At 35.7% G+C, this 57671-nt stretch carries 41 protein-coding genes (1 of these 41 running past the window's edge); 7 read left to right on the top strand and 34 right to left on the bottom strand.

The window, feature by feature from the left end; translation table 11 throughout:
* The 3 genes in view from FJ213_00205 to FJ213_00195 are tightly spaced (at most 9 nt apart) and all read right to left on the bottom strand, a layout consistent with a single transcriptional unit that may run on beyond the window.
* On the bottom strand, window positions 1-355 hold the 5' portion of the coding sequence (locus FJ213_00205) for a nuclear transport factor 2 family protein (GenBank protein ID MBM4174589.1). The gene continues 56 nt to the left of window position 1, outside the view; 355 of the gene's 411 nt are visible here — the first part of the coding sequence; its start codon is at window positions 353-355; its stop codon lies off the left edge, out of view.
* Window positions 356-364: 9 nt separating this feature from the next.
* Window positions 365-1732 carry a dipeptidase gene (locus FJ213_00200; protein MBM4174588.1) on the bottom strand — a complete coding sequence of 456 codons (1368 nt, stop codon included), beginning with the start codon at window positions 1730-1732 and terminating at the stop codon, window positions 365-367.
* 3 nt (window positions 1733-1735) lie between these two features.
* Window positions 1736-2740, bottom strand: a complete 1005-nt coding sequence (locus tag FJ213_00195) for a hypothetical protein (protein MBM4174587.1) — start codon at window positions 2738-2740, stop codon at window positions 1736-1738.
* A gap of 103 nt (window positions 2741-2843) precedes the next feature.
* Here FJ213_00195 and glmM point away from each other — a divergent pair, with 103 nt between their 5' ends.
* Window positions 2844-4196, top strand: a complete 1353-nt coding sequence (gene glmM, locus FJ213_00190; GenBank protein ID MBM4174586.1) for a phosphoglucosamine mutase — start codon at window positions 2844-2846, stop codon at window positions 4194-4196.
* Here glmM and FJ213_00185 read toward each other — a convergent pair.
* The 11 genes from FJ213_00185 to FJ213_00135 form a co-directional block, all read right to left on the bottom strand.
* Window positions 4188-5090 (bottom strand): DUF58 domain-containing protein, encoded by a 903-nt coding sequence (locus tag FJ213_00185; protein MBM4174585.1) that lies wholly within the window; start codon window positions 5088-5090, stop codon window positions 4188-4190. The two genes, glmM and FJ213_00185, sit on opposite strands and share 9 nt — an antisense overlap.
* Complete coding sequence (locus FJ213_00180; GenBank protein MBM4174584.1) at window positions 5087-5611, bottom strand: tetratricopeptide repeat protein; 525 nt, start codon at window positions 5609-5611, stop codon at window positions 5087-5089. Before FJ213_00180 ends, FJ213_00185 begins: the two co-directional genes overlap by 4 nt.
* A 72-nt stretch (window positions 5612-5683) precedes the next feature.
* The gene (locus tag FJ213_00175; GenBank protein ID MBM4174583.1) at window positions 5684-6457 is read right to left on the bottom strand and encodes a hypothetical protein; all 774 of its coding nucleotides are present in this window, start codon (window positions 6455-6457) and stop codon (window positions 5684-5686) included.
* A gap of 2 nt (window positions 6458-6459) precedes the next feature.
* On the bottom strand, window positions 6460-7560 hold the full coding sequence (locus tag FJ213_00170; protein ID MBM4174582.1) for a hypothetical protein: 1101 nt from the start codon (window positions 7558-7560) through the stop codon (window positions 6460-6462).
* A gap of 25 nt (window positions 7561-7585) precedes the next feature.
* Window positions 7586-10420 (bottom strand): hypothetical protein, encoded by a 2835-nt coding sequence (locus FJ213_00165; GenBank protein ID MBM4174581.1) that lies wholly within the window; start codon window positions 10418-10420, stop codon window positions 7586-7588.
* On the bottom strand, window positions 10410-11453 hold the full coding sequence (locus FJ213_00160; protein ID MBM4174580.1) for a bifunctional phosphoglucose/phosphomannose isomerase: 1044 nt from the start codon (window positions 11451-11453) through the stop codon (window positions 10410-10412). Before FJ213_00160 ends, FJ213_00165 begins: the two co-directional genes overlap by 11 nt.
* On the bottom strand, window positions 11438-13198 hold the full coding sequence (ptsP, locus tag FJ213_00155; GenBank protein ID MBM4174579.1) for a phosphoenolpyruvate--protein phosphotransferase: 1761 nt from the start codon (window positions 13196-13198) through the stop codon (window positions 11438-11440). Before ptsP ends, FJ213_00160 begins: the two co-directional genes overlap by 16 nt.
* The gene (locus FJ213_00150) at window positions 13188-13454 is read right to left on the bottom strand and encodes an HPr family phosphocarrier protein (GenBank protein ID MBM4174578.1); all 267 of its coding nucleotides are present in this window, start codon (window positions 13452-13454) and stop codon (window positions 13188-13190) included. Before FJ213_00150 ends, ptsP begins: the two co-directional genes overlap by 11 nt.
* A 1-nt stretch (window position 13455) precedes the next feature.
* Window positions 13456-14445: a polyprenyl synthetase family protein gene (locus tag FJ213_00145; GenBank protein ID MBM4174577.1), complete on the bottom strand. Its 990-nt coding sequence runs from the start codon at window positions 14443-14445 to the stop codon at window positions 13456-13458.
* A 52-nt stretch (window positions 14446-14497) separates the two neighbouring features.
* A complete protein-coding gene (locus tag FJ213_00140) occupies window positions 14498-15649 on the bottom strand; it encodes a dipeptide epimerase (protein MBM4174576.1) in 1152 nt (383 codons plus the stop codon).
* Window positions 15639-16808 carry an NlpC/P60 family protein gene (locus FJ213_00135; protein ID MBM4174575.1) on the bottom strand — a complete coding sequence of 390 codons (1170 nt, stop codon included), beginning with the start codon at window positions 16806-16808 and terminating at the stop codon, window positions 15639-15641. Before FJ213_00135 ends, FJ213_00140 begins: the two co-directional genes overlap by 11 nt.
* Window positions 16809-17016: 208 nt before the next feature.
* On the opposite strand from FJ213_00135, the gene FJ213_00130 reads away from it, so the two are divergent.
* Window positions 17017-18582 (top strand): sodium:calcium symporter, encoded by a 1566-nt coding sequence (locus FJ213_00130; protein ID MBM4174574.1) that lies wholly within the window; start codon window positions 17017-17019, stop codon window positions 18580-18582.
* Window positions 18583-18730: 148 nt separating this feature from the next.
* Here the strand turns inward: FJ213_00130 and FJ213_00125 are convergent, their stop codons facing one another.
* The 19 genes from FJ213_00125 to FJ213_00035 form a co-directional block, all read right to left on the bottom strand.
* Window positions 18731-20920, bottom strand: a complete 2190-nt coding sequence (locus FJ213_00125; GenBank protein ID MBM4174573.1) for a DNA helicase — start codon at window positions 20918-20920, stop codon at window positions 18731-18733.
* A gap of 83 nt (window positions 20921-21003) precedes the next feature.
* Entirely contained in the window at window positions 21004-23745 is a 2742-nt protein-coding gene (locus tag FJ213_00120) for a choice-of-anchor D domain-containing protein (GenBank protein MBM4174572.1), read from the bottom strand.
* A gap of 35 nt (window positions 23746-23780) precedes the next feature.
* Window positions 23781-24218, bottom strand: coding sequence for a hypothetical protein (locus tag FJ213_00115; GenBank protein MBM4174571.1), 438 nt, complete (start codon window positions 24216-24218; stop codon window positions 23781-23783).
* 13 nt (window positions 24219-24231) lie between these two features.
* Window positions 24232-24822: a hypothetical protein gene (locus FJ213_00110; GenBank protein MBM4174570.1), complete on the bottom strand. Its 591-nt coding sequence runs from the start codon at window positions 24820-24822 to the stop codon at window positions 24232-24234.
* Window positions 24823-24830: 8 nt separating this feature from the next.
* On the bottom strand, window positions 24831-26696 hold the full coding sequence (locus FJ213_00105; protein ID MBM4174569.1) for a T9SS type A sorting domain-containing protein: 1866 nt from the start codon (window positions 26694-26696) through the stop codon (window positions 24831-24833).
* Entirely contained in the window at window positions 26693-28168 is a 1476-nt protein-coding gene (locus tag FJ213_00100; GenBank protein MBM4174568.1) for a DUF4159 domain-containing protein, read from the bottom strand. Before FJ213_00100 ends, FJ213_00105 begins: the two co-directional genes overlap by 4 nt.
* Entirely contained in the window at window positions 28165-29475 is a 1311-nt protein-coding gene (locus FJ213_00095) for a DUF4159 domain-containing protein (protein MBM4174567.1), read from the bottom strand. The genes FJ213_00100 and FJ213_00095 overlap by 4 nt, the downstream gene beginning before the upstream one ends.
* Before the next feature lie 13 nt (window positions 29476-29488).
* Window positions 29489-29905 carry a biopolymer transporter ExbD gene (locus FJ213_00090; protein MBM4174566.1) on the bottom strand — a complete coding sequence of 139 codons (417 nt, stop codon included), beginning with the start codon at window positions 29903-29905 and terminating at the stop codon, window positions 29489-29491.
* A 1-nt stretch (window position 29906) separates the two neighbouring features.
* On the bottom strand, window positions 29907-30776 hold the full coding sequence (locus FJ213_00085) for a MotA/TolQ/ExbB proton channel family protein (protein MBM4174565.1): 870 nt from the start codon (window positions 30774-30776) through the stop codon (window positions 29907-29909).
* A gap of 19 nt (window positions 30777-30795) precedes the next feature.
* A complete protein-coding gene (locus FJ213_00080; protein MBM4174564.1) occupies window positions 30796-33942 on the bottom strand; it encodes a tetratricopeptide repeat protein in 3147 nt (1048 codons plus the stop codon).
* A 2-nt stretch (window positions 33943-33944) separates the two neighbouring features.
* Complete coding sequence (locus FJ213_00075) at window positions 33945-36911, bottom strand: hypothetical protein (protein MBM4174563.1); 2967 nt, start codon at window positions 36909-36911, stop codon at window positions 33945-33947.
* Between the two features lie 94 nt (window positions 36912-37005).
* Window positions 37006-37920 (bottom strand): type IX secretion system membrane protein PorP/SprF, encoded by a 915-nt coding sequence (locus FJ213_00070; protein ID MBM4174562.1) that lies wholly within the window; start codon window positions 37918-37920, stop codon window positions 37006-37008.
* Window positions 37921-37935: 15 nt separating this feature from the next.
* Window positions 37936-39651: a hypothetical protein gene (locus FJ213_00065; GenBank protein MBM4174561.1), complete on the bottom strand. Its 1716-nt coding sequence runs from the start codon at window positions 39649-39651 to the stop codon at window positions 37936-37938.
* A gap of 237 nt (window positions 39652-39888) precedes the next feature.
* Window positions 39889-40188 (bottom strand): hypothetical protein, encoded by a 300-nt coding sequence (locus tag FJ213_00060; protein ID MBM4174560.1) that lies wholly within the window; start codon window positions 40186-40188, stop codon window positions 39889-39891.
* 116 nt (window positions 40189-40304) lie between these two features.
* Window positions 40305-41264, bottom strand: coding sequence for an aminopeptidase (locus FJ213_00055; protein ID MBM4174559.1), 960 nt, complete (start codon window positions 41262-41264; stop codon window positions 40305-40307).
* 15 nt (window positions 41265-41279) lie between these two features.
* Window positions 41280-42545 (bottom strand): major facilitator superfamily domain-containing protein 1, encoded by a 1266-nt coding sequence (locus FJ213_00050; GenBank protein ID MBM4174558.1) that lies wholly within the window; start codon window positions 42543-42545, stop codon window positions 41280-41282.
* Between the two features lie 69 nt (window positions 42546-42614).
* Window positions 42615-44075 (bottom strand): aminoacyl-histidine dipeptidase, encoded by a 1461-nt coding sequence (locus FJ213_00045; GenBank protein MBM4174557.1) that lies wholly within the window; start codon window positions 44073-44075, stop codon window positions 42615-42617.
* A gap of 12 nt (window positions 44076-44087) precedes the next feature.
* Window positions 44088-44441, bottom strand: a complete 354-nt coding sequence (locus FJ213_00040) for a PqqD family protein (GenBank protein ID MBM4174556.1) — start codon at window positions 44439-44441, stop codon at window positions 44088-44090.
* 74 nt (window positions 44442-44515) lie between these two features.
* Window positions 44516-46522 carry an oligopeptide transporter, OPT family gene (locus FJ213_00035; GenBank protein MBM4174555.1) on the bottom strand — a complete coding sequence of 669 codons (2007 nt, stop codon included), beginning with the start codon at window positions 46520-46522 and terminating at the stop codon, window positions 44516-44518.
* Between the two features lie 921 nt (window positions 46523-47443).
* Between FJ213_00035 and FJ213_00030 the strand changes: the two genes are divergently transcribed.
* The 3 genes from FJ213_00030 (at window position 47444) to FJ213_00020 (ending at window position 51762) form a co-directional block, all read left to right on the top strand.
* Window positions 47444-49267 carry a helix-turn-helix domain-containing protein gene (locus tag FJ213_00030; GenBank protein MBM4174554.1) on the top strand — a complete coding sequence of 608 codons (1824 nt, stop codon included), beginning with the start codon at window positions 47444-47446 and terminating at the stop codon, window positions 49265-49267.
* Between the two features lie 692 nt (window positions 49268-49959).
* Entirely contained in the window at window positions 49960-51150 is a 1191-nt protein-coding gene (locus FJ213_00025; GenBank protein MBM4174553.1) for a tetratricopeptide repeat protein, read from the top strand.
* 114 nt (window positions 51151-51264) lie between these two features.
* Entirely contained in the window at window positions 51265-51762 is a 498-nt protein-coding gene (locus FJ213_00020; GenBank protein ID MBM4174552.1) for a helix-turn-helix domain-containing protein, read from the top strand.
* Between the two features lie 106 nt (window positions 51763-51868).
* Here the strand turns inward: FJ213_00020 and FJ213_00015 are convergent, their stop codons facing one another.
* Window positions 51869-55606 carry a T9SS type A sorting domain-containing protein gene (locus FJ213_00015; protein MBM4174551.1) on the bottom strand — a complete coding sequence of 1246 codons (3738 nt, stop codon included), beginning with the start codon at window positions 55604-55606 and terminating at the stop codon, window positions 51869-51871.
* 797 nt (window positions 55607-56403) lie between these two features.
* On the opposite strand from FJ213_00015, the gene FJ213_00010 reads away from it, so the two are divergent.
* Both FJ213_00010 and FJ213_00005 read left to right on the top strand, forming a co-directional pair.
* Window positions 56404-57183 (top strand): tetratricopeptide repeat protein, encoded by a 780-nt coding sequence (locus tag FJ213_00010; GenBank protein ID MBM4174550.1) that lies wholly within the window; start codon window positions 56404-56406, stop codon window positions 57181-57183.
* Between the two features lie 68 nt (window positions 57184-57251).
* The coding region (locus FJ213_00005; protein MBM4174549.1) for a hypothetical protein at window positions 57252-57671 on the top strand (420 nt) is incomplete at its 3' end.

The raw sequence follows: 57671 nt of genomic DNA, 5'->3' as shown, positions 1-57671 counted from the left end.
GATAAACTAATTTTAATCCTGTATCATATTCTTTAAATATATTAGTCGAAGCAACAAAGGTTTGCGAAATACGATCGCGAGTAGAAACGAATATTTCTTCCACACATGTCACGACTCCTCCATTTTCAAAAACATTGACACGCGGATTTCGGATTGTAAATTTTAATAGAGAGTCACTGGCAAAGATTTTCTGCCAGCTGTCTTTAATCTTTTGCCAGCCAATAATAATTTCCCATCCCGGATGAATGCAAACTGCATTATCATCATTAGACCAAATGGTTTCCATTTTCTTTATATCTAAATTCTCAAATGCTGAATAAAATTCTTCATTGAGTTTAATTAATTCGTTTTTCATACGTGACAATTATTGTTTCGTAAAATCTTCCATGAATACTGCTGAACACATAATTCCCTTATGGAAATTATTAAGATCAAAGTGCTCATTCGGTGAATGTAAATTTTCAGTAGATAATCCGAAGCCCATTAACACGACTGGAGCTGATAGTAATCTGCTGAATTCAACTACAATCGGGATCGATCCGCCTTCACGAGTAAAGACAGGCGACTTACCAAATACGGATTTCATTGCACGAGCAGCAGACTGAATTGCTTTACCATCAATTGGAGTTAAAGCTGGTTCTCCGCCGTGCAATGCAGTACAAGTGTATTTAATAGATTTCGGCACAACTTTTTTCAAATATGCATTTAATAATTTTTCAATTTTTTTAGGTGTTTGATGAGGAACAAGACGCATACTGATTTTTGCATACGATTTGGAGGGCAAAACAGTCTTTGCACCCTGCCCGGTAAAACCACCCCAAATTCCATTAATTTCAAGAGATGGTCTCGCTCCGGTTCGTTCAAAAGTTGAAAAACCTTTCTCCCCAAAAAGTTCAGCTACTTCTAATTCTTTCATGTAAGCTTTTTCACTGAATTTCAATTTCTTGAAACCATCTCTTTCGGCTTTTGTTAATTTCAATACGTCGTCATAAAAACCGGGAATTGTGATTTTTCCATTTTTATCTTTCATACCGGATAGTAAATCACACATTGCTTGAAGCGGATTCATCACAGCACCGCCAAATGTTCCAGAATGAAGATCTCTATTGGGTCCGGTAAATTCAATTTGAAAATAAGCTAATCCGCGTAAAGAATATGTAATTGATGGTGTCTTCTCGCCGTACATCGAAGTATCGGATATCACAACAGTATCACATGCTAAAAGTTCTTTATTTGAAGCAATGGTCTTTGGTAAAGATGGACTGCCAATTTCTTCTTCTCCTTCGATGATAAATTTCACATTGACAGGAAGTTCGGTTGAAGTTGCTAAAAATGCTTCAACGCTTTTTAGATGAGTAAGTAATTGCCCTTTATCATCAGTTGCACCTCTCGCCCAAATTTTTCCTTCTCTTATTTCACCTGAAAATGGAGGCGAAGTCCAGAGGTCGATCGGATCGACAGGTTGAACATCATAATGTCCGTAAAATAATACTGTTGGTTTCTTAGGACTAACAATTTTATCTGCATATACAATCGGAAATCCTTCTTCATTTAAGACTTTAATATTGTCCAATCCCATAGCAGAAAATTTATCTTTAATAAATTGTGCACAACGTTCCATTTCAGATTTTTTTTCTGGATCAGAACTTATACTCTCAATGCTTAGAAATGATTGTAATTCGTTTATGTAGTTGCTGCTGTTACTATCAATGTAATTTAATACTGGCTGCATATTTTACCTAATTAGATTTGAATTGAACTTAAACAAAAGTGGAATGAAATCCCTATAATTTTTAGCATCAACAGGTTTTAATTGCCGTAAAATCTCTGTAGGTGGAATGTAGAATTTCTTCCATGGATCATCAATCGCATAGAAATAATTTTCGCTATCCATTGTGATGGATTCAATTGCACTTACGTATTGTAAATTAGCGTTACCGGGAACGTGTAAATTCAGTGGATGGATAGTTGATTCGAGAACCGAATAATCTTTATCAAATTTCAGTAAAAAAAGATTTTTATTATTGCGATCAATTCCGAGCAAATTGAAATCATCTTTTGCATATAATCCACATATCGTATGGATTTTCAAATTCTTGGTATGAATCTCACGAATGATCTTCAACGATTTTTTATCAACGACATAAAGGAAAGTGGAATCAAGAAATAATTCTCCAACGGAAGTACCTTCTAAACCAAGGAACAATCTATTTTCAGAAACTGCAACACCTTCAAAAGCAATATTTGGTTTGAAATGTTCACTCAATATTTTCCATTCTGGAAATTCAATTTTTTTAATTTCTTTAATCTCGTCTTGAAAAATGTTGTTGTCTTTAAATATTAGCTCAAACAATCCGGCTTCATCCATGAAATTCGGCCCGTTTCCTTCAACAGAAAGATAGACTTTGTTCAGTTTTGTATCGTAAACAATCTCTTCAAAATCCCATTTATCATAATGTTTGAGAACTTTTTTTACTTTTTCATCAAGCTTCACTTTTTCAAGTTTCACTTTGTTCTCTTTTAATTTCATGTGATAAATGTCACCGATATCATCGCAAATTAGAAAGAATTTTTCTGTACCTTTAAACCCAATAAATGTTATTCCTGAGGTTTGATCGGTTCGTTGTGAACCATCTTTTAACCAAATCGGGAATCCTTTTTCTGGCTTTAGTTTTATCCCCTTTGGAATAAATCCTACCAAAAAAGCTATACTGAATAAAAACACAACTGGGAAACGCATATTGTCATTCAAATTTACAAAGATTAAAAAATGATTCCAAATCAGTGAATTGAGGTTTGATTGACAGAATTTTATTAACTAATTTCAAACTAAAATTTATAGTATGGCAACCCTAATTAAAAGCATTTCAGGTATTCGCGGCATTGTCGGTGATGGTCTATCTCCGGAAAATTTAATTAAGTTCACAGGTGCGTATGCTGAATTCTGTAATTTTGGAAAAATTATCGTAGGGAGAGATTCGAGAATCACAGGCGACTTTATCAGAAACATAGTAATTGGTACACTCAATTCACTCGGATGCGATGTAATTGATCTAGGAATTTGTCCCACTCCAACAGTTGAAATTTACGTCAACCACGAAAAAGCAAATGGAGGGATAATTATCACCGCAAGTCATAATCCCATTGAATATAATGCACTTAAACTTCTGAATTCAACCGGAATGTTTTTATCTCCCTCTGAAGCAAAAAAATATTTTCAATTAGTTGATTCTTATGAGCTAAAATGTAACTCGTGGGACTCTATTGGTAAAACGAAAATAGTTCATAATTCATGGACACTGCATTTAGAAAATATTTACGCTCTTCCAATTATTGATGTAGATTTGATTCGGAGTAAAAAATTTAATGTACTTGTGGACTGCGTCAATGGTGCGGGTATTGATGTAGTTCCTAAACTTTTAACTGATTTAGGATGTTCTGTCACAAAATACAATTGTGATTCAAGCGGAGTATTCCCTAGAAATCCTGAACCCATTCCAGAGAATTTAACTTCCACGATTAGTATTGCCAAAGAAGGAAATTTTGATTTTACAGTAATAGTTGATCCAGATGTCGATAGACTTGTATTATTAACCGATCAAGGGGAACCATTTGGGGAAGAGAATACTATCGCACTAGTCGCAGATTATGTTCTTTCAAAATCTCTTGGTGATGTAGTGATAAATCTTTCAACGACTAGATCAGTTGAAGATATAGCAAAACAGTATAAAGTGAAGGTTCATCGTACACCTGTTGGTGAAATAAATGTATCAACTAAGATGAAGGAAGTCTCCGCGGTTATCGGTGGAGAGGGAAGCGGTGGAGTGATTTATCCCCCGCTCTTATTTGGAAGAGATGCTTTAGTTGGGATTGCATTAGTTCTTCAAAGTTTAAGTGAGTCAAATAAAAAGTTAAGTACAATAAAAAATGAGATGCCTCAATACAATATTGTTAAGGATAAATTCAAAGTTAGTTCAATAAATCCTAATGATGTTTTGGCACATTTCATACAAACATTTTCAAATGAAAAAATGAACACAAGTGATGGAGTTAGAATAGACTTTGAAGACCATTGGATTCACATAAGAAAATCTAATACTGAACCGATAGTTAGATTAATTGTTGAAGCAAAAACAGAAAATGAAGCAAAGAATTACATGAGTCGATACAAGAGATTAATTTCTGATTTAAAATAATTTCTGTCTCTTTTTCAAAAATGCTAAAAGTGCTTTGTCATAGGGTTGATCAGTCGTAATAAGGTTATATTCAATCTGATTATTGCCGCATTCTGTGGAGAATTCTTTTATGAACGTCTGAAATAATGCTTTGTAGCTTTTTTGAATATGGAATGGCTGCGTCAGAAGTTCTTCTTCAGTTTCTAGGTCTTTAAAAATCGAGTCCCTGCCAAAATTAAAATCAAGTTCCTGACGATCGAGAATTTGAAAAACAATTATCTCATTCTTTTTAGACTTGAATCTTTTAATCGCTGAAAGCACTTTTTGTAAATCATCAAAAAAATCTGATATGATAATTACCAATCCGCGATTTTTTATTTTCTCAGATATCTGATTTAAACATTCCGCAGAATATGTAGCATTGTTCGGCTGTAAAGCTGAAAGACTTTTGAGAATATCTATCAAGTTATTTCGCGATGCGCGTGGTGGAATTATGTTATCCAGTTTTGTCGAATACTGTACTAAACCAACTGAATCGCTTTGATTGATCATTAAGTAAGCTAATGCTGCAGCGAGAATAGAACCGTATTGATACTTTGTTATTGTTCCGCTGCTAAATGCCATTGATCGGCTTGAGTCGAGAATAACATATGCTTTAAGATTCGTTTCTTCTTCATACTGTTTGATAAAATATTTATCAGTTTTTGCGAATACTTTCCAATCGATTCGAGAAATTTCATCACCCGGCATATATTGCCTGTGCTGAGAAAATTCTACACTGAAGCCGTGATATGGGCTTCTGTGTAGTCCAATCATAAATCCTTCCACAACGAGACGTGCTTTTAAATCAAGCCCATCGATTTTCGAAATAAAATGCGGATCTAATAGTTTTCTATAATCCTGCTGAAATTTCATTTAGATGAGACTTTGTTCGGCTCCATCAATCCTTTTGAGGAGAGTATTTCTTCGGGTGTTTTTCCCAAATTATTTATTTCCTCTCGAACAGAGGCAGCAAGTTCATGATCATGATATATTTTAATGAATCGTTTGTAATGTATTGCTGCTGCGTCATAATCTTTCAGCAATTCAGATGAGACAAATCCAGCCATGAATAATGCATGCGGAGCCTTTTCAGAATTCGGAAAATCATATTGAACTTTCAAATATAATTCAACAGATTTTTTGTAATTCTCAATCTGCATCTCTTTGTCGGCTTGCTTGTTCTGCAAAATATCAGCCATTAAAAATAAAGATTCGGCTGCCAATTCAGATTGCGGATGTTCGTCTACAAGCTGCTCAAAATATTTATATGCTTGTTCGACATTATTATTTCTAAACTCTTCAATTCCAAGTTTATATAAATCTTCATCTGATGTTTTAGAACATGATATGACTAGGACAGATAAAACAGATAACCAGATGACTTTTTTTATCATTTTTACTCCATTATTTTTTTCAAATTTAATTTTTTACCCTAAGATAGACAAGCAATTAGGTATAATTATAATTTATTCTGATAATAAAAGATAGACCAAAACTCCAAAATTAACTTGCAGCATACCTGAAAATATTGCTGAATAATTGTCATACTTCTTTACTAATCTTGAATCATGCTCAGATGGTTCTTCTGAATAAAAATATTTATTAGCTTCCTGCTTGAAATATGCTGAGAGACTTCCAAAGACAACCGCAGATCCAAGAAGTATATATTTAATGTTTTTGTTTATGAAATTATTATTTAAAGATTTATCGAGCTCCAAATCATAAATTAAATTTGTTTGCAGTTCATTCGGTGAAATATACTTTGTCAAGTAGTTTTCCTTTTTTATGAACAATGAATCTCGATCATTCAACAGATTCATATTTAAATAGTATGGAGTTAATCCAAATAATTGAGAATTCAAATACACACTCGCATCAGAAGGTTTAGAATAAATCAAAGTCATCGTAGGGGTAGGAAATACCAATACAGTATCTGAAACAATGCCTACAGTCGTATCAATTGAGATCCTATTCCAGGAATTATTGGCTGAAAAAATTAAATCGATTTTATATTTATTTGGTGCCAACCTTAATTCAAAAACAGAATCTTCACCTATTATGCACGAATCAAGATACAAAACCGCTTTTGATTCTAAATTAATTCTAACATTTTTCACCTCCTCAGCAAATCCGATGCAGCTCATGCAAAATAGAATCACAATAATAATTGAAATATTATGATTTATTCTTTCTATCATTCTTGAAATTCTAAATCCTAAAAATTTCTCAGCTTTAACCATACCTACTTCACTGCATATGCAATAATCAAATCATCGTCACAGCCGAAGATCAGTTTATTATCAATGTAAACTGGAGATAATTTAATTCTGCCTGGAAATTCAATTTTCTTCAGAATCGAGCCATCTTGTTTATCCAGCACAATTACATTCTTATTGAGAACTGGAACAATCAATTTGTTTTTAAAAGTTAGTATAGAATTATTTACTAATCCTCCAGCACTTATTTGCCAGTGAACTGTTCCATCATTCTTGTCAATCGCAAAAATATCTCCTTTGCGAGTCCCAATAAAAGTATGTTTAAAATCAATTGAAGGTAGTGCAGAGATGCTCGATCTGCATTCGAGCTTCCAAATTTTCTGCCCTGTACGTAAATCGATTTTATAAAAATCTCCATTTTCATTACCGAAATATGCAAATTCTCCATCGATTGTTGTTCCAGAAAATATTGAATATTTTGAATCGAACTTCCATTGCAATTTTCCTGAATTAAACTCGAGACAGTATATACTCCCATCAATTCCTCCAATTAAAATCACGTTCCCATTTGATGAAGGTTTTGAGTAGAATTTTGTTGGAAAATTCTTTTTCCAAATAATTGATTTATCGCGATTTAATAAAATTACTGAGCCATCGGTAGATGCAAGAAAAACATAATCACCTATTGAAACTATTTCACTCTCAACCGATGAGTGCAGCTCATAATTTCGATTTTCTTTACCATTTACGAAGTCATACCAGATGATATTTCTAGATTTAGATATTTTTGCCGAAGTAGCAATTACAATTTCGTTTTCACGAATTTGAATAGAAGAATAAATCGGTGCCTTAACATCCAATTCTCCAATCTTATTGCCTGAATTTAATTCGATTGCATGTACTCTGCCTCTTAAATTTCCGACAAAAATAATACTGTCTTTGACAGTTACTGATGTCAGAGAAGTCCCCGCTGATGTTGAATACTCCCAGAGTTTAGAAAAGTCATTTCCTAAATTCTCGTCTACATAAAAACTTCTTGATGGTATTTTACCAAAGGAAGTCCATTCAAGTACATTTTCCAAATTATGGCCTAATTGGATTTTACTGCTGCAAGAATTAAAAGTCATAGCCACTAATAAGGTGACTGAAGTTCTAAAAATCCCAACCAAAGAAGAATTGATAAAAGAGTCCTTTCTGAAAAGTTTTTAAATTATTCTCTATTTTTTTTCCAATATCATATCGCAATACGATTGCACCGAACAAATTTAGTCTAAGTCCAAAACCAACACTGCCAAGGGTTTGTTTATATTGTTCGTCCCAGGCAGAACCAAAATCACTAAAGAGTGCTCCTCTAAATTCATAGAGATTTAATTTCCCAAATGGAAAACCAATTGTTAAAACATCAATAAGTGGGAATCTGAATTCAAACGAAGTAAGCCAAAGTTTTTCACCTCGAATCGACCAGCGCGGCCAACCTCGTAAATCCCAATTGCCTCCCATAAAAAATCTTCTTGCCTCTCTGCCATGATTATAAAATAATTGGAACCTTGATGCAAAGGCACTTTTCAGTCCCAATCTAAAATAATTCCTATAATCAGTCATCACTGTATAATAATTCACATTGGAGAATTTTATGTCATTGGTCTGAGCGAGTAAGAATAAAAATCGATGACCGTCAATCGGACCGGACGAAACCCATATACTATTATCAAAAATGTAAGAGATTGAATTAGTAAGTAAGAGAGCTTTTCTATGCTTTAAGACTCCAAAAACTTCTTTGCTTGAGTTCGCTAAACTGACCGAGGCTTCCAACCTCCTAAAAAATGAAAGAGGATAACTCAATCCAAAATAAGCTCCATAACTTCGTTCGTAGAAATATTCATCCGAATCTCGAATATCATAACGTCTTCCGGAAAAATGATAAATACCGTAGGCGTAATTTGTTTTCTGTCCTAAAGATAAACGTGTAAAAGCTACATTGAAACTTTCAAGGAAATCCTCTGTAGTATATGCGTTATTATAAACAAGAAAATAATATTGATCGTCGCCAAGCAGATCACTCAGTGTGAGTACTGCTCCGCCGGCAGTTCCGTATACAGGATTAGTTGCAATTTGACTCTGGGCAATATCAACATTATAATTTCTTTCATATTTGTAGCGCTCTTTTATTCCAACAGCCTCAATCTTCTGTACAGTCCAATTTTCTTTAAGTGGATCGAATTTAAATTCATAAACCTCATTCAGAGAATCGACAGATAAATTATAGTCCGTAAACTTGTAAATTTGAAAACTGAAATTTTCAAATGCGCCGAATAAAATTGCATTATCCTCTGCTACATTTGCATCGAATGCCGAGGTTGTAAATTTTGTTACTCGATGCATTCCATTTGCAAACGAAACCTTTCCATCATCATAATTGACTTTTAACGTCCAAAGATTTTTTACACCATCAATCTCATTCGAGAAAATCAAGTTTTCTCCATTATTAGTAAAGATTGGATTTGTACTGTTATAAGGTGTAAATGTAATATAATCTATTAAAAAGGAATTAACGTTTATAGAAAACAAATTATAATTTCCAGGTCCATTCCCTGCTGTCCGATCAGAAGAGAAAACAATCTCGTTACCTGTCTTACTAAAAATCGGTTGACGGTCATCATAGTAATCGTTGGTTAATCTGATAAGCTCTTTACTATCGAGATTGTAATAATAAATATCAGCATAACCTTTGCGGTCCACACCGCTGAAAGTTATTTTTCTGCTGTCGTCAGACCAAGAGGGAGAGCTAATACTTACAATTTCCTCAAAGCGGTAGGTTCGCAACAGTATCCATTTGTAAACATCAAAAACTTGAATCACATCTGTTGAACCATATTTAGTACTTAGAGCTAATGAACCTTGTTTAGAAATCTTAAAGTTCGTTCCAAAAAGATGAAAAGATTCAAGTTCGTCCGATTTTTCTCCGCGTAAAACAAGTTGGACTGTTTTTTCTGCCTCTGTAGTATCATATCTCATTCTATAAATTGAAGCATAGCCATCGCGGTTTGCCAAAAAATAAATCCACTTCTGATCACCAATTTCGAAATAATTAGGACTAAAATTAAATCCTTCGATAGTTAGTCTTTCTCCCTTAACACTTGGCGGATCTTTATGAGTTAAATACGGAAAATATTCTTTTTTAAGCGCATATAACCATTCCTTGTCAAATTCTTTATAGTCTTTTCCGAGTGTGAGCTCCCAAACCTCTTCGAAGTTAGTTGATTTCCAAAAATTTTCAAGTAAAAGAAAAATAGCGTGTTCACCGTAGTTTTTTGCGACGAATTGCAATACTTTCTGTCCAGCTTTATACATTAAAAAAGATCCAAATATTTTATCCATATCAGAAAGTCCGACTATGTAATCGTTCAAAACTGCATCACGCATAACCATTTCTGCTTGACTGTCCCACTCAGTTGACCAATATTCTGCTAATCCTTCAACAAACCAAAGAGGTGGAAGTTGATCGGTGATCATTCTCCTATCTTTTAGGATTCTGTAAATCTTGTTAGTCATGAAAACATGCACTAATTCATGTTTGATAACATGCCTAAATTGCGAAAGCGAGCCGTCGCTTGGAATTACTACTCGCCCTTTTACAAATTCAAAAAAACCTCCGACACCTTCTGGAAGCAAACCAGGAATTGTATTTGTCTGTTGAAAATGTAAATGAGTGTTATAGAATATTAATGGAATTCGCTGCTGCACATAATGATTAAATTTAACTTGAAGATCTAAATAGGCATCCTCGGCATACTTTGCACCAATTTCTGCTATTTCTGTGAATTCCGGATAATAGTAAATATCGAAATGTTCGGTCTTGATTACATGCCAATCGAAATTTGTATACTGGACTTTGTTCCTGCCGAAATAACTGAATTGAGCGGAACCCTCATTTAGGTTTAGAAATAAAAAAAATAAAATGTAGAGATATTTTAATCTAAATTTCAGCAAGCGAGTTTTTTAGTGTATTAATGTTCTTTATTGGTGTAGGATCAACTCTCCTTAACACCGCTAAATAAAAACTAATCCAATCTAAATAATAAATCAAATCAATAATTCGTTCCTCAAAAGTTTTTTCGTTGCTCTTTATTTCAATTATTTCAAATCCTGATTCACGAAGTATTTTCTCAGTAATTTCAAATCTTAATAAGTTTCTTGGATGATCTTCTTCATCTATAATTTGCAGCAATTTTGCATTAAAGTTTGATGGATTGAACTTTTCCCATCCAATGATTTCGTTATGGTTTAATTCCGGGATAATTCCGCTGTAACTAAGCACTTTAGAGTTTTCTGCCAATTGACATCGAAATCTTACATTAATTGATTGCAATAAATCGCTTGAGTGAATAACAGGAAAATATCCAATGAGTTTCTCTGCAACTTGATACGGACTGCTGTTACTTTTTGAATAAAGTTCGGAATTCTTGAGTACTGAACTATAAATCTTGTCTATAGTCTCTTTCTTAATTTCAGCTAAGCCGGATTTGTCCAGGAAGTTTAATAGATTAAAAAACATTAATCCCAAAGCACATCTGGGCTGGTAACCGCTGGGAACTTTAATATGCAGATTCCTATTTTCAGTTGAAAGTTTTTCAATTATGCTGCCAGAACCGATAGATACAATTTTACATTTTCGAGCTAATGCTTCCTTATAAGCAGAAATAGTCTCCTCCGTGTTCCCAGAATAGCTGCAAGCAAGAACCAAAGTACTATCATTGGCAAAAGTCGGAAGGTTATAATTCCTATTAACTTGAAATGGCAATTGAATTTGCTTATGCAAAAAAGTAAGCGCAACATCCCCTGAAATTGCTGAACCACCCAACCCGGTTAGAACAATATTTTTAATATTGATGTATGCAGCTTTATCCAGTTCGATTAGATTATTCCATGCGGTTTTAATTTGTTCAGGAAAATTTACAAGGACGTCATACATATCACCGGAATCATGTTGCTTATATGGATTCATTAGTCGTACTCCCATTTAATTTTCTTTAAATATTTATTACAAAGTTTTATAATTTCTATGTGAGATTTATAAAGTAAACATTCTTGAGTTAATTCCTTTAGCTCAGAGATATTCGAACTTCTAATTAACTTTTTTATCTCTGGAAGATAATGTTCATTAACACTCAATTCGTCAAATCCAAGACCAACCAATAATGGGACAGCCAAATAGTTTGATGCTAACTCTCCGCAAATGCTGACTTTTAGATTTTCATTGTGAGCGCCGTCAATTATCATTTTTAACGCTCTTAGCACAGCAGGATGAAATTCTTGAAATTTATCTGAGACAACTTCATTCCCACGATCAACAGCTAAGATATATTGAGTTAAATCATTCGTCCCTACGCTGATAAAATCTACTTCCTTGGCAAAATCTGAAATACAAAATGCAATTGATGGAACTTCCGCCATAATGCCTACCTCAATATTCTTATCGAAAGGAATGCTTGCAGATTGTAATTTAAATTTAACCTTTTCGAGAATAACTTTTGATTGCCTGATTTCTTCGATTGTGCTAATCATTGGCAACATGATCTTAACATTTTTATGAACGCTTGAGATCAAAATGGCCTGAAGTTGTTCTTCGAATATATGAGATTTATCGAGCATCATCCGAATGCCTCGCCAGCCTAAAAATGGATTTTTCTCATGATAATCTTCAAGTAACAGCTTGTCACCCCCCAAGTCAAAGGTGCGAATGACCACCGTTTCAGGATACATTTTCTCTGCTAATGTTGAATAAGTCTCTATCTGCTCTGCTTCAGTTGGAAAATTGCCTCTGAGAAAAAATAATTCTTCAGTGCGAAATAATCCGATTCCCTCTGCACCGTTTGCAATTGCGAAATCAACTTCATCAACTAATTCGATATTTGAATTTAATCTAATCCTATGGCCATCAAAAGTTTCTGCAGGTAAGTTTTTGATCTCTTTAAGTTTCTCATGATTTCTACTGAAGGATTTAATTTTTTTGCTGTAAAAGTTTAATAGAACTTCATCTGGATTAATAATTACAAAACCATTAAATCCATCGATGATTAGTTGAACTTCATCGGATATCTTACTCATCGCCCCATGCAAACCAACTACGGCTGGTATGTTTAATGCGCGAGATATTATTGCAGCATGTGAAGTAATCCCGCCGAATTCAGATACATATGCTAAAACCTCGTTTCGAGAAAAAAGCAAAGTATCAGCAGGTGTTAGACTATGAGCAACAATTATCACCGAATGCTTAAGTCGCGATTCCCATCTTTTCTTTCTTAGGTTGCGTATTAATCGAGATTTGAGATCTTCGATATCCGCTGCTCTCTCAAGCAAGATTTGATCATCAGACTGCTTCATCACGGAGATGTATTTTGAGAACTCTTTATCAACAGAATATTCTGCCGAAAATCTGTTATTTTTAATATTCTCCAAAATAGGACCAAATAGAAGTTGATCATCGAGTATTAAGGCATGTGCCTCGAAAATTCCGGCAGTTCGTTCGCCGATTTTTTCCCTTGAGATTGAGATAATTTTCGAAAGTTCTTTTTTTGATTTTTCGATTGCTGATTCAAGATTGAGAAGCTCTTCAGATGGATCTAAAACAACTGAAGGAAATGTTTCAATTTTATCACGGTGATAAATGTGTGCTGGTCCAATCGCATAACCTGGTGCAGCAGGAAGCCCTTTAAGTACAATCACACCATTTTTGTTGTAAGTTTCGATTTGATTAAAGTTCATCAAAACCCCTTTTGAAGTAGTCTTCTATTTCAGCTGCGGCTTCTGACTCATCCTCACCCTCAAATTGAAGTGTCAGCTTGCTCCCCTGTTCAGCGCACAACGTCATAACTCCAATAATACTTTTCCCATTAATCGACATGTCATCCTGATAAATATAAAAATCCGATTTAAATTTGGATGCAAGTTTCACTAATGTTGCTGCAGGTCTCGTATGCAATCCTGCTCGATTCACTATTTCAACTTTTTTATTTATCAATTCAGTGTGTTCTATACAATAGTTGATTAGCAAATCGGTTCAGGAAATCCTTATGAACTGAGTCTGTTATTGAATTGAGCGAATTAACAGCTTTCTCAACATATTTCTGAATAAATTCTTTGGCTAATATATCGATTTTATACTTTTTATAGATTTCAAAGTATGTATCCACCAATTCTGCTCTAATTCCTTTATTTTTAATTAATTGTGTCAATTTATCTGAATCTTTTCCTTTAGCTCGTTGGAGCGCAGATAAAAGCAAAAATGTTTTTTTCCCCTCCGTCAAATCACTTCCTAAAGTCTTACCAAATTTACGATTATCTCCTTTCATATCAAGCAAATCATCTTGAATTTGGAAGGCCAATCCTAAATTTTTTCCATAATTTGACAGCGAACTAACAATGCTGTCAGGTGCATCGCCACATAATGCTCCGATCTTGCAACTGACAGATAACATCGAAGCAGTTTTTTTATAGATCATCTCTAAATAATCTTGTAAAGTTACATTTCCCAGACTTTCAAACTCTTTATCTAAACTTTGTCCCTCACATACAACAACAACGGCATTACTAAATTCGTGAAGAATCTTGTTCTCATTATAATGTAAATTCGAATTCAATAAATTAAATGCAAGCGCTAAGAGATTATCACCAGATAAGATAGCCGTATTAACATCATACATTTCATGAAGTGTTTTTTTTCCATGTCTAAGACTAGAATTATCCATGATATCATCGTGAATTAAGGTAAAATTATGAAGTAATTCGACTGCGACAGCTTGATTAATGACCTGATTTACACGTTTCCTATTTACTGCTCCGGCTGAAGCAATTAGCAATAATGGTCTAATTCTTTTACCACCGGAGCTTAAAAAATATCTAATTGGGTCATACAAAGCTTTTGGTTTTTTCCCTTTTAAAAGTACAAAAATACGTTCATTGATCATTTTTTTGTAATTTTCAGTACGTTTATTGTATTCAGAAGTAAGCATACAGTATTTTATGAATTACGAGGTTAATTCTAAAGTAAAGTAAATGGAATCATTAATTTCTTTTTTTTACCCCAATCCCTGGCAAATCTGTTAATGTAACTTTACCCTCCAAAATTCTTGTTCCGTCGAAAATGTCATTGCTAATTAAATCTGCACCATCTAAATCAGCCCAATCTGCTAGTGGTGACATTTGCGCAGCAGCTGATATCGCACAACTAGTTTCAGTCATGCAGCCAATCATTACTTTCATATCGAGTGCTTTTGCAAGTGAGATCATTTTATAAGCTTCTCTCATTCCAGTACTTTTCATCAACTTTACATTTATTCCATCATACACACCAAATGCCTTCTTCACATCACTAAGTCTTTGAACACTTTCATCGCCAACAATCGGAATTGGGCTTCTCTCTTTTAGCCAGACCAAATCATCAATTTGTTCTTTAGGCATTGGCTGTTCAACCAATTCAATTTGGAATTTTTCAAGCCATTCGATCATTTTAAGTGCGTAACTCTTATCTGTCCAACCTTGATTTACATCTGTTCGGATAGGTTTATCAGTTACAGATCTTATCGTTTCAATCATCTCTTTATCGTTTTCTCGGCCAAGTTTTACTTTCAATATTTTGTAAATATCTGCTTCTTTAACTTTTTGCTTGACTACATCAGGAGTATCAATGCCAATTGTAAAAGAAGTGTATGGAGTATTTTTTGGATCAAGCCCCCAAATTGAATACCATGGCTTACCCAATTTTTTACCGATTAAGTCATGTAAAGCAATATCTACTGCAGCTTTTGCAGCGCAATTGTTTGGTGCAATTGAATCTATATAATTTAGAATCTCTTCAAGCATGAATTCATCATTGAATTTTGATAAGTCTACTTTTGATAAGAACTCAGCCGCGGTTTGATGAGATTCTCCAAGATATGGCGGCATAGAAGCTTCACCGTATCCAACTATTCCATCTTTTTCGATTTCAACCATCATGACAGGAGTTGTTTTTCGTGAGGAGACAGCGACTGTAAATACATGTTTTAATTCGAGAGTATAAGGGTAAAATCGTAATTTCATTTTACTGCTTTTTGAGATTTTTTTATTCGATTGATGTGAAGTAGACGTGGCGAGATGAGGTATGGCTAATAATCCAGCCCCAGCTAGTGTTGATGTTTTTAAAAATTTTCTTCTATCTAATTTATTAGTCAGCATAAAATTTGTTGTTCATAATTTTGAGTTTTTCAATTTGATCAGGTGTTAATATTCTTTTCACCCGTAGTATAGTACTCCGTCGATATTCATTATAATTTGGATCGGATTTATCAAAACTATCAATCCGGACTCTACCAGATGAATGAATAAATAATTTTTCACCAAGATAGATTCCGACATGAGTAATTCTTTCAAATTGCGTCGCACTGTTTCTCCTACCGAAGAAAATCAAATCACCGGGAATCAGCTTCGAGAACTCTTCATCGTAAGGAACATCTTCGCCAATCATTGCTTGCTGATTAGCATCTCGCGGCAAGACTATTCCATTAAGAAAGAATGCAGTTTTAGTAAAGCCCGAACAATCAAGCCCTTTTATAGATGTACCTCCCCACAAATAAGGAAAGCCTATCATTTTTTTTGCACTGTTTATTACCTTTTCAGAGGAAAAATTATGATTCGCAGACCAATTCTCGAACTTTGATACGAATCGTTTTTCAATTTTTCCTTTTCGTCCATCAGGGAATTCAACAATAAAATAATTTTCTACTTCACCTGAATACACAAGAATTGCACCGCAGACGACATCACTGACAATTGAAGGTTTGTTTAATTCTTCAATTAGTCCGTATACCTCAGTATAGATTAGCTTTTCTTTCTTTTTCCATGCATTCACCTCATCTGAATTCATTAATTCTATTCCATCGTGGTCAACCCAACCGAGATACGAATCTGGAGTTTGGATATAATACCATCCTCCTTGGGATTTTAATACATTGACTGGCGTTCCTAAAATTGCCTGGGTTGATAGTTCGGCAGGGTGCTCAGGTTTTGAACGTATATTTGCTACACTAATTTTTACTACTCCGAAATGATTCTTGCCTAATTTGCTATCGGGTAATAAGGTAATTTCATCATTAATGTGATAGTTAAAACTAGATTTTAAGTTTTCGAACAAAACACTTTTAAAGTTAACGTCTGAGACTTCTCCGAACAAATTCAGATTGTTACCCTCTAATTTAAACTCAATATTGAAAACAGCTGTTCTTTTATCAGGGGCTAGATCATTCTTCACCCTATTTATTAGTTGTGATATCTCATCACTTGTCATAATTGGAGATAAATTTATTGTCAAAAAAAAGAAAATAAGTAAGCATTTCATGGATTTGAAAATAGTTATTTACAATTTGAATAGCAATTGAACAAAATGAAAATATTCAGCCAAAAGTAGATGCACATAAATATTGAAAATCAGCAAGCTCATTAATACATAAATAAATCAGATTTTTTCATGAAATTATCTTAATTTCGCAAAGTTGTTTAATTAACATCTGAAATTTTCTTAACACAGCAATCTTAAAGGAGACTACATGTCTGCAAATAATTCAGAACGCGAGCAATGGGGAAGCAGAATCGGTTTAATTCTCGCAGTAGCAGGAAATGCAATTGGACTCGGTAATTTTTTGAGATTTCCTGTTCAAGCCGCCCAAAATGGCGGTGGTGCTTTCATGATTCCATATTTCATTGCATTTCTTTTACTGGGTATTCCTCTAATGTGGATTGAATGGGGTATCGGTAGAAATGGCGGAAAATACAGACACGGTAGTGCACCTGGAATGTTTGATGTCTTATGGAAAAGTAAAATTGCTAAATATATGGGTGCCCTTGGACTATTTATTTCACTAACGATATTAATTTATTACACTTATATCGAATCCTGGACATTAGCTTTTAGTTTTTTTTCAATAATTAAGCTTTACTTTGGTGAATTAACTTTCGAATCGATGGGAAATTTCTTACGATCTTATCAAGGTGTAGAAGGCGGAGATCATTTTTCAACTTATTGGACAGCTTACCTTTTCATGTTATTTACATTCAGTGTTAACTTTTTTATTCTCTACAAAGGGATTTCTAAAGGGATCGAGAAACTGGCAAAAATTGCGATGCCACTGCTTTTTTTCTTTGCTGTGATTCTTGTTGTGCGAGTTTTTACTCTTGGAACTCCTGATCAATCCCAACCTCAAAATAGCATTTGGAATGGACTAGCATTTATTTGGAATCCAGATTTTTCGAAACTTGACGATCCTAAAATTTGGATGGCTGCAGCTGGACAAATATTTTTTACCCTATCAGTTGGAATGGGGACGATTCATGCCTATGCGAGTTATTTAAAACCAAAAGATGATATCGCACTCTCTGGGCTAACTACTGCTGCAACAAATGAATTTGCCGAAGTTGTTTTGGGTGGAAGTATTGCAATTCCAGTCGCAGTAGCTTTCTTTGGTATTGCGACAACTCAAGAAATCGCCCAAGGTGGATCTTTCAATCTTGGTTTTGTTTCAATGCCAATTATATTTCAAAAGTTTCCAATGGGTGAAGTCTTCGGATTTTTGTGGTTTCTCCTTTTATTCTTCGCCGGTATCACGTCATCGGTTGCAATGGGACAACCAGTTATAGCTTTTATGGAAGATGAGTTCGGATTTACTCGGAAAAAAGCCACTGCAATATTAGCAGTAATTGTTTTAGTCTCCGTTCAGTTTGTGGTCTTTTTCCTGAAATTCGGTTTCTTAGACGAGATGGATTATTGGGCAGGAACATTTGGATTAGTTGTTTTTGCCTTAATGGAAACTGTGATTTTTATGTGGATATTCGGAGCAGAAAAAGCATGGGAAGAAATAAACTCTGGCGGCGACATCAAAATTCCAAGATTCTTTTTCTACATTATGAAATATGTCACACCGCTAATATTACTTACTATTATGGGTTGGTGGTTAATTAATGATGCCATTCCAATTCTCTTATTACATAATGCTAACCCGGAAAACGTCCCTTATATATGGGCAGCACGTATTTTAATGATTCTGCTTTTAATCGGAATATTATTAATGGTTCGGATTGCCTGGAAAAATAACCAACTCAGAAAGGCGAATGTGTAAGATGGGATTAACAACTGAAGGACTAATATTTTTAATTTTTTGCTGGACATTGATTTTTAGCCTAGTCTCTTTTTGCTTTTATAAAGTAATGACTACGGACAATTCAAGAGAATGAATGATCTGAGAGTTTACTTAAACAAATAAAGTTTTATAACACTTTCAGCTTTGCGAATTTAAGCATTAAGTGTTTTCGGACGCCGGAATCGAATTCGACCACAGCCTTAAGATTGTCTCCAAATCCACTCATTTGCCGGATGGTGCCTTCTCCAAATACATCGTGACTTACCTTGCTTCCAATAGTTAGTATCTTTTCTTCCTGCGAAAAGTCTTCATAATTTGGCATTACACTTTTTTGCTTTTGCTGAGCTGTCCTTTTAACAGAATATGTATTCCTTCTATGAGCGTATGAATAACTGACTCCAGTGTTTTCAAATTGAACAAATCTTTCATCAATCTCATCCAGGAATCTTGATCTCGTTTGTGGATATAAACTCCCAAATCGATTTCTATTCCTCGCAAAAGATAAGTGAAGGTTTTTCTTTGCTCTTGTGCATCCAACGTAAAATAGTCTTCTCTCCTCTTCTAAATCATCAACATTCGAATCACGAGAAAGCGGTAATAAACCATCTTCACAGCCAACAATGAAAACATTTTTAAATTCGAGACCTTTTGCTGAATGTAGAGTCATTAACGCTACTGCATTACTTTTATCTTCCCATTTGTCAATTTCGGAAATAAGAGCAATGTCATTTAGAAAATCTACTAACGATTTCCCTTGATTAGAGATTGTGAAATCTTGTATTCCATTCAGCAGCTGCAGAATGTTTTCATAACGGTTCAGCGAATCCTCACTCCCCTCTTCCTTGTACATTTTCAAAATTCCTGTTTCGTCAATAAGTGATCTAGTTAATTCGTTGATGTTCAATCTTTCAGTTAGTTGAGCATATTTTGTGATTAGATCATGAAAGCTCATAAAATTCTTTTTAGCTCTTTCACTTAATACAGATGACTCATTTAAAATTCCAGTGCTCTTAAAGAGTGAGCAATGATTATCTATTGAGATCTTCATCAGTGAATCAAGTGAAACTTGACCGATTCCCCTTGAAGGAAAATTGACAACTCTTAAAAAGCTTTCATCATCATCTGGATTTATCAATAGTCGTAAATATGCAATTACATCTTTTATTTCTTTTCTTCTGTAGAATTCAGTTCCCGCAACCACTACATAAGGAATAGTGCTTTTAATTAGTGCCTCTTCAAAACTGCGTGATTGTGCATTTGTGCGATATAAAATAGCAAAGTCGTTTATATTAAACTCTTTTGACATCATCTTGACAGTGATAGTTTTGCAGATATAATTCGCTTCATCCTTATCGTCAAGACATTCGTAAACAGAGACTTTGTTTCCTTCTTCGTTTTCAGTCCAAAGATTCTTTTCAATTTGGTTGAGATTTCTTTTTATCACTGAATCAGCAACACTTAAAATAGATCTAGTTGATCGGTAGTTTTGTTCCAATCTGATAATCCTAGCTTCTGAATAGTCTCTTGTGAAATCCAGGATATTTCTAATATCTGCACCGCGCCATTTGTAGATACTTTGTGCATCATCTCCGACAACACAAATATTATTTGTCCCACCGGAAAGGAGCTTCAACATTTTGTATTGTGCGTGATTGGTATCCTGATACTCATCAACTAAAATGTATTGAAATCTTTTTTGGTACTTTTGCAGAATCTTCGCATCCTTTTCAATGAGTTCAATTGGTTTGATTAATAGATCGTCAAAGTCCATCGCATTACTTGATGCAAGACGCTGTTGATAGACTTCATAGATAGCTTTAATCTTATTTTCATGAATTCCAAAAAAGTTATTTTCATATGCTTCAGGCCTGATTAATTTATTTTTAGCTTTCGAAATTCGTGATTGCACAAATCTTGGATTTAGAAAGTTGTCAGATATGTCTAATTCATTCATAATTCTCTTAATTAGACTCAGACTATCATCAGTATCATATATTGAGTAGCTGCTCGAATAATTAAGAGATGCAGATTCGAACCTTAGCATCCTGGCAAAAATGGAATGGAATGTACCCATACTAAGTTTTTCCGCTTGAGCTCCAATCAGATGACGAATCCTTTCTTTCATCTCATCAGCAGCTTTATTTGTAAATGTAAGCGCTAAAATATTAGACGGATTCACTCCTTTCGAAATTAAATACGCAATACGATAGGTTAGCACCATTGTTTTCCCGCTTCCAGCGCCTGCGACTACAAGAACTGGACCTTCAGTTTCGGTGACTGCATTTTTTTGAGAAGAGTTGAGAGTAGATAGATTCATAACAGTATAATTATCGATAAATAAATAAAAAAAAGGTAATCCCGGTTACCAGGATTACCTTTTTCCAAAAGATTGATGAAACTTTATTTAAGCATCATCATTTTCATAGTTTTAACAAATTTGCCGGCCACCATTCGATAAATATATATTCCGCTCGATACTTTTCCGCCAAAATTGTTTTTTCCATCCCACTCGACTGCATGATAACCTGCTCTGAGATCATCATTCATTAAAGTTCTAACTTCTCTACCAAGAATATCATATATCTTTAATGAAACCCGGGCATCTTGTGGAATACCAAATCTAATCTGAGTTGTAGGATTGAATGGATTTGGATAGTTTTGGCTTAGTGAATAAGCTGTCGGTATTGATCCTTCATCTCCAACACCAGTCACTGGGCCAGCTGCCTGTTGAAGCATGATAGCATCAGCTCGAGTGACGTGGCTGTCTGTAACAGCACGATTTATTACACTATCACGATAAAACTCTGATACTTCCTCATGATCATTAATGATTTTAACGTTCCCATATATCGTTCCGCCGCCATGAATATCTTGTCCGCCGCGCAAGAACGTATATCTTCCGAGATATAATCTTCCATCTGAAGTAACATTACCACCAAAGGCAGTTGAATTTTGATTTCGAATTAATTTTGTTAATCCGCCAACGTGATTGATTTCATATACTGCTTTTGGATTTCCCGTACTTGATCCAGCTGGAACAATCGCCCAAACATCGAAACTATCTGGTTCAACTGCTGGTCCACCTGGTCGCTGTGGAAATCTTGGGAACCAATGAACATAATTTAATGGCTCACTCGGAGTTCCATTATAGAACTTACCATAAATATAGGTGAAGATTCTCTCGTTATTAGTTCCGCTGCCGGCAATTCTCTGCCAGTAATTCATATTCATTGGCGAAGGTTGATTCCAATCAACAACAGGTGTGCTTACAAAAGTAGTTGGATCTGAGTTATCAACCAGAATGTTTGTTCCTACACCCTGACCAGAGAGTGCGATATTGATGTATCGATTGTTGGTTGTATCATTTGTCCACATTCTTAATGTAGCTGAATGAAGTCGAATCGAATCAGGTCTGAACTCTACTGTCAGATTGTAAATCCCATCAATTGCGGGTAGTGTTAATGGTAATGGTGGTAGATTTGCGATACTGAATTTTGAACTATCTGCACCGAAAATCATGATTGAATCAACTTTTAACGGTGTTTCGCCATTGCTTCTGATTTGCAGACCTCTCTGATAATTGAATTCCGCATTTCTGATTGAATCGTAAATAGATACAGAACCAAAGCTTAATAATCTGCCAACTGCATCGGCTGATGTTGATGCTGTAGGAGCTATCGGCAATAATCTACAACGCAATAAGTCAACGCGTAAAAGGTCTCCCACACCGGCCATTTGTAATGGATTTTCAAACATAACCTTTGTTGGACCGCCTCCATTCAATTGAAAGATTCGAGTATTATTGTCAGAAATTTGTAACCAAAGAATTGCCCCTGTTACACCTCTTTCGTTAAAATTGAGTACCCTTTGTGTATCGGCCATAAATGGAGTGGTTACAGAAATAGTGGCATTACGTGCTGCATTCGGCGATCCAGAAGGCCCAGAATATTCTAGAATATATTTGCCTGGAATCGTATCTGGTATTTGGAAACCATATGTAGCAGTTGGAAGGTCTGTAGCTGGAATATATACTCTACTACTTGAATTTCCATTAGGAATAGGATAAATGAAGTTTGACTTTGCTGAATTTGAAAATGAAGAGAGGCCAGTTTCCACATATGACGTTGTCCCTGGTGCATTCCAATGTGGTTCAAATCCACTGCTCGCATTCATAATGAAATTATAATTAATTCCTTCACCTCTCACTGGAAAGAATGCTTGAGGCTCAGCAGCATCATTGCTGTGAATCACGACTGTATCAAAAGTCGCTTCTTCACCTTTAGGTGAAAATCTTATTTTTATATTCGCTTTCTTGCCTGGCTGGATTGTCATAGGTAATGTAGAAATGCTATAAAAACGATTCGTTGAAGTTGTTACGTTCGATATGATCAAATCTGCACCACCTAAGTTGTACATAGTGAACTCACGATCCTCGTAAATTCCCCACTTGAAAGTTGTTTGCGGGAAATCTTCAATCATCCTTGTAGTATCGAAGCCAGTCATGTGCCTCCTTCCGAATTCAAGATCAGCACCGGCTGCAGGACTCCTCAAAATCCTCACTTCATCAACGCGCATAAACGCTGGTGTCAATGTATCGGCACCAATTCTTACTTCAAGTCCCTTTGCTGCTGCTGGGACATTTAAAATTCCCAACGGCTTCCAACTTCCAGTTGCTCCTGTTGTTACGTTATTACTTTGGATATCATAGCGGAAACTGTCAGCAATAACTCCTTCTCCGAAACGTTTAAAAGTAACATAAGCATTACTTGTTGCGTTTCCAGTAAAGCCCATGTAGTGATAAACTAAGTAATAATCTGAAACCGCAACATCAAAAAAGTATGTTGCAGAAGCACCATTTGGACTACCTGCAGTTCTAGGAGTTCTTCGATGGCTGCTATTGAACCAGGCACTTCCCGTATTTGACCACCAGCCATCTGTTTGGGTAGGTGAATTAGCAACGGGTGGGATTTCACAATAAGTAGTGTCGCACAAATTAGTACCTGCGCCTGTTCCAGTGTTGTTATCATTCAAATTTGCAACAGTGATGTAGTTTGCAGGATCAAGTATTTGCTGTGCGGATACTTGTGATGTTAGCACTACTAAAGCAAACACCATAAGTAAGGCTGAAAGTTTTTTATTCATGCGTACCTCCGTTTGTTAATAAAATAGACATTAATTTATTTTGGCTTTTTAATAGTTATTGAGTCTATATCAGCTTCAGGCCCGGTAAAAGTCACTTTCGCGCCTGTTCTGATATCTGTTTTTTGTCCGATTGGGAATACTTTATAGAAGAGCTTTACACTGTCTGTAAATGATGGGAGACTCGAATCAATAAAAGTGTAACTTGTGTAATTCGATTGAATGATTTTAAAGATATCCGAATATTTAATAGACCTGAAAACCTCAAAATGTTTTAAATTTGAAGTGTCGGATATCGTCCAACTCATTGTAACTCTCCATTTACCGGTTGTAGTTGTATCAGCTTTGATGATTTTAAAACCTGAGGGCTTTGGCAAAATCGAATAGTGATAAGGCGATATAAGTTCTTCAGATTTCTCACATCCGTTGGAACAAAATAAGAAAAAAACTAAACTAATTGCAAAAAATATATTCATTTGTATTCTCATGTTATAAAGGAACTCTAATTGAAAAGATGGTCTGGAGATCAGTTGATATGAGATTATCGTTTATTTTCAGAGTATTTGAAAAATCAGCAACACCCAGATCATCAGTAAAAAATAAATAATCGATTATGTTCAATGCCCAGATGCCAGCGCTTATGAAGGATGAGATCGTCCTTTTCCTCTCGTTTACTTTTTGCTCATCGTGAACTTCTTTAATTTGTTTCCACAGTTCTTCTGCAAGGGCGTAACGGTCGGCGCTGTAATACTCATATTTCAAATTATCGAGCCTCTCACGGTTCGAAATGAAGTTATTGTGAGATACTATCGCCGTTACAAAGGATGCAAGGAAACCGACCGTAATTAAAGAACCTTTTAATTTATGTCCAAGATAAAACTGACCAGAGCCAGGTACAAACGTACTATATGCTAATCCAGTAATTTTGCGAACATTCCACTCAGGCATAATTGGTACAGGATCGCTTGACATTTCTTTGATAGTTAGTGTAGGTGAATTTTCCAAACTAGTGTATCTAGTCTGCGAAGCACCTATTTGTGCCATCAATAATAAGATAAAAACTAATTGAACAATTTTCATTTTTTACTCTACTTTAATAAAACAAAACTTTTTGTGATTGATGAACCAGAATTAGTTAATCGATAATAATAGATTCCGCTAGGTAAATTATAAATATTTGAATTAAATTCTACGGAATATTTTCCCGCTGATAAATTTTCATTTACTAAAGCCGCGATCTCTCTTCCTAGCATGTCATAAACTTTCAAAGTTGTAAGCCCTGGTAAATAAATTTCGAAATCTATCTTAGTCAGCGGATTAAATGGATTTGGATAATTCTGGCTTAAATTAATTGTTGTCGGATAATTTTCATAATCAATTTCGATATTTGTAGCGATTGTATTTGAGATTTCGCTTTCATTATCAACTTTATCAAAAGCAGAAACAGCATAGTAGTAAACCGAGTTTGTATCTGGAATAATATCAAAATAAAAAGTATCAGGATTAGATGTAATTTTATACAAATGTTCTGCTTTATTTGGATCTATTGGAGATGTTGCTCTGAAAATATTGTAATACTCTGCAATCTCTCCATCTGTAGCGGTTTGAGGTCTTGTCCACGCAATTCTAAACCTATCTGAGGTGATTTTCTGAATCGTAATATAATTTGGTTTATTTGGCGGAACAGGATCTTTCCAAATCATTGGCGGTTGATTTGCAGGATATTTATACAGTGAATTTGTGAGCGAGTCAAAATAGTTTATCGAACTTGCCATACTCCGGAATCTGAAGAAATTCACACCAGATGCACCAATAGTACGTGAATAATTTATCTGATTCTTAATTTCATTTATATCGCCAAAGTTTGGTTCACCTATTCTATATGAAGCAAGTCCCAACCAAGTTTGTTTACCACTTAAATTATTCTTCCACCAATTAGAAATTTTTGTGAATTCGGGGCACGTCGCGATATTCCAATAAACTTGCGGATTGTGATAATCAATATATCCTTTTGCAGCCCATGCTTTTGGATCTGAACGTAATTGATTATATAACTCCCATACACCGCAGGATAATCCCATTGCCGCCGCAGTATAAACACCTGGAGTTGTAGCTCCGACCTTCACCCACGGTTTATAATGTTTCACAGAATCCATCGTCATTTTAACCATTCGCTCAATGTTCAATCGTGCGAAATCATTACGCGGCAAATTCCAAGGATTGCCATTTAAAGAATCTGTTCGATTTGTGAACCAATAGTTAGAAGCATCTCCAAATAGAAGAGCTTCGGCTCCAAGGTCTGTATATCTAATAAAATCAAAATGGATTCCATCAATATTATAATTCTTTACGATTTCAGTTGCAATGTTTACTAAGTGATGTCTGACATCCGGATTGCCTGGATCTAAGAAAAATCCGCCGTCACTTTTCATCTGACCTGTAGAAGTCTTAGCAAACCAGCGTGTTTTCCAGTAACGTTGACCGTTGGAGCTGTCAATAATCGCTGGATGCGGTGGAAATGTTATAACTGAAAGATATTTCGAGAGTGTATCACTAATTACGTAATAAGCATTGATCCACGCATGAACTTCAATATTTTGTTGTCTTGCTTTCAAGATCATTTCAGCGAGTGGATTATATCCTGGATTAAATCCTAAATTTGATGGATCCTGACATGGAGTAAAGCATGTAAGATTTGAAGCCCAAGGGAGGAACGAAGAGCTATAATACGCATCGCCGCGCGCACTTACTTGAAATACAATTGTATTGAGATTTGCATTCTTACAAACATTTACTATTCCATCGATCTCAGCTCTCTGCGCTGAAGCGCCAACAGAAAATGGAAAATCAGCTCTACCTGCAGTGGTTACCCAGACAGCTCTAACTTCTTTACGCGGCTGGGCAAATAAAATGCTGCCAAGCAGTATTAGTGTAAGAAATGAAATGTATTTCATTTTTTCCTTTCGAGAGCATAAAGCACAAGGTTAACTCCGAAATTCAACGCTTCCGTTTTGTTTTCTAACGCCACCCATTGAGGAATATAACCTTTGTTCGATAGGACAGCAGTTAACTTTCCATTAATGAATAGTCCATCGATGTAATCATTCCGAAGCAGCTGTGTGTTGAAATCATCTAATCCTTTGGGTAAATCAGTAAATTTGAATCTCATGTTATATATTTGATGGTCCAGAGCAATTCTCTTTATTTCAGTTTTCCCGCTGATTCTGTTTGCGAGTTGATTTAAAAATTCCAGCATGGATGAATAATATGGCCAACTTTTTGTAACATGAGAATTTTCTATGTATAAGAATCCGCCCTTCGATAAAAGTTCAGCTAAATTATTCACCATGACTGAACTAATATTTGGCTTCCCGAATCCGCCCAGTAAAACGACAAAATCCGAAACCAGCAAATTCGGTGCATCGGCTGTAATTCGCACAAATTTAGATTTTATTTTTGTCTGAGCTTGCAGATGCTTTATAAATTCTGGAATTGCTTCAGGCATTGGATTCCATGCTTCAATATTTCCACCTTCACGGGTTTCTGTGGAAGTATATTGAAGCTGAGTAAAATTAATTTCTCGATCCAAAAGCAAACTATCTTTTGAAGTTGGAATTGAAATAAAAGTTGTATCAAGAGATGTTCTGCCTGTAATCTTTGCTCGGTCGAATTTTACTTTGCTAAAGTAAAAAACATAATTTCCAAATTCATCAGGTTCATTTGTTTCACTGTAGCTAAGAATAAAATTCCTCAGTGAGAATTTCACTTTTTCAACTGATTCATCCATTGGATCGAACACAATAAATCCTTCTCTGGAGTCGCCTGCATAAACCGGCTTACCTAAATAAACCATTGTTCTTCTGACAATTCCCATTCTTGATTCAAAAACTTCATCATCAATTCCGCTGGCGCCTTTACGCTTCAAATAATACTCTTCCATACTCTGATATTTTGCAGCTTTTTTCTCTCGAGCATAAGCATTCAACTTATCTCCTCTATCTGTTTCAAGAAGAGATTCTTCCGGGTCGAAATTTATTTTAGAACCGGAGTAATTGTAAATAGTTATCTTAAATACTGAGAATCTATTCGGAGAATATCCTTTTGAAGGATCAATCCAATCTCCATATGTAAATGGATTTTTTGAGAACCAACCTGCTTTGGAGTCATCTGGGAATTCGAACGTGTTTAGCTGAAAATCGGTCATGTACTTTAATTCAATTTTAAAATCTTTTCGATCCATGATTATCGTCAGACTATCTTTGGAAAGTCTATAAGTTGTATCATTCATGTATTTCATGTTCTCTGCATCAGGCATGTACATATATGCGACTCGTTCCGGAGGCATGAAAACATATTTATAAACGGAGTCACATCCGAATTGAATTGAAGTAAATAATATTAAAACTATCAAAAGAAATTTTTTCATTGATTAATCTCTGCTGCAACTTTTTGTTTATTCTTATCAATTATTCCGCCCTTTTGTGTACAGGCGTAGACTATTATATTAAGTCCAAATTGTAACTGTCTTGTATTGTCTTGTGGCCCGCCAAAACTGGAAGGATTTTTTAACCAATCTCCCCATGCACGACTGTAGCCTTTGTTTGAAATTACCACTGCAAGTCGACCTCCGAGGAATACTCCTTCAATGTACTTGTATCTTTCTGGTACAGGTTTTAATCTTTGTGCAGGATTGGGATTTGCGAGAGACATACCATTCGGACGGATATTATCGTCCCCAGCTGGAACTGCATCAAAATCTTCCCATGCATGGAAAAGTGGATGATTGTTTGGAACACGCTCAAAAATAGCATCGAAACCTAATGCATCAGTAACTAGCTGTCTTGCTTTCCGGCTGAATGACCCAGATTCATATGCAAATGCATCATCAATAAATAAGAAACCTCCTTCACGCAAGTATCGACCTAAGTTCTGGGCTTCTTCCTTTGTGTATAATGGTTCGGCTCTGTAACCAATCATAAATATTACCGGAATATTCATAATTTCTTTACTGTCAAGACGAATGGTCCCCTTCAGCGAGACTTTCACTTTTGTACCATTATTAATGAAATCAGATAAATTCAACAAAGCCTGTGGTATTGCATTCCATCCAGGTTGATTGTTGTCTTCAACTTTACTTCCGCGATACTGCAGTTGATAGAATTCCAAGAAACCGGAAATATCTTTTTTATTTGCTCCCTGGTCAATCATACCAGAAAATCGATCTTGAAAATTCATCCAATCAATAAGATTGTCTCTCAGTCCAGCAGTGCCTCGCTTTGATGAAGCACGAGTATTCTCAACTTCCATTTGAATGTTCGGTCCGTAAAACTGGGCTTGCTGGGGTGACCAAGTCCTATCCACATAATCACCTGGTCGACCGAGTGATGAAAGAGCAGTTCCGCCATGACGGGCTGCTGTTGTCATAGTTCGGGGCATTGTTGCCATTCTAACTTGCTGCGGTAACATTCTTTGTAATGTACGTTCAACAATCTTCGGAGCTTTTTGAAGTTCAAGCTGCTTTTGCAGTTTTGGTGCACGTTGAATGAATTTAACAGTTGTTGGTGGGCGCTTTGTTTCTTTAATACTTTCAGTAATATCAATTTGCAAAATAATCGGAAGGAAATGTATGAATGCAGAAATTGCTAAAAAAATTAAAAGATGTTTTCTATAGTATGAAAGAAAACTCTTTAACTTTTGGTTTACTTCAAATCCAGATATGTTTATGACCTGCATTCGTTTCTATAAGTTATTTGTTTTTATCTTTCTCTTCCTCTTCAGTAGCAATTGCAAGCTGATCGATACCAACAACTTTTGCAGCATCCATTACGTCAACGACGATACCATGAAATGTTTTTTTATCTGCTTTGATAATTAAAACTTTGCTTCCGAAAATATCTTTTTGGATCCTAAGCTGTTCCTCAAGATTATCCAGAGTTACACGAGTACCATTCAAATCCATCTCACCCTTATCGGAAATAGTGATACTCAAATCTTTCTCAGGCGGCGCATCGGAAGTTGCTGCTTGCGGCAGATCGACCTTTAATCCACTTTGCACTGCAAATACAGTCGTAACCATGAAGAAGATCAATAGCTGAAATACGCAATCGATCATAGGGGTCATATCAATACCCCGTTCTTCCCATTCTTTTCTTTTCCGAGCCATATTATTTATACCCTAAAGATTTAAGAATTTCATCTTCAAGTTTTTTCCCTTCGGTATCAGAAATGTTCAAATCAATTCTTTTTTCTTTTAAGAATGCTTCTTCATCCTTGTTTAATACGCCATCACGGTAAGCCGTCTTTAACATTTCTCGATACGTAGCAAAACGAGCCAGATCTTTTAATATCAAATTAACAAAATGATTTGTGAACGGTTCAACAAATTTTATGAGTTTTACTGTTCTCCTTTTTAAAAAACTATAACCAATCACAGATGGTATTGCAACAATTAAACCACCTGCTGTAGTAATTAATGCAACGGAAATTCCACCGGCTACAATGGCTGGATCTCCTTTTCCTCCTTTTGCAATTTCATCAAAAGACATGATCATTCCGAGAATTGTTCCGAGCAATCCAATAAGTGTTGCGACACTTGCGATTGTGTTCACAATCGGTAAAAATTCTTCGAAGTATTCTTCAGCAGATTCATCTCCAGTATCAAGTAGCTCATTTCTCATGTCGTGAATTGGACGTTTTTCGACAACAAGAAAATTAAATCTTTTGAGTACTTGCAAAAAGACATACGCAAATATTCCCTTATTCTTGTCACACCATTCGATCAATGGTTCCACCGTTCCATGCTGATGTAATAAATTCTGTAATTGATCTAAGATTGAATTAGCTTTTTTCTCATTTGGAACGGAATAATATCTATATAACCTTTCGATAATAATTCCGAGAGAGATTATAGAGAAAAATAAAAGCGGATACATTATGTACCACCCACCTTTGCTTAAAATATCAACAAGCCAATTATCTGTTAACCAGCTTGTAGTTTCAGTTTCGACTTGGAGCAATATTAATTGTAAGTTCAAATTTGTCCTCCGTAAAAATTTATTGACTTTCTAACCATTCTTTATGTTCTCGAGCGAAAAATACTGCAGCGCGTTCGTTTTCATCGCGGCTTTCGGAATAAAGCTGAATAACTTTATTATACCATTCGATTGCTTCTCTTTTCAAATCAAGCATTTCGTAAGCCGAAGCAATATTCACATGACAGCCAACCGCAATACTCTCAGTGGAATATTTTGTTAAAACTTTTTTTAATTCCTCAATTGCTTTTTCATATTTCCTATCGTCAAAGAACTTCATTGCTTTTTCATATTCAAGGTAAGAATTAATCTGACTAAGATCGTATATCAAATTTTCTACTTCAGCAATTTTTTCATAAGAGGGATATTTATTTTTCAACTCGGTATAATAAAGCGATGCATTTGGATAATCTTTAATATTGTAATAGTAGTCACCGATTGTAAACAAACCATGAGGAGCGTTTTCACTCTTTGGAAATTTTTGAACAAGCGATTTAAATGTTTCTATCATTCTTTCTGGTTGTTTTAGCTCATAATAGCACCATGCTTCATTGTACAATGCCACTGGCGCTAACTCAGACTTTGGATATCTTTTATATAAATTCTGATACTCTCGAATTGCTGATTCGAATTTTTTCAAATTGAACATTGACTCTGAAGCATAGTATTGCATATCAGGCGATTTCGGATCTTGAGGATATGCTGCGATAAACCTTTTCATAGTGTTATACGCGTTATCCCACTCTCCAATTTCATAGTGAGAGTATCCTTTAAATAGCAAGGCATCACGTTTGTTTTCACTTTCTGGATATTGAGCTAAAAACTTATTAAAAATGTCAATCGCCTTTTCATAGTCAGAATTATCATAATTAATAGCAGCCAATTGGAAAAGAACATTTTCAATCTCAGCGGCATTTGGGAATTTCTCAGATGCTTCGAGAAGTAATGAAACACTTTTTGGAAGCTGATTTAATCCTTTGTAACAGTTTGACAAAGTAATGTATGATGAAATTATTGTCGCAGTGTCTAATCCGTTCACTTGAAGTGATTTTTCAGAATAACTGATGCCCTCTTTATAATTACCACTTTCATAATAAATCGATGATAAAACGGAATAATATTTTCCCTTATCAATTTCATTTTCTGTTCTTGAAACTAAATCAAGAAAGATGCTAACTCCTTTTTCAGTTTTACCGCTTTTTGCATAAGATAAAGCTAATTTCTCGTTGGCATTGGAGACGTTCGCATTCATAATTGAGGTAAAAGTCTTGGAGGCAAGGCTTTCTTCTAAATCTTCGATAGCAGCTTCATAATTCTCTAATTGAAAATTTATTATCCCTCGGACATACTTAACTTGAACAGCAAAACTTTCTCTTTCGACGGCAACTTTAGAATCATCTAATATAATATTCAGCTGATTCAACGCAGATTGGTAATCGCTTTTTCCTATGTATAAATCCGCCGTACTGAAATAAATATCATTCAAATAATTGACCGAATCCTTATTCGCGACCGCCTTTTCTAAAACATCTTTTAAGAATTTCTCACCGTCATCAAACTCGGAGCGGGCAACATAGATTTTAGTAACACGATTTACTGCTGCAGGAAAATAGGGAGAATTAAATTTAACCTTGTCGAAATGTGCAAGTGCCTCATCATATCTTTTCAAATCGGCTACTGCCATCAGTATATAATAAGAAACTTCACTCGAATCAATTTTCTCCGGATGTTCTTCAAGAGTTGACTTATAAAGATTTAGGGCAGATTCGATTTCTCCGATTTTATATAATGTAAAACCAAGTTGAACTTTTGCATTTACTATTTCATTGCTCTTAGGAAATTGTTTGATCAAAATCTCAAGAGTCCTCTGTGCTTTAGAATATTCACCTAAAAAATTCAAAGATGAGGCTTGCATCGAGAGAACACCGGGCGTTAAATCGCTGTAAGCATATTTCTGAGTGAATGAATCGGAATGAGCTACAGCCCTTTGAAAATCTTTTGCGTTGTAATAATTCAGAAGCACGCTGAACTTTGCCTTATCGACACTGAAATCAATTGCATCAGCTACCTGTCCAAAACTGTTAATGTAGAAATCGAATTCTCCTGCAGCTTTGGTAAACATCTTTGCGATTTGGTAAGTCTCGGCAATTTTATATTGCATCTTAGCTTGCAGCTTTTTATTAGAAAAATTAGCATCGATTGCATCCCGATAGGCGTCAATAGCTTCATCTATTCCTTTTTCCGCGAGTGAATAATCTGCAATTTTTATCCAAGCAATTTCTTGAAGAGACGGCAAGAGTGTATAGGTCGTTATTATCGATCTATAAGCGTCGATTGACCGAGAAAAATCGCCCTTCTTTCTATAAGCATCGCCGATTTTAATATTAGCTTTTGCAACGAGCTCAAGATCAGTGCTCTCGACTTCTCTTCCTTGCGTTGCTTCGAAAATTCTTCTCTCTTTTTCAGCTTTAAGTTCAACCTTTTCCCAATCTTTTTCTGTGAAGATGGAGGGTCGAAACTTAACAACAAGTTCGCTCCAATGAACCAGTGCTGAATCGTAACTTGCACTTTCAAAATAATTTTGGGCAACCTGATATAATGCACGTGCGTAGTATTCTGTTGTAGGATACTGAGACAAGAGTCTTTCAAATGCTATACTCGAGCTGTCTAGGTTTTCGAGTTCTCGATAAGCCCAACCGATATCATAGAGTGCTTGCTCAGATTTCTTTTCTTTCGGAAAACGCCTTACTAATAATGATGCTTCCTGGATACAAGGATCAAATTTTTCAAGTTTATATAAAATGTCATATATCTGAAATTGTGCAAGTGCTGCTAATTTGTTCTCTTCTTTCTGATTTGCTACTTGGCGGAAGTAGTGAATTGCTGAATCGCCCTTACTTAGTTGTTTAAATGTATTAGCTTTTTGATATGCAGCGGCAATTCGAACGCTGACACGGAACTCATCATTTAAGATAGAGACCTTAACACTGTCTTCTTTGAGAAATGGACTCTCAGTGTAAAGAATTTTATCGTATTGTCTGATGGCATTTACATAGTCGCGCGAAACGAAATAATTCTGGCCTGCAGTGAATGCATTTCGCATCTCTTGAGGTGTCGGAATGAACACACTTAAGACAGCCGCAACTATGACTACTATTGCCTGCCACATAATTAAAATCCAGTAAAGATAGAGAAGTACAAGGTCGACTCCTCTTTTCCTTTTACTCTATCTTCAAATCGTTTAAAATCTCTTGTAGTGAATTTATATCCAAAATCGATCACAATATTATAACCAGCATACTGCGATTTATTGCTAAGAGAGAAAGCAACAGTCCTTCTATTCTCTGTTTCGAAATCATCTTTTAAATTTCTTATTCTATAAGCAGTAACCTCAATTCCCTTCAGAAATGTTATACCTTGCATACCGAAATGGAGTGTTGTATTATCAGTCAACTTATAATCAACCCGTATGATAGGAATTGTTTCTTGAAGATGTTTAGTGATTTGAGTAATAGACTGTCCTTCTTTATTTTCTGTAAACTTAGCTGATTTTTCCGTCCGAATCTTAAACTGCGGAATCACTTTCAAGGCATTATTGAAAAATGAAATTTCATATTCGATCTTGTTTACCATTCCGAAGAAAGAGATGCGTCCATCTACTTGATCATCTAACAGACGAGATTCTGGAAGAAATGCTCGCAATCTTTGACCTTGTGCAAACTGTTTGTTGAATTGGATCTTAATATTATTTTCAATTCTTAAATTCGGAATTTGAGTGAACGTTGTTCCAATATAGAGTGAATTCACCAAGCTGTTTTTGTAATTCAACGGATCTAAAACATAATCCGGAAAAGGATCAGCAGTTGTAATTACTCCCGGGAATTGATAGCTGTCGTTTGAAATATTATCGCGTACACGTTTCAAAACATAGAAAATCCTCAGCGAACCGAATCTTGGGGTAGACGTGAAATATGTAAGCTTAAAGTAATCAACATTGTTAAATCCACCTCTCAGTAATCCTCTTTCTCTCAAAATTCCAAATCCGACATTCAATGAGCTGAGCAGTTCAAGATTCGAAAATACATGATAACCATCGACATCAGGATTATATGGATAATCCGGCAAAATATCATTTTCCTGTTCATCAATTACATCGTTATTGTTCCAATCGTCTCCATAATCAAGTGAAGGCGGATCTGTATAAAAAGTTAAAAAATCCTGAGCAAAATCCGGAATACCATCTGCATTTCTATCATCATCAGGAATTCCGTCGTTATCTCTGTCTTTTCCCGGGAAAATTCCTGTATCTGGTCTTCGGAGAATTGTAGCAAGACTTACCAACTCATTTGTGTTTTGTCTGTAACCGAGTAAGAAAAAGTCACCGACTCTGTTGAGGACATCTCTATTTTTCTGTCGCGCATCAGTTGTAAAAACATTGTAATGATAAAATCCATCTTCCCATCTGTCATTATCATCATTGTCGTCCACCAATGCAAAATAAGCTCCACCCGGGATCAGTGCACCTGAAGTCGAACCGTCATAACCTAAATAATCCGGAAAAATTGGATTTGGAATTAAGTTGTCCGATGGGCTGCTGAAGAAACTATTCTCCATCGTGTAAATGTTTAATGCAGTTATATAATTACCGTCTATTCTATATCGTTCACCGCCTAAAGTTAATCTGCCTATCTTTTTCTTTGCACGAAGATACCATGCTTGGCCGGTTTTAGTAAATTCCTCACCAGATTTTTTTGTAAATCTTTGATCACGAATAATTGGATATTTGAAATGCTCGCTGCTCTGATTGAATTCACCTTCAATTTCAAATCCCTCCCAGTTGAATGAAAAATTAATCCCATAAACTTCCATTCCGGTGGCTAAACCATATGAGAAACTAACAATTTGTTTGTTCGAGGCATCCTTTACATTTCCATCTGCTCTTCGGATTGTTCTGAATGGAACCGGAGTCGCATAAATATCAGGATCGGAGTGTGAAATAAAACGTGCGTCGCCGGTATATTCATCTAAACGATTTATCCAATCATGAGCAATGTCTATTCGATAATCATTTGCCAGAATCATCTGGAAAGAAACGCTTGTTGCACCTTCAGGGATTACATAAGCATATGTTATGTTTCTTCCATCAACACTTGAGATCTGCGTTGGGTATGAAGGAGAAACTCTAGAATATCGATCTCGATAATTGATATATCTCGTGAAACTTGTAGTATCAGCACCAGCAAAGAAGTCTTTATTATTTATCCAAAAATCTGTAAAGGTCCAATATTGAATTGGATCGTTTATTGTAGTTGCACCTTGACGTGGAACCGAACCATGGATATTTACTGCTGGTCTTACAATTCCATTAATGAGAATTACTGGAGCTTGATAAACAATTGGTCCAGAGTTATCACCAGGGCTGTCATCACTTACGCGAACAAAAATTACTCTCGGAATTGCATTTGATACCACACCTTTCAAACTTGATTCTTCACTATCCAAGCTTGCCCGTCTTTGATGCTGATTCAAGTAAGTTAATCCAACCGTTAGAACGTCGCCTATGTCGGTTTCAAAGTGTCCGCCGATGAGATATTGAGTCCAATCACGAATTCTTCTCACACCATCGGCATAAAATCCTTGATCGAATCTGAACCTGATTGGATCAGAAATTCTTGAAACAAGTAAAGTTCCACGGTGCTTTGCAGAAGAACCATCCCATCTTATACCATTGAATCGTGCTTTATTCAATGTGAGATTTGTAAACTTTGTTCGAATCGCATCACCTACCATAAGACGCGTATTGAATCCGCCATAACTATCATTGCCGATAACAATATTGCTAAAATAGTTTTCATAGTATCTGGATTTTAGGAAGTTGCTCTGACCGCCTGGCAATGCGAAATCTACTGCCTGTTTCTGCGATTCATTGAACTCGATCACAGTGTAACCTTCTATGAGAAAATTTCCAAAATTGTCAAAGAATTTTTTCTTTTCAATTTTTGAGCTGTAGTTCTCGTAGTTCCTGCCCGAAAGATTTATGTATTTATCTTCGGACTTGCCAAGATTCGAAACGAATTGTCCTAAAGATATCTGTACTGAAATTGCCGATAAAAATAATATGCTGAATAAAATTTTCAACTTAACCTCCGAAATGGATTTCTGAGTTGAATCAGATGTTTTAAAAATTAAATTTTTCTTTGAGTGAGATATTTTTTTTGGGGAATCTTTCATCCTAAAATTGATATCCGATAGATAATTTATGACTTCCGCCAATCGATTTAATTTCTAATTGATGATCATAAGCATAATCAAATTTAAATTTCTCTACGAAGAGACCGAATCCACCGTTCAACGAACTCTGTTTTGAGTCAATCTTATTAACTACACCATTCAATCCCCCGCGAACATAAAAACCAGATTCAACCCCAAGCACACGAACTTTCATTGCAAGAAATTCTGCACCTAATCTTAAATAATAAGCGTCACCTTCTTTTATTCCATCTATACCTATTAAATAGTCGTAACCAGGAGAAAAATACGAAATACCTGCAGCGAGTTTCATTGGGAGAGCAGCATCTTTTGAACCGTTTTTTGCTATGCTTGGTTGAGTGATATCTTGAACAGCAGCACCAAATCTGAGATTCCCTTGTCCAAGAAAATTCTCCAAGGTATAATATGCACCAGCATCAAAGCTTAATCCGAAAAACGAAAGGGGTGCCTCTCCGGGCGCTGCGGCTGCACTCCATCTCAATAATTTTACACTTCCGCCAATTCCAAATGAGCCAACCATATTTCGTGCGTAACTCAAGATTAATGTATTCTCCTGCCAGTGATTCGTTTTTAAAAACGTAATTCCCGCACCAAAATTTCCAATCGGTTCGAAAGGAAGAACGCCTGAAGCAGTTAGATAATAAATACTTTCATCTTCAAGACCGGGAAATAAATTCGTGTAAGTGGAATTTATTTCGATTCTTTTTAAATGAGCCAAACCGGCGGGATTATAAAAGACCGAATATGGTGCATCACCAATACCGTAGTACACTCCGCCAATACCGATCACCCTGCTGTGCACACCAAGATTATCAAAACCACCGGCTTGGACAAGACTGAAACAACTAAAAATTAAACAAACTAAAATTTTCTTCACAGTTACCTCTGCCTTCTAATAAACTACTGTGATTGTTTTGGCAGATTGCTCTCCGCCATTATCTGAATCAATTACAATTTGAGCAATGTAAACTCCTGGACGAACTACTTTTCCATTATCGTCCTTGCCATCCCAATCGATTGCATTTTGAGCCACAAATGCAGCAGCACGAGCATCGCTGTCATACAAATTTTTAATTAATCTTCCCGTCAAATCAAATATTTTAATATTCAACTTTCTTAGTTGATTGCCGATCAAAACTCTTGGCTCAGCAATGTTTGCAAGGAAAAATGTCAACTGTGTTTTATCATTTATTCCATCACCGTTGGGAGTGAAGGGATTAGGAGCAATTCGATAATCAATTAATAATTTTTTTGGAACATCTGTTGTTAGAACACTCCAAGCTTCAATTCCGCTGGATTTTTTTGTATCGACTCGCTGAGGATTGCCTGGTGCATCTTTGCTAATCAATGTCGAGCTAAATCTATTCACTCCCAAGAATGGAGTGCATTTAATTTTAGCTTCAAGTGTCGATGTTGATGTTATCGGACTAGACAATGCAATGATAATTCTATCTGAAAAAGTATTCACAGAGTAAGAAACTTTAACTCCATTAATCGTTACGTCATTCAATATACTCGGCGTTGGAGTTCCGATGACAATTGTGTCAATCGAATAATCTGTTGACCCCTTATTGATTACAATTTTGTATGTAAAAATATTCTCAGTCAGAATTGTTGAATACTGCGGAGTAATGCTCGCATCAGTCGATTGAGCAACAAGTTTTGTATCGTAGTGAATAGATATGTCTTCAACTTTTGGAGTGAACAAGGTTTGAGTTCCCAATCTGATTTGGTATTGTACATACCTTCTTGGCTCAAAGACCGGGAGTAGAGTCCCAGACACAGTTGCTGAATCTTCTCTCCAATCACTCCAATTAGTATCTACTTTTGCGGTATGTCCTGTCCGGAGTCTAACAGATATTTGTGTGTCTTCCGGTTTTTCAGCGTTCCATGTTACTTTCGAAAAATTTACAGGCTGCCCAAGATCGCGCACTGTTGAGGTATAAAATCCCTCAGGCAAATACCCTTTCCCGAAAACCTGAATTTCTGAAATGACTGTGCTTTGTACTTGATCAAGAACATCAACAGTTATTTTCAGAAATCTAATATCAACAACTTTTTCGAAGAAATCATCTGTTATTCCAAATGTATTTTCCGGAACCTGTACCAATTTTTCCATCGCAAGAGTGTCAAGTCCACCGTAAATAGTGTATGCTCTTACCCGTAAGTGGGTTGGAAGATTTGTCGGTCCGTTTGGATAAAATCCTAATTGCCACATTTTTACACGATTAACAGACCGAATCGCCTGCAAATCGATCATAATGTATGTTCCTTCGCCGCCTGGTCCGGCATTCAATGATAGAATCTGAACAAAAGATGGCGAGAAGAATGATCCATCTAATAACCTGTTTGCATTTCTGGAGGCTGTATCAACCGGTAAATTTCTGCTTCTAAAAACAATATATGCAGATTTATTTCTTGCAAGATTCTCATTTTCGCCAGTTTGCAGAAGTAATTTTCCGGGTTCAGATTTCCAGTCTGCACTTGTTGTCAGAGATGAATCTACAAGATTATCATTTACGAATGTAGTGTCCGTAAGTGTGAATTGAGCAAAAGCAATTTGAATCGGAAGTAGAAAAAGAAGGAAAAGTATTTTTGAAGCTCTCATAATCAGTTTCACTCGAATGCTTTAGTGTTAATTAAAATAATTGTACAAAATTAAAAAAAATATGAAGATTCGAAAAGGATTTTTTTGGAGTGAATTGGAATTAGATTCGCTGTTAGTTTAGTCAAGATTACTTAGATGTTGTCACCGACCCGCCACTACAATTATATGTCGTGGCAGGCCGGTCGGTGACAACAAATAATTTGAGTTATTTCCCGATAGGGATTTCAGCTTCTCTGACTACAAATCATGCCTTAACATTAACCTATGTTCGATTGGATTAGATTTCACTAAATGACTTATTGTTGCATAATAATTCATTGACTGATAGTCGTAAAATTCATTTCTGTAAATAAATGTGTATGCAAATAAAATGTCACTTATTCTTGCATTAAAACCTGCTGTGAGATTGAAGGTTCTGGAACTCCCTAAATTAAAAGCTAATCTTCCGGAATCTTTAACTTTATCTTCTTGCTCTGTAGTGTATTCGGTACCAAGGTGCAAATCTAAAATATCTGTTGCAGATATTTTAATCCCCAATCTATATCTCCATGCTGAATATACTGCTGATGTCACCGAACGGTTGGTAACGGCAATCAACTATCTAAAAAAGATTCTTATCTGAATTTTTCTCTGCGAACTCTTTGGTGAATTAGCTAATCAATCAGCAGCTTCCCTTGGTCCATAATTGCAGCACCATCAACAAAAACATTCGGCTTTTTCACTAAACCGTCAAGATGACTTGACACAGTGATATTACCCCCCATCGAAACATTATTTCCGAAAGCGATGTGAATTGTTCCCATTACTTTTTCATCTTCAAGAATTTGTCCAATTATCTTTGCTTTATAGTTTGTCCCAATGCCAAACTCAGCTACAGCACGAGCATCACGCCCAGCTTTATCCAGCATTTTCACTAGTTTCTTTGCTTCGGTTCCGCCGGTAATTTTTTCCGCATAACCATTGATGACTTCAATTATAATTGGCTTCTTCAATAAACCGATTCCAGCCATCGATCCATCGATAATAACCTTTCCATTACTTTTATCTTCCCATGGTGCGAGATATACTTCTCCAGAAGGAAGATTGCCGCTATCTCCTTTATTCTTCAGTACACCGGTACTTGGAATAACTTTTCTCCCTTTCATCGGCATGATGATGTCTGTTCCAAGTTTGCTTGTAACCCGTATCTCTGAAGCATCTCTCAAAATCTCTGTCAGCAGATTTGTCATTTTTACAATTCGATCATAATCAGCACTTAGGCATCTGACCATTGTTTGTTTTGAAATTCCCGGCATAGTTCCCACTCTCACACCAAGTTTCACTGCCTCGCGCCGTGCATTTGTATGGGTGAGAGATTTTGCAGTTGGACAAATCACAACATCAAACTGCTTCATCATTTCTGCAATCGGTGGTGGCGGTTCTTGGCCATTTATTTCACGGGATTTCATTTCAACGTATACAGCTTCCTTGCATAATTTTTTTCCAACTTCGAAAAGTGCTGTACCAATTTCTTTCTTCACTTCATCAGAAATTATAAGAAGAGATTCATCTTTCTTAAGTCCCATGCAATCTGCAAGCGCAATTTTGGAAGAGTTTAATAATTTCTTATCCATATTATCCTCGCTGGTTTATTTCATTTTTTTATTTTCAAGTCCGTGACCTTGCGGACCAAGTTCAGTTCTTCTCAACATATAAGCAAAGAACAATCCGAAGAATCCAAGCGTTGAGAAGATCCACAATCCAAGGTTGTAACCATCAGGATTTGAAGCACTCGCACCAGCAAAATCATTTGCTGAACCAATCAGCCAATTCATTCCTGCAAGACCAATTTGCTGAATGAGTGTCATCAATGCATAAGCAGTCCCCAAACGATTTTCTTTAACGATGTATGCGACAGAGGGCCACATCACTGCTGGAATGAGTGAGAAAGCGATTCCCATCATCGCAATTGGAATGTATAGCGTGATATCAGTATATGCCATCATCAAATAAACTGGAAGAAGCATTATTGAACCAAATGTCATGAGTAAAGCTCGTTTTCCGATTTTATCAGCGAGCAATCCGAAAAGCGGTGTGGCTATCATTGCAGAAAATGGAAGAACAGAATTCAAAAAGCCGCCCATCTCACGAGTTGTTCCATGTGCTTCAATGAAAAATTTAATTGCAAAACTTCTGAAAGGAAAAATTGCAGAATAAAATGTTATACAAAGTGCAACAATGTACCAGAACGATTTGTTGAACTTGAACATGTTTTTGAAATCGAGCTTATCGACTTCACCCTTCTCACCAAGAATATATTTTTTTTCTGCAGTCCGTTCCAGTAAGAAATATCCAACCGCTCCAATAACGCAAGTGATCGAAATGATTATCGCAAGAAATAAAGGATCCTGCCAATTAAAATATGAACCAGACGCCCAAGTCGGAGAATTATCAGCAGCAAACGAACCAAGTCGTGCAATCGTTAAATTCAATCCAAACGCAAAACTCAATTCCTTGCCTTTGAACCATTTTGCTAGTGCAGTTGTAACTGCAACAATTAATGGTTCGGCACCTAATCCAAGAATCAGTCTACCAACAATCATAACATTAAAGTCTGATGAAACTGCAGTAATCACAGCAGCAACGAAACAGAGAATTCCAAAAACAAGAGTTGAAAGTTTTGTCCCAAATCTATCGATTAAATAACCGCCTATTAAAAGTACGACTATCGCAGCAATACTGTAGCTTGTATAAAGAAGCCCGATATTCTCGTCAGAAAAACTTAATTGCGATTTTAGTAAATCAGCAATCGGTGCTATGCTGTCATAAATATAATAATTGCCGAACATTGCTAAACTGATGAATACAAGTACTGTCCATCGATAAAATGCTGGAGGTGAGGTTTTTAGTTCCATTTAATTCGTACCTTTCAGAACTAGGAAATATTTACTGCTGCACTTTTCATGCAGCAGTATTAACTAAATTTATTTAGACGGAATATTTTGAAGAACCTTCGACAGCAAATTATAAAATGGTTCGACTGTTGAGATTTTTAATTTCTCATCCGGTGAATGAACATCATTCATCGTCGGCCCGAAAGATATCATATCCAATCCTGGATATTTCTCACCAAGTATTCCGCACTCTAATCCCGCATGAATTGCCTTGATCTCGGCATCTGTTCCGTAAAGATCTTTGTATGAACTCTTAAATACTTTCAAGATTTCTGAATCGACATTCGGCTTCCAGCCCGGATATCCATCTCCCATTTTAACTTCTGCACCTGCTAAGTCAAAAACTGCGGAAACGACATCTGCAATGTCTTCAATCTCAGTTTGAACTGAACTTCGCTGACTTGTAACGATTTTAACTTCATTGTTTTCAGTCTGAACAACTGCAAGATTTGTAGAAGTCTCTACTAAACCTGGAATATCGGGACTCATTTTAATCACACCGTGCGGGACAGCGTGGAGTGAATTCAGGAGATTCGTCTGCGTTTTTGTATCCATGACATATTCAGGATTCGTTACGGAATCAGCCGAGACACTTAAATTTGGCTCAACTGTCGCATTTTCTGATTTAACAATTGAATTAAATTCATCAACGTATTTTAGAAATTGATCTTTATTTTTATTTTCGATTGTAACAATTGCAAAAGCTTCACGCGGAATTGCATTGTGCTTATTTCCACCTTCGATTTTGCTAAGTCTTAAATTGAATTTCTTCGACGCTTGTCTAAGCAAACGAGTAATAATTTTTATTGCATTCCCCCTGCCAGTGTGAATTTCCAGACCGGAATGCCCGCCTTGCAATCCAGCAACTTTAACTTCGAAGCTTGAAGAATCAGCGGGTACGCTTTCTTTTTTGAAAGTGAATTTCGGTTGAGTATTTTTACCGCCGGAACATCCGATGAAGAAAGCACCGAGTTCTTCTGAATCCATGTTGATCAGAATTTCGCCCTTCAAAATTCCAGGTTCAAGATTAGAAGCACCTGTCAGTCCAGTTTCCTCATCGAGAGTGAACAAACATTCAATTGGACCATGTTTAAGTGAAGAATCTTCCAATACTGCCAATGCTGCGGCTACACCGATTCCATTATCTGCACCGAGTGTAGTCCCTTTTGCTTTTACCCAATCGCCATCTACATAAGGTTTTATTCCTTCATTGTCAAAGTCATGCTCGATGTCTCTATTTTTTTCACAGACCATATCGAGATGCCCTTGCAAAATCACTGGTTTCAAATTTTCTTTTCCAACTGTTGCTGTTTTTTTAATGATCACATTTCCAAATTTATCTTTAATCACTTCCAAATTTTTTGATTTAGCGAAATTAACTACATACTCAACGGCTTTCTCTTCTTTTTTTGAAGGGCGGGGGCAATTACATAATTCTTCAAAATGTTTCCATACCAATTCCGGTTTTAGTGAGCCAAGTACATTTCTCATCTAACTTCTCCTTTATTTAAATTTTATCATTTTATGTGAGTGAAGCAGCGATAGAAATCTAGTGGTTCTTTCATGAACTGGCTGAATTCTATCGCCAAACTTTTCAATCAGTTTTTGACTGATTTCGTCAACATTTCTATAGCCATCAATTAATAACCACACTGCTGAACCAAATTCATCCAGTTTTGCTTTAATGTATGGCGATTTTAATCGCGGCATGATGTTTTCAACCATGAATCTACTTTTGAATTTAGGTATTAGAATATTTATAAATCCACCATCAAGAAATTCATGTTCGTACTCTTTGATGGGAGTTAAATCTAAGAAATTCACATATTCTTTATTTTTTTTCCAGAATAAATTCATCTTACTGCTATAAAATTTTCGAGAAATAAATTTGAAGACGGAAATTCTCGCTTCCGTCTTCAGAACTAATAGTTTTACATAACCGCAGAGGGCGGCGCAGGTTCATCTGCTCTGCCTGCATTCTTTATCGGAATTCTAATCAATATCCAAGCAATGAATGCGAATACAAACAGACTGACAATGAATGATGGTGTATCGAATATAGAGAATAATCCCACTTCAAAGAAAGCAAATCCTGCAAATACAAGGCCTATCAAGGCTTCACCGGCGATTAAACCAGCCGCAAGTAAAACACCTGTATTTTCTACTCGTGCTTTTTGTGCCTCGTTGTGTTTTCGCTTTTCATTGAATTTCTCGACTGTACCTTTTATTAATCCACCTATAAAAATAGCAAAGGTTGTTTCAAGGGGTAAATACATACCAACAGAAACCAGCATTGGACTTTTAACTTGCATTAACACAAATCCAAATCCCATAATCATACCAACGATAATCAATGGCCAAGCCATTTCACCGCCGACAATACCTTGCGAAAGCAGCGCCATAAGACTTGCTTGGGGTGCTGGAAGAGCTTTGCCTCCGAATCCAGTTCCGCCAGATTTAATATCACCTTCGTGCAAAATTACTAATGGAAGGAACATAACTACCGCAGCAAGCACCACACCGATAATATCGCCAACCTGCATCTTCCATGGAGTGCCGCCAAGAATGTGCCCGACTTTTAAGTCCTGCAGCATTTCACCTGCAACCGCCGCAGCTACGCAAACAACCGCCGCAACTCCAAGAACAGCCGCAACACCAGTAGAACCGGTCATTCCAAGCGCAACCATTAACAATGCAGCAACTAAAAGAGTAGATAAAGTCAAACCGCTAATTGGATTGTTACTCGAACCAATAATTCCCACTAAATAACCCGAAACTGCCGCAAAGAAAAATCCTGCAATCACCATTACGAGTGTAGCAACCAAAGCTGCCACTACATCTTGAGCGAAATAGTTGTAAATGAAAAACGTTGCAACTGAAGCACCAAGAATTCCGATCGTCACCCATTTGAAACTAATATCTTGTTCAGTTCTGATGGCAACATGTTCGCCGGTTGCAGCTTTCTTTACGTCACCGATTGATCTTTTAATTCCTGTTATTAAGCTTTTACGCATTCTGAAAAGTGTAAAACCTGCACCAGTTAACATCCCGCCGATGGCTATTGGACGGACAATAAATCTCCAAACGTTGTTTGCCATTCCTATCCAACTCTCTTCAGTTGCACCGGATGATTCCGGGAACAAGCTCGGTCCAAGAAAATAAGTAATTATTGGTACGAATAATCCCCAAGCTAAAAGTCCACCGCTAAAGTTTAGTGATGCTAATTTCGGTCCAATAATATAACCGACTCCGATGTATGCAGGGCTAACCCCTGGCGAGCTTAATAACATACCACTTTGAGCATTAACTGTACCGGTAGCTTTCAAACTAATTGTCGCTTTAGAAAATGAAACGAATTTTTCCCAGCTTGTAGCAAAGAATTTTAATTGTCCAAGAGTTTGAATTAAAGCACCAATTCCCATAGCTCCGAACAAGAATTTTGCTCCTGTTCCACCTGCACGACCTGCTTTATGAATTTCACCAGCCGCAACAGATTCTGGAAATGGCAATTCGATATCTTCGACCATTACTCTTCTAAGTAATGCAACGAACATAATGCCGAGTACACCGCCAGCGATCATGATGGCAGATGATTCAAGATAATGTCCGGTAGTTGCAAACTCTGGCCATATACCAGCAATGAAAAATGCAGGAAGCGTGAAGATTGCACCAGCAGCTACTGATTCCCCTATTGAACCTACTGTTCTGGCAAAATTCTCTTCGAGGATGCTTCCCTTCATGATTTTTAAGAGCGCCATTCCGATGACCGCAGCCGGATAAGTTGCGGCGATTGTCATACCTGCTTTTAAGCCAAGATAGGCATTGGCTGCACCGAGAACCACACACATTATCAAACCAATGATAAGTGCACGCACAGTAAATTCAGCCATGCTTGTTTCTGGCGAGACGAATGGAACAAATTTCTTTTGTTCAGACATATTCTCTCCTTTGATTCGTTGATTTAGTTATTAATTGAAATGATTGATTGACAAATCTATTTGAGATGAAAATTAAAGGATTTAATAACAAAGACTTTTATCTTCTCCGAATTATTTAATAAATTTTGCCAAATATATAAATCAAAAGACTGGAGTTCAAGCAACAAGTAATTTTTTTAACATAAATATTTGATCATTACTGTCCAAATATAAGTCAAATAAATTCAATCGGTAGAACAATATTAGATTTTGGATTCGCAGTCAACATCATTCATAAGCTGTAAAATAGAGCTTTTTATAAAATTGATATACATAAAATCTGTAGAAAAATGCTGCATAATAAATATCTCTCTTACCTTAGTGACACAAACAAAGAGAAATCATTTTCACCCTTATTAGCTTATTGTTCCAACATAAGGTAATAAGGTCGTAGTCACTATGGTAATTGTGGTTACTAAGGTCGAGAAAATATCCGTCAACGGATGGATACATCAAGAAAACCGGAATTTGCAATCGCCTGCGAGGGAAGGTTATGTTATGAGAGTTAATTTTCAAGTTCAAATCGATTACGATTATTTTTCCTTATAACACTTTATTTACTATATAGTTACAGGTTTTTATTTGATCGTATCTTGGACAGTAGTGATATTCGATGTGTATGAAAGCAAGCATTTAGGAGTTGTTTATATTCTAACGTTTAGTAATCGCAATATCGAAATACAAAACTCCGCTTCACAATTTGAATTTCATTTTATAGAGTAGTAGCAGAAGCTGACGCTACACAGAACTATGAAACTTTTACACTTCCTGATATGTTACCGCTAAAGAATAATCAAATTAATCCTGACTGTCATCTAAAACAGATGGTTAAATTATTAATTAATTGTTATTTTTGTCTAAAGCAGTTGAGGATGGTGTATTATGTATTTTAATTGTCCATCAAGAGAAGCGAACTTGAGGAGAAAATATTTTAAGAGTACAGTTGTTTTACTCATGACTGCGTTATTGTTTACTTCTTCGGTTCTTGGGCAATCCGAATATGAATTTTTATTTGATACTCTCACGTTTGAAAGTTCGACAAATCAAAAAGAAATAGTAGATAAACTACTTACGATATTATCTGACTTAGAACCATCTATTGCTGAAAAACAAACTGAAAGATTGCTAAAATTAACCGTAAAGTTTAGTGACCTATATTGTTATAACATTGTACTCTTATTTTCAACAAGATTTGGTACTATTGATGAAAGAAAGAATAAATTACGTGCTTCAATAAATCTTGCCGATGATCGAGATGATTTAAATCTTAAAGCAAAAGCATTTATCAGCTTGAGCGAGATATACCAAGAAGAGGTGAGATATGATTCGGTTATCGTCATGATTTTAAAAGCTCGAGATATTTTTAGGAATACAAAAAATCTAGATGAGGAAGTAACTCTGCTACAAAAATTGGGAGATATCTATTTCGTAGCAAGTTTGTTTGACAAGGCGGAATATTATTATAATGAAGTTCTAAAATTAAAGGGCGATCCAAGTCAGTGGTTTTTATGGCGAAAATTTGTAATCACGAATAATTTCGGGCTGATTGAAAGAGAAAGAAAAAACTACGATAAAGCAATTTATTACTTTAAAAAAGCACTCGACGAAATGCTATCAGATAAAAAATTTATCATGTCTTATTCAGACACATCGAGATTAATATATTCGCACACAAACTTAGCTCGATTCTACCTAAGTAAAAAAGCTTATTATAATACTTGGGTGCATATTAATACGGCTCACAAATTAGAATCAAATTACAACGATCCGTCATCTCTAGTGCAAATATTTTTAATCAAAGGTATGTTTTACTTTCATAAATCGATACACGATTCTTCGATTTATTTTTTGAAAAAAGCTGAGAGTTTGATTGAAAGCCCAAGCGTATTTCAACTCTCGACAACAATCAATAAATATTTAGCTGATAATTACGCCGCACTGAAAGATTATAAAAGTGCTTGGATTGCGAGCGATAAAGTAATGGTCAACTATGATTCAATATTGAAGCGGCGAAAAACATTTGAGGCAATAAAATTAATCACCGAAGATCAAATTGCACAATCGGAATCGAAAATAAAATCTTTTGAAATCAGACAGAATGTTTATTTAGGAATTATTTTGCTTGTTTTGCTTTCTATGATTTTGACTTTATTGCTCTATCTCAGACTTAACGGAGCTCATAAATTATTGATAAGAAAAAACCTTGAATTATTGCAGGCAGAGAATAAATCATTAAAAATAAAATCGCAGCTAGATAAACAAGTTAAAGAGTCGAAAAATCAAACTATGATTAATAGTTCAAAGAATCATAATCACTTAACCAGCGAATATAATCAGGAACCGCTTGATCCTGTGATGCTTCAGCAAATAGACTCACATTTGGAAGAAGTCATGTATAAAAAGCAATTATTCTTGGATGCAAATCTAAATTTAGACACTCTTGCACAATTACTCGGAACAAACAGAAATTATCTTTCTAAAGTAATAAATCAGGTTCATGGTGTGCACTTTAATACTTACCTGAATAATTTAAGGATCAGAAGAGCAATACATATCCTTTCAAACCGACAAAATACTGAAGTCTTCAACCTCGAAGGAATAGCAAGGGAAGTAGGCTTTACAAACAGAATAACATTTCTCTCAGCATTTAAAAAATATACTGGTGTTACCCCATCATATTTTATTAAAAACCTGCCCGACGCATAAATTCCAAAATAGACATATAAAAACGAGTAATGTTGAAATGAATTCATATTCAATACACTTTGTGATAGTTATGTTTGATTGAGATAGTTGACTCAATTCTCACGGAAAATGTCTGTGGAATTTAAAATCCGAAGGATCCTTTGGACAAAGCTTGCGTAACTTCAGAATCTTAGTACCAAGCATCGATCTCCAAATAAAGTAACCTTATTTAATTCTGTCGTTAAAGCTGATTGGAATAGGGTAATATTTTTGAATTTCAGAAAGTTATTAAGGTTTGAAAATCTTAAGAAGGTCTGAAGTCTGAATATTTATTTTTAGTATCTACCGCATATAAAGCTGTAAATTTTAGGGTAAAGATTTTATTACTGTTATAGTCGAAAATACAATAAATGCTATACTGTGAAGTGATAACCGAAAAGTTTTTCTTAATTTCAGCTCATGAAAAATTCATGATTAGTTTTTATACTCCGACTAAATTCAATATAGCCTGCATCTGAAATATTAACTTGGGAAGTACAAGTTTAGTAAACTTAGTAGAGTTAAAATGTATCTTAAAATTTTCAGAACGAAATGAACTTTCTTAGAAAATGGACATAAAATTCGACTGTTTGAATTTCAGATACAAGAATTGACTTTGAAATTAGTCTGATATAAATTTACGAAAAATCTGAATCGTCTAATTTATTTTTGTAATGGAGATTTCGTTGAGTCGAAAATTTAATGAAGTAATTTTTATTTTTTTTCTCCAATGTTCCTTATGTACATTAAGTATTGCTCAGTCAGAGTTCGATAGCTTATTAAGCGAGTTTCAAACAGTAAAGTCCTCAAAACAAATTCAATTATTGGATAAAATTTTTATCTCTATTACGAAAATGGATTCTTCAATTGGCAGGGAACGAACTGAAAGATTATTAAGAATAACAAATAAATTTGGTAGCCGGAATTTTTATAATAATGTACTTTTATTCTACTCTCGATTTGGTGCATTTACAGAAAGAAAAAAAATTGTATATGGTTTGTATTCCACTGCTTCCGAAGATCGAGATGAATTACTTATGGCTCGATCTTTATTCGTCTTAAGCGAAATTTTTCATCAAGAGTTTCGATACGATTCGTCCGTTCATTATCTTTTTAAGGCAAGAGACCTTTTCAAAAAAATTAACCTCGAGTTTGAAACAGTTCCGCTGCTTCATATGCTTGGTGACCTTTATTTCCATGCACGGCTCTTTGATAATGCAGAAAAATATTATAAAGAAGCAATTAGAATTAAGGGTAATCTATCGGACTGGTATTCTTGGCGTTATTATGTCATTCTTAATAATATGGCTTTTATACATAAGCATAGAAATAGTTTTGATTCATCAATTGCATGGTTTAATTTTTCAATAAATGAATTATTATCAAATCAGGAATCGGGAGTGTATATCATAGATACTACACGGATTATTTATGCATATATTCAGCTTGCTGATTTGTATATTTTAAAAAAAGACTACAAAACAGCACTGTACTATTATTATAAGGGTATCTCTGCTAACTTATCTGTTGGGAGCGTTGATATGATGACAAATCTTTACATTCTGAAGGGAAAGATTTTTTATAATGAGGGATTATATGATTCATCATTGACTTATCTGCGGAAAGCTGAGCGATTAAATTCCCAAAATATTCCCCTGAATATCGCACGAATTTTATATGACTTTTATTCTCAAGTGTATACTGCAAAAGGGGATTATAAAAATGCTCTAATGACATATAAGAAATATTCTTTGCTAGTTGATTCTACAAATAAGCAGCAGAACATCTTTGCTGGTATTCAATTAATTACAGATGATTACTTTGAAAGTGCAGAATCGAAAATAAAAACTTATGAAATTCGGTAAAGCATTCTTCTAAGTATAATTACTATTGTCATTTTGTCGGTGATTTTAATCTTAATAATACATCTTAAACTTAAGAATGCTTATAAGCTGTTGATTAATAAAAATATTGAATTAATGCATTCTGAGAACAAAACATTCAAGCTAAAGTCATTTATCAAAAATCAAGCTAAAGAATTCTCAGCTGAATCTATTCCATATAACTTTGAAGAGTTCCATCTGGATCGATATATACAAGATGAAGAAATACCTGACTCTGCGCAGATGAGTGCAATAGTTGCACACCTCGAAGAGGTGATTCAGAAGAAGCAATTATTCTTGGATCCAAATCTTAGCTTAGATGGTCTCGCTAAAGTTTTAAATACAAATAGAAATTATCTTTCAAAAGTAATAAACCAATTCTATGGGGTCCATTTTAATACTTATATTAATAACCTAAGAATTAAAAAATCGCTGTTGATTTTGTCTCAAAAACACGAAGTAGATATCTACAACCTTGCTGGTATAGCGAATACTGTAGGCTTCAGCAATAGAACAACATTCATCTCCGCATTTAAAAAGTATACTGGCGTGACTCCTTCCTTTTTTTTAAAAAATCTTAACAGACAAACTTAATTATCATCTATATACTAAATAATTGGATTCGATATTAAAAAGAAGAACCCAACTAGTGGGCACCAGTTGGGTTCCATTACGAGATGGCAATGTGAAAAGTGAGAACTTATTTAATTATTGACATCTTCTTCGTTTGGGTGAAATTACCAGCAGTTATTCGATAGATGTAATTACCACTCGGCAGTTTCGATGCATTGAAATCATATTCATACCATCCTGCCTTAAGTAAATCATTATTAATCAACTTATCGACCTGCTCTCCAAGAATATTGTAAATGGTCAATGTAACATTACTTTCTTGCGGTAATCCAAACCTGAGCTTAGTAGATGGATTAAATGGATTCGGATAATTCTGAGCTAAGCTATATTCGGTTGGGATTGACCCATCAATAAAACCGGTTGTTCTTCTCAATACGAACTTCAAGTACCAAGTTTGATTCGATTGTGTTGAATCCAATCCATACACATTAAATGCCCAAACTGCCCACTGACCAATACACGAATCAATCGAGCCAAGAAGCATGGTCGAATCCCAAATATTATACAACTGTCCTTCTGTTAATGTTAAGAGTGTATCGGTGCCATTACTATTCGACAGTATATCAAAATACCATGGATTAATGTACGGGACACCATATCTCCATCTGTATTTTGTAGCATATGTGGATTTCCTCCACTTGAATGTAATCGGAGTTCCATCACCTTGACGTACTACAATTCGATGGTGTTCAAGTGGATTCGATAGGTCAAATACAGTTGGAATTGGTCCGAGAGTTCTGAATGATCTAATAGAAGAAAAGGTCCCTGTACCAGCGATGTTTTTAGCATTTACTCTCCAGAAGTACTTGGTATCATAGCTTGGTAGTGTTACTTGACGTGAGTTCGTTGTTAGAGTTGTATCATCCAAGAACACAGAAACAACTGTGAATAATGAATCTGTTGCAACCTGCAAACGATATTTCACCGCATAAGGAACTTCTGCCCAGGTCAATGTTATAGTCATTGGCTGTCGTACTGCATTGTTTGCCGGTGTACCTAAGCTTGGGGTCACTGGTATTGGAACTATAGTTGTAAATACACTAATAGTAGAATATGCACCTGTTCCAGCAACGTTTTTCGCTCTTACACGCCAATAATATGTTTTATCATTTGCAAGTGGCCCAACTTGTTTCGATGTTGTTGTAATTGTAGAATCATCGAATACAGTTGTACCGAATGTGTTACTTGTCGAAACTTGCAACCGATAAGTTTCTGCATATGGAACTGGCTGCCAGCTTATGTTCAGTGTGATTGGTTGATTGATTGCACCTGATGTTGGTGTAACAGTCCCAGTTGGAACTACTGGGAATGGAACTATCGTTCTGTATGTCCAAGTTGGTGACCAAACGCTTGTTCCACAGCAGCTCTTCGCGTTAACTCTCCAGTAATATCTTGTGAAATTACTTAAAGGTCCGACGTCATGGTTTGTTGCTGTAAGAGTAGAATCATTAAATACTAGATTGTTAAAGTTTGAATCTGTTGCGACTTGTAATCTATATGTAAGTGCATTAGGTGCGGGATTCCAGCTCAGATTCAGTGTTATTGGTCTATCTACCGAATTATTTTCAGGTAAAATTAATATCGGCTGCGGTGGTACCGTTGGAAGAGTTGTGAAGTTCCATGTTGTTGACCATAAACTCCTAGCTCCCGCTCTCAGAGCACGTACCCGCCAATAATACTTTGTTCCTAAATTTAAAGGTCCAACTTGTTTGCAGAAACCACCAACAGTTGCATCGTCAAGAACAATTATCGTAAAGTTCTCATCAACGGCAAGTTGAATCTGATACAACTCCGCTCCTGGCACTTCTTGCCAGCTTAGGTTTTGATTAACCTCCATATAAATGGAATTATTTGCTGGCGAAAGTAGTGTTGGTGGAGGAATAATGTATACTGCTAAATTTTTATCCCCAGAAATAGTTACCGTAGGATCTCCTGCAAGTCCACCATACTCGATCAAATATCCTAAAATGTTGGGATTATCGATAGCAAAATCATTCCATAGTCCGGTCGAATATAAATGTAAATGAGCTTCACCCCCAGAATTATTTGGTTCACCCGGTGCCCAATTAATATAGCTTAAGTTATCAAGATATTCTGGACCGGTAGCCCATTTCCAAATGGAACCAGTGGTGATTCCAGGTGGTGGCCAAAATGCACCAGGTGCAAAAGCTGGATCGCAAGTTCCTCCTATCCAAGTGTTACCATTTATTTTTTGTTGGATGAAACTGTTTTCTCCTGCTGAGGTAATTGTGGTCAAATATCCTGCTAAGCCATAGAAGTAAGAAACATCTGCTTGATTCTTAGCCACATCCCAACGAATTGCAGAAGCAGGAACATACCTATAATAGTGTCCACTGCCAGAATAAAATATTGCAGTTCCAACTTGAAAAGTTATTTGCCGGGTTGCTTGACTGGGATTCAGTACATTAATATTTTTATACTGAACAGATCTTAATACTTCTTGATATTGTGCGCCAGTACCGTTACCAGTGAAGGTCAATACACCAGTCGAAGTATTATAATCTCCCGTTATTTCATGAAGCACGGTTGGATAAATTAATCTATCCTCAGCGCTCGTGAAGTTAGTATTTATTGATACAATGGCACCGTCGTAGTTCCCGCCAGAGACTGTCACACCTCCATCGACCGTAATGTTTGGTCCGTTCATTGCATAGTAAGTACTCACTCCGGCTGAAGTTGTCAGATATGTTGCAGGAGCTGGATTAAGTGCTCTGAACCTCCGAACCGAAGAATATGCACTTGTTCCTCCGGCATTGGTTGCATTTACTCGCCAGAAATATCGAATACTATTATTTAGTGGACCGACCTGCCTGCTTGTAGTTGTTATATTTGCTTCATTAACTACTAAATTAGTAAAGCCGGCATCTGAGGCGACTTGCAATCGATAACTGGTGGCACCGGAAGAAGCATTCCATGTCAACGTAAGCGTGAGAGGTTGATTAATTGCATTATCAGCTGGTGAAACAAGGGTTGGTGCAGAAGGTACCGGTGGTACCGTAGTAAAACTCCAGCCGCCTGACCATGCACTTGTACCATTCGCATTTGTTGCATTTGCACGCCAATAAAATGTTGTATTCGTATTTAACGGACCGACTTGTTGACAAAGTCCAGCTAATCCTGTTTGATTATAAACCAAATTTGAAAAACCTGCATCTGTAGCAACTTGTAAACCGTAGCTTGTTGCTCCGGTTGATGCATCCCAGCATAGGTTCAAAGTCAGTGGTTGGTTTGTTGAACCATTTCCTGGTGAAGCTAATCCTGGAGTTGGTGGAGCAGGATTTACAATTGAACAGTCTGTTTCACCAGTCCCTCCTGTTTTTGCAAGCGTTATATTTGTCGGCGAATTTGAAAAGTTTGTCACAAGTAAAATATAGTACTCTCCAACACTCGAGCTTCCCAAATCGATAATTTCGGTTGCTTGAGGATGATAGCTACAGTCAATCATTTTTTCTGCTGTTAAATCTGTTGGTGCTGGACTTTGATTAGGAAAAGGTCCCCACAAAATAAAATCAATATCCACGTTAGCGCTATTTGTTTCAGTAATTTGTAGAGAGCCTCCCACACCTATTTTCATATAATACCATGCAGGATTTGGACGCATAATCAAACATCCATAGTTCGGGCCCGGTTGTGCTGTTCCGGTATTTACACCTGCAGGGTACGTAGCGCCGACTGCAGTACAAAATGGTTGAGCCGTTTCAAGTGTTGCTTGTGAATACAACTCACCCGTAAAAGCAAATATTGTTATGCAGAGAATAACGAATATCGCAAAAGATTTTTTCATTTTTGTTCTCCTATCTTTGATGAGACATTTGGTTAATTAAAATATTGACACCATTAAGTTGATAATAAATATTATTGCAAGAATGATATATAGAATTATAAATACGCTCTCCAACGAGAAGTGTTTTCCGAGCTTTTCCTCGATAAATTTGTGAATTGTTTTTTTTAATACATTGATGCTTCTCACAGTTTTTTTCTCACCATTTTCTACTGCGAAAATAATCTTGCCCTTGTAAAAATACGTCACGATGTTGTTAAGAATGATAAATCTTATCAACTTTTTTTTAGTTGTTAATTATCAATCGAAAAGTTTCGAAATTTTTAAAATTTCCAAAGTTTTTTTTATAATTTTTCGTTTGGTGAATGATAAAATTTATAAATTTTATCAGAAGTAAATTGACATAACGACAATTGATTCTATCTTAGAAGAGAATTTTTGAAGGTAAGAAGTATACTGGCATAAGGCATTCAAACTTCATTAAAAACTTCACAAAAAGATTAGCCGAATTATTACATTAAATCCCTTCAGTATTTTCTCTGTGTACACCGTGCTCTCTGCGGTATTAAAGATCTAATCTTTCCTTAACCTAATAATACTTTCGCAGGGCAAAGATCAACAAATATTTTTCAGTGAGCCATTTTGCTATTGTTTCCATTTTAACCTAAATTGATAGAGTAAATCTATTATTTACGATAAGCATCAGGAGAGATTTGTTGCGGTTTTCGTGTCTGAAATACAGCATCATTATTGTTCTGATTATTCTAACATCAGCGGGCACAATACACTCACGACCCGATTTGGAAGAACTAATCTTAAAACTCCAAACCGAAGATCCGGATAAACAAAAAGAAATTTTCGATAACATACTCCTCTTAATCACTGACATTGATCCAGTCATAGCTCAAAAACAAGCAAAGAGATTATTAAATCTGACAAAAAAAATCCCTGACCTGTACTGTTATAACCATGTGCTTCTGTTTTATGCAAGATATGGTTCATATGAGGAGCAGAAAAACAATGCAAAAGCTTCAATTCTTTTAGCTGAGCAGCGGAATGACTTGCTATTGAAAGCAAAATCATATGGGCGTTTAAGTGAGATTTATAAAGAAAATCTTCAATACGATTCTATGATCATTTTGCTTTTTAAAGCTAGAGATATTTTCAGAACTTTAGGCGATAAAAAAAACGAAGTTAATATGCTCCACGATTTGGGAAACATATATTTTGTGGCAGGACTTTTAGATAAGGCAGAATATTGCTTCAAGGAAGTATATAAATTGAGAGGTGACTTAGCAGCTTGGAAAGAATGGAGAAAATTTGTTATAACAAATAATTTTGGGTTGATTGAAAGTAAACGTTCAAATTACGATAAAGCAATATTCTACTATCTTAAAGCATTAAATGATATGCTCGCCGATAAAAATAATATCATGGGTTTTTCAGATTCTGTAAGAATGGTATATTTATATTCTACTCTCTCAGAATTTTATTTTACAAAAAAAAATATGACAGTTCATGGATATATATTTCAAAGGCACAAAAATTTGATTCAATTTATAAATATCCTGACTCTATAACAGAAATCTATGTCCGATTAGGAAAGCTTTATTACACAAAGTCGATGTATGATTCTTCAATCTATTTCTTGAAAAAAGCAGAAGAAATACTTCACTACCCACTTTCATTTCAACTTGCTACAACAATTTATAAATATTTAGCTGACAATTACGCTGCCACTGGTGACTATAGGAATGCTTGGACAGCTGGCAATAAAGTTATTATTAGCTACGACTCCCTCATAAAACGCCGAAAGACTTTTGAGGCACTTAAATTAATTTCAGATGATGAATTGTCACAATCGAAATCGGAATTAAAAACTTATGAAATTCAGCAAAGTATTTTGATAGGCATTATCTTAATTGTTCTTCTCTCACTTATATTAATTTTATTTTTTTATTCAAGACTGAACAAGTCTCACAAGCTGTTAATCAAAAAAAATATTGATTTAGTTCGATCAGAAATGAGTTCTTTAGGAGCCAAATCTAAAAAGGATAAGCACCCTATT

Source organism: Ignavibacteria bacterium, from assembly GCA_016873845.1.
Classification (GTDB): domain Bacteria; phylum Bacteroidota; class Ignavibacteria; order Ch128b; family Ch128b; genus JAHJVF01.
This window is presented reverse-complemented; position numbering and strand designations above follow the sequence as displayed.

Bases quoted from the DNA above. Each gene is read 5' to 3' on its own strand.
- FJ213_00200 (MBM4174588.1), bottom strand. From the start codon at position 1,732: ATGCAGCCAGTATTAAATTACATTGATAGTAACAGCAGCAACTACATA.
- FJ213_00195 (MBM4174587.1), bottom strand. From the start codon at position 2,740: ATGCGTTTCCCAGTTGTGTTTTTATTCAGTATAGCTTTTTTGGTAGGA.
- glmM (MBM4174586.1), top strand. From the start codon at position 2,844: ATGGCAACCCTAATTAAAAGCATTTCAGGTATTCGCGGCATTGTCGGT.
- FJ213_00185 (MBM4174585.1), bottom strand. From the start codon at position 5,090: ATGAAATTTCAGCAGGATTATAGAAAACTATTAGATCCGCATTTTATT.
- FJ213_00180 (MBM4174584.1), bottom strand. From the start codon at position 5,611: ATGATAAAAAAAGTCATCTGGTTATCTGTTTTATCTGTCCTAGTCATA.
- FJ213_00175 (MBM4174583.1), bottom strand. From the start codon at position 6,457: ATGGTTAAAGCTGAGAAATTTTTAGGATTTAGAATTTCAAGAATGATA.
- FJ213_00170 (MBM4174582.1), bottom strand. From the start codon at position 7,560: ATGACTTTTAATTCTTGCAGCAGTAAAATCCAATTAGGCCATAATTTG.
- FJ213_00160 (MBM4174580.1), bottom strand. From the start codon at position 11,453: ATGGGAGTACGACTAATGAATCCATATAAGCAACATGATTCCGGTGAT.
- ptsP (MBM4174579.1), bottom strand. From the start codon at position 13,198: ATGAACTTTAATCAAATCGAAACTTACAACAAAAATGGTGTGATTGTA.
- FJ213_00145 (MBM4174577.1), bottom strand. From the start codon at position 14,445: ATGCTTACTTCTGAATACAATAAACGTACTGAAAATTACAAAAAAATG.
- FJ213_00140 (MBM4174576.1), bottom strand. From the start codon at position 15,649: ATGCTGACTAATAAATTAGATAGAAGAAAATTTTTAAAAACATCAACA.
- FJ213_00135 (MBM4174575.1), bottom strand. From the start codon at position 16,808: ATGAAATGCTTACTTATTTTCTTTTTTTTGACAATAAATTTATCTCCA.
- FJ213_00130 (MBM4174574.1), top strand. From the start codon at position 17,017: ATGTCTGCAAATAATTCAGAACGCGAGCAATGGGGAAGCAGAATCGGT.
- FJ213_00125 (MBM4174573.1), bottom strand. From the start codon at position 20,920: ATGAATCTATCTACTCTCAACTCTTCTCAAAAAAATGCAGTCACCGAA.
- FJ213_00120 (MBM4174572.1), bottom strand. From the start codon at position 23,745: ATGAATAAAAAACTTTCAGCCTTACTTATGGTGTTTGCTTTAGTAGTG.
- FJ213_00115 (MBM4174571.1), bottom strand. From the start codon at position 24,218: ATGAATATATTTTTTGCAATTAGTTTAGTTTTTTTCTTATTTTGTTCC.
- FJ213_00110 (MBM4174570.1), bottom strand. From the start codon at position 24,822: ATGAAAATTGTTCAATTAGTTTTTATCTTATTATTGATGGCACAAATA.
- FJ213_00105 (MBM4174569.1), bottom strand. From the start codon at position 26,696: ATGAAATACATTTCATTTCTTACACTAATACTGCTTGGCAGCATTTTA.
- FJ213_00100 (MBM4174568.1), bottom strand. From the start codon at position 28,168: ATGAAAAAATTTCTTTTGATAGTTTTAATATTATTTACTTCAATTCAA.
- FJ213_00095 (MBM4174567.1), bottom strand. From the start codon at position 29,475: ATGCAGGTCATAAACATATCTGGATTTGAAGTAAACCAAAAGTTAAAG.
- FJ213_00090 (MBM4174566.1), bottom strand. From the start codon at position 29,905: ATGGCTCGGAAAAGAAAAGAATGGGAAGAACGGGGTATTGATATGACC.
- FJ213_00080 (MBM4174564.1), bottom strand. From the start codon at position 33,942: ATGTGGCAGGCAATAGTAGTCATAGTTGCGGCTGTCTTAAGTGTGTTC.
- FJ213_00065 (MBM4174561.1), bottom strand. From the start codon at position 39,651: ATGAGAGCTTCAAAAATACTTTTCCTTCTTTTTCTACTTCCGATTCAA.
- FJ213_00055 (MBM4174559.1), bottom strand. From the start codon at position 41,264: ATGGATAAGAAATTATTAAACTCTTCCAAAATTGCGCTTGCAGATTGC.
- FJ213_00050 (MBM4174558.1), bottom strand. From the start codon at position 42,545: ATGGAACTAAAAACCTCACCTCCAGCATTTTATCGATGGACAGTACTT.
- FJ213_00045 (MBM4174557.1), bottom strand. From the start codon at position 44,075: ATGAGAAATGTACTTGGCTCACTAAAACCGGAATTGGTATGGAAACAT.
- FJ213_00040 (MBM4174556.1), bottom strand. From the start codon at position 44,441: ATGAATTTATTCTGGAAAAAAAATAAAGAATATGTGAATTTCTTAGAT.
- FJ213_00035 (MBM4174555.1), bottom strand. From the start codon at position 46,522: ATGTCTGAACAAAAGAAATTTGTTCCATTCGTCTCGCCAGAAACAAGC.
- FJ213_00030 (MBM4174554.1), top strand. From the start codon at position 47,444: ATGTATTTTAATTGTCCATCAAGAGAAGCGAACTTGAGGAGAAAATAT.
- FJ213_00025 (MBM4174553.1), top strand. From the start codon at position 49,960: ATGGAGATTTCGTTGAGTCGAAAATTTAATGAAGTAATTTTTATTTTT.
- FJ213_00020 (MBM4174552.1), top strand. From the start codon at position 51,265: ATGCATTCTGAGAACAAAACATTCAAGCTAAAGTCATTTATCAAAAAT.
- FJ213_00015 (MBM4174551.1), bottom strand. From the start codon at position 55,606: ATGAAAAAATCTTTTGCGATATTCGTTATTCTCTGCATAACAATATTT.